We start from the raw sequence: 57,671 nt of genomic DNA, 5'->3' as shown, positions 1-57,671 counted from the left end.
GTTTCTATTCCCTCAAACTCCTTGTCAATGGAAATAAAAACGTACCCACAGTGTAAATGGAAATAGAATTTGAGAATTCCTAACTATCACTTCCACTCACTCCAAAAATTACTTACTCTAATACTTCCCCACCATAAAGCAAAAAGCCTTGCAATCAAGGCTTTTCATTATCCCTTTCGTTCAAAGGTTCTAGGCTTTTACGAGCAAAGCTACACACTCCACGTGGTGCGTTTGCGGAAATAAATCAACCGGTTGTACTTTCTTCAATTCATATCCCAATTCTTGGTAGAGTTTGATATCACGCGCCATTGTTGCTGGGTTACATGAGACATAGGTAATCTTCTCAGGTTGCATGGCAACACTGGCTTTAATAAAGCTTTCTGTCAAGCCCTTGCGTGGTGGGTCCACAATGATAACGTCTGGTTTGATGCCATCCTTGCTCCACTTGGCCATGGCATTTTCGGCTGAGTCCGCCACATAGTGGGCGTTAGTAATGCCGTTGCGTTCTGCATTTTTCTTAGCATCTTCGACGGCTGTTTCGATGACTTCAACGCCATAGACTTCCTTGACCTGTTTGGCGAACGACAAACCGATTGTCCCGATTCCTGAATAGGCATCAATAACAATGCTGTCGCTGTTTAGGTCTGAGAAGTCAATGGCTGTTTGATAGAGTTTCTCAGCCATTTCGGTGTTAACCTGATAGAAAGACTGGGCAGAAATCTCATAGTCATTACCCAACATACTGTCTGTGATGGTGTCTTGACCATAAAGGGTGCGGAACTCCTTGCCAAAGATGGCGTTAGTGTTCTTATCGTTGATGTTTTGGATGATAGAAACAACATTTGGGAAGGCTTCCGTAATCTTAGCAATGACTTGGTCAATACGGAAAATTTTTGGTCTAGTCGTTACAAAGACCAGCATCATCTGACCTGAATAGTGGCCACGACGAACCACCAAATGACGAATCAAGCCTGTCTGCTCCTTCTCATCATAAGGTTTAAGGTCATAGCGGCGGAGAAGGTCACGGACAAAGACAATGAGTTTATCAATTTCCTTGTCTTGGATGAGGAAATCTTCAATTGGAATCAAGTCGTGCGAATTCTTGCGGTAGAAACCTGTTTCAAGCTGACCTTTAACACGGCGAACAGGTACCTGAGCCTTGTTACGGTAGGCGTAAGGCGTCTCCATCCCCAATGTTTCAGCGACCTCTACGTCTGAGATACCTGCTGTCTTATAAAGGTTGTCCACAACTTGTTTACGCTTGAACTTGAGCTGCTCCTCGTAGGTCATATGCCCAAAATCAGCAATTCCTGAACGGAGATAGGTCGCATCAATGTCCTGATTGCGGTTTGGTGAAAGGGTCACATACTCCTCAACCTTACCAAAACCGATATTTTTCTTGAGCTTAAGCACGCGCATCTTGATGACTTCACCTGGGAGGGCATTATCCACGAAAAAGACAAAGCCGTCCACCTTGGCAACGCCTGCTCCTTCATGTGTCAAATCGACAATTTCAACTTCTACAATATCGTTTTTATTTAACATAATTCAACTTTCTTTACTCTTATAGGGCTTAAACATATCTTCTAAAGCCTTTTACTACCCTCCATTATAGCACATATAAATTAAATTTATGGCTGGCCATAAATAATATAGATTTTTCAGAAAAGTCATACAGTGCTATCATAGGTCCATGACAAAAAATTAAACGACTCAGCAACCTAGCTAGATGTCGTTTCTATATAAAGGAGAATAATCATGCCAGATATTACCATTCATACAATCGAAACTGCACCAGAAGAAGTCAAAGATGTCCTTCAAACAGTCAAAGATGCCAATGGAGGATACATTCCAAACTTGATTGGTCTCCTTGCTAATGCGCCAACTGCGCTTGAAACTTACCGTACTGTCGGTGAAATCAACCGTCGCAATTCATTGACACCAACTGAACGTGAGGTTGTACAAATTACAGCTGCTGTTACTAACGGATGTGCTTTCTGTGTGGCAGGTCACACAGCCTTTTCAATCAAGCAAATCCAAATGACACCTCAACTTTTGGAAGCCCTTCGTAACCGTACACCAATCGAAGACGATCCAAAACTTGATACCCTTGCTAAATTCACTATTGCCGTAATCAATACCAAAGGTGCCGTTGGAGACGAAGCCTACAATGACTTCTTGGAAGCTGGTTACACTGCACAAAATGCCCTTGACGTTATCTTGGGTGTCAGCCTTGCTAGCTTGTGTAACTACGCTAACAATCTCGCACAAACACCGATTAACCCTGAACTTCAAGAATTCGCTTAATTCAAAACCAAAGGATAAACTAGAGGAGGACCTAAGCCTATGTCACATTTTTCAAAAGAATTCCTTACTTGGTTGGATACCAACGCTGACCATATTGACCAAGAGTCTGGACCCATTGCGGACCAGCTTCTTGAAAAAATTGCTGAAAACGACGTCTTTAAAATCGGCGTACCTGCTGAGTTTGATGGCCTAGGTGGTGGTCCTACTCAAGTCGTTGATGTACTTGATGAATTGGCACAACACTCTTTGACAGCTTCCTTTATTTCTTGGGGGCACCGTACTTTCATCGAGTATATCCTTGCGAGTGATAATGCTTACCCTCGTGAAACATGGTTGAAAGAATTGTATACCGGTGAGCGTGCTGGTGGAACTGGCTTGTCAAATGCGGTCAAATTCTTGTCAGATATTGAAGAATTGAATGTTACCATCAGTCAAGAAGGCGATGACTACTATCTTGATGGTCGTTTGCCTTGGGTAACTAACCTACGTTCTGATAAATTCGCTGCTCTCTTTGCTGCTGACTTTAAAGATGGTAGCCAACCTTGGATTATCACCATTCCATCTGAAGCTGAGGGTCTCAGCCGTTCTGAAGATTTGGAATTTGTTTCCCTTCAAGGTGCTAACACTGCCTCTCTTACTTTCGATCACGTTAAGTTAAATCCTAATTGGATCCTTTCAAAAGAAGGTACGGACTATATTGCCAAAACACGTCCGAACTTCCTTGGTTTCCAATTTGGTCTTGCCTTTGGTTTGGCCAAACGTTCTCTTGATGAGGTTGAAGCTAGTCTAAACAGTAACCGTAGCGTTCTTCGTGAAGAATTTGAAGCTACACGTGGAAATCTTCTTGCTATCCAAGACCAACTCTTTGCGGGGCTTAATGATGCCGATTATTTCATTGACAAACCACGTGAACTTTTCCAATTGCGTATCGATATTGTCGATGTCGTAGCCAACAGCCTACTCCTCGAACTTCAGGCTAGTGGTGGTCGTGGCTATTTGAAAGAATCAGAGTCAAGCTTTATCCGTCGTTGGAATGAAGGCGTCTTCCTTCCAATTGTATCTCCGAGTGCGGTGCAGCTTCGTCACATTCTTGCAGCTAGCTAGAAAGGCCGGTGGACCAATGAAGGTATTTTTTAAGAAAATTCCCTTGGCCCTATCTAGTCTAGTTCTTGCCCTCTTTAGTTTATCCAATCAAATAAGCCACTATGCCCTGATTGCTCAGGGTATTTGGTGTTTAGCCAGTATAGGTTTTATACTTATACTGGGACGCTTGATTCTTGGATTTGAACAAATAAGAGAAGATTTGCGAAACCCAGTCGTTGCTTCGGCCTTTGCTAGTTTCTTTATGGCTGCCTTTCTATTTGCCAGCCGCCTCCCACTAGCTCAAACAGGATTGAGTGTGACTTGGCTTGGACTCCTTGGACTTTATATTGCCTATATTATTTTTTTCAGTCTGCGTTTTTTACGCCCATTTTCTTTGAATCAAGTCTATCCAAGCTGGTTCGTGGTCTATGTTGGCCCTGCTATCAGTCTTGTGACAGTACCGGCTAGTGTTCCAACTAGCATCAAGGGACTTATTCTGGGAGTAACGGGATTTGCGACTCTAGCCCTCTTTCCACTTGTTTTATGGAGAATGAAACAGATAACCATCCCTCACCTATATCAGCCTATACTTGCCATTTTAGCAGCACCTCTGGCCCTTCTCATCACCAGCTCAATCAAGAGTAATCAAAGACCCGCAACTATTATTTTACTTGCCCTACTTCTATTCTCACAAGCATTCTTTTTCTACGCTCTTAATCTCTTTGTAAAACTGGTTAGAAAAGGCTTTATGCCACTTTTTGCAGCTTTTAGCTTTCCCTTGGTCAATAGTGTCAATGCTTTTAAGGCAGCTACCACAAGTCTGGGTTTAGTCAATCCAGCTACCCAATTGATTTATAAGGTAGAGTTCGTCATTATTCTTCTTATCATGACCTATTTGCTCTATCATTTTCTAAAACTCTTATACAAGGCGCTTATACAAGCTCTTAATACCAAAAAAGAAGCAGGTTCAGTGTGAACCTGCTTCCTTTCTTATCTAAATCCTAGTTCTTTTAATTTTGCCTGATAAGTGTCAAAATCAATTTCAATCCCTTGACCGCCATACAAATCATAGCTGTCAATCCAATCACCATCTGAAGGAATGGTTTGCGAATTGATCCCTTTTTTGAAACTTCCAGCATTTGAAAGTCCCAAGTCCAACATGTCTGTCATACTCATATTGGTTGAGGTTAGAGAGTAGACCTTCCCCAAAGCCTCAGGCCCTTTGAAGAGGCTAAGTGGATTCTTAAGCTGCTTCATGACAGCCTGCATCACTTGTTGCTGGCGCTTGGTACGGCCATAATCTCCCTCGTCATCCTTACGGAAACGGGCATAATTCAGAAGGGTGCGGCCATCCATATCTTGCTTACCAACTTTAATGGTTTGATTTGGCACGTGACCATTTTTATCCATTTTCAAATCATCTGGGACTTGAACCGAAGACACTTTTTTTCCATCAATGGTCGCAAACTTGGCATTGATTTCCACACCATTTGGGAAGAGGGTATCAACCCCTGTCGCAAAGGTTTCAAAGTCAACCATGGCATAGTACTTGATATCAATATCAAAGTTTCGTTTGAGCGTCTCACGCATGAGCTCTGCCCCTTGATGATTATTTTGCTCACCAATATTAAAGGCCGTATTGAGTTTCAAATCCTGAGAATAGTCGTTCTCTGAAGCCCCCTTGATATTGACCAAGGTGTCTCGCATAAAACTAACCATCTTGATCTTACCTTCTTTATTGCCAACATTGATAACCATAATGGAGTCTGTTCTGGCATCGGTAGATTCTTGGCTAACGCGTTGGTCAGAACCTAGAATAAGGATATTGACCCCATCCTTGGTATCCTTACCATTAAAGGTCTCAACTATAGCAGGCTGGTAGGATTTACCATTATTACCTGCAGCAGAAAGGTCTGTTCCCTTGTAAAATTGATAGGCCATAGCTATCACTAAGAACACTACTCCAAGACTCAAGCAACTAAGCACTAGCTTGACAACCTTCTTGAGCCTTCTCTTTTTCTTTGGCCGCTTCTTCTGGGCTACTTGCGACTTGGACTTTGGAGCCGACGTTATTGAAGGGGCTGCTTGTCTTTGAACCTTTTTACGTTTAGGTTTACTTTGAGCAACTTCCTCTCGATAGATGGGAAGCCCTTCCTCTGTCAGCTGATTGGCAGCCTCATAATCACGCTCTTGATAGTAGTCATAACGATTGTCATAAGGCTGGCGCCATGCTGCTTGATAATCCTCTCTTTGCGCTTGATATCTCCGCTCAGCTTCATAGGCATCTAACTTTCCTTGTAGATAATTGAATTCTGAAGCCTGCTGTCCATTCAGGTGAGCAAGATTTTTTAAAAGATAGCTGTAACGTAACCGTTCATGATGCGTAAACGGCCCATTGTTAGATTTGGTCATAAGATTTCCCTTTAAATTTCATAGACTTGGTAAGCACCCAAGATTTTATATCCAATTCCAACTGCAGTTAGCTCTTCAAGAGCGAACTGAGCCAACTTTTCCTTTGTATAATCACAATCAATAATGAAGAAATACTCGCCAAGTACCGTCTTCAACGGACGGCTTTCAATCTTGGTCAAGTCAATGCCTCGCCAGGCAAAGGTCGATAGGGCCTTGTACAGTGCCCCTGGCATATTGTCAGGCAGGGTCAAGGCCAGCGTTAATTTACAATCAATCTGACTGAGCGGAATCTCAGGAACTGTGTTCCCCAGCACCCAAAAGCGGGTATAATTCTTTTCAATCTCCTGAATATCCTTAGCCAATATTTGAAGACCGTATTCCTTAGCAGCTGCATGTGGAGCGATTGCTGCATAAGGCTGATCTGGATTATCAGCGACAAAACGAGCCGCAAAGGCTGTACTTGCTGTTGTCTCAATCTTGGCATGCGGAAAATGCTGTTTAATATACTTTTTCCCTTGGGCAATGGCCTGTGGATGTGAAAAGATTTTCTCAATCTTCTCATGATGCTTAGTCGCCATCAACTGCTGCTTGATAGGCTGAACAATCTCTGCCACAGCACGAATATCGGCCTGATGGAAGAGATAGTCTAAACTCTCATGAACAGAGCCCTCAATGGAATTTTCCACCGGAATGACCGCGTAATCCACACGTCCCTCTTCATAAGACTTGATAACCTCAGTAATGGTCCCTAGAGAAACCAATTCTGCCTCAGGAAAAGCCTTTAAGGCTGCATTATGCGTAAACGACCCACTAGGGCCCAAATAACCTACATACATTTGATAAACCTTGCTACTTCTTCTGGCGTTCGGTTATCAACTGTGACAACCAAATCTGCTAAATCTTGATAGAGTGCCATTCGACCGTCATAAATAGCCTTAAAATCCTCTTTGGAATGATTGAGAAAGAGTGGGCGCTGATTCTTGGTATCCTTTTCAATGCGATCATAGACCACATCGAAAGAAGCATGGAGCCAAACGTTATGCTTACGATTTTTCGTCAAGAGCTGACGATTGCGCTCCGTCACAACGACACCACCTCCAGTAGAGATGATGACGTCATCTCCCTCTTGAAGGAGTTCCTCCAAAGTCTCAGACTCAATCTGACGAAAGGCTGCTTCACCTTCTTTTGCAAAAAAATCAGCAATGGGCATGCCGATTTTCTCCTCGATGACCTGATCCATATCCACGAAACGACCATCCAGGTATGGGGCAACGGAACTCTTACCAACTCCCATAAAGCCCAATAAAACCTTAGCCATGGAGCAATCCTTCCAAATCACTAAAGAAGCTTGGGTAACTTGTATTGATAGCTTCCGCACGTTGCAAGTCAACCTCACCATCTTGAACCAAAAGGGCAGCAATAGCTGTCATCATACCAATACGGTGGTCACCCAAGGTATTAACCTCTGCCCCATGAAGAGCCGTCTTACCAGTGATAATCATACCATCCTCAGTTGGTACAATATCAGCACCCATAGCATTCAAGGCATCCGCTACCACCTGAATACGGTCAGTCTCTTTGACCTTAAGTTCTTCAGCATCACGAATCACAGTCTCACCTTGGGCTTGTGTCGCCAAGAGTGTGATAATTGGAAGTTCATCAATCAAACGTGGAATGATATCTCCACCAATTTCAGTTCCTTTAAGTTCTGAAGTTTCAACCGTAATGGTCGCAGATTTAGCAACCTGGTCAATATCTGAAAGGGTAATCTTACCACCCATGTCTTTGATCACATCAATGATACCCGTACGCGTCTCATTGATACCAACATTTTCCAAGACAATCTTAGAGTTAGGTACCACAAGTCCTGCTACCAACCAAAAGGCAGCTGAAGAAATGTCACCTGGAACCACAACTTCTTGAGCAGTGAAAGTTTGGCCACCAGAAATACGAATTTCCTTGCCATCTACCTGAAGCTGACCACCAAACTGCTGAATCATATCTTCCGTATGATTACGTGTTTTTTCCTTCTCGATGATAACAGATTCGCCATCAGCTTGAAGAGCTGCAAAAATAAGGGCAGATTTAACCTGAGCAGAGGCCACAGGCAATTGGTAATGAATAGGTTTAAGAGACTTGCTACCATGCATTTTCAAAGGTGGCAAATCGCGATCCGTCTGACCTGATACCTCTACACCCATCTGACGCAAGGGAATGGTCACACGGTCCATAGGGCGTTTTGAAAGGGAATCATCCCCAAACATCTCTACATCGAAATCTTGACCAGCGAGCACACCTGAAATCAAGCGAATGGATGTTCCAGAGTTACCCATGTCCAATTTGTTTTGAGGAGCCTTGAGACCATCAAAACCAACACCGTGAATGCGAACCACATCACCGTCATCCTCGATAGTCACACCCAGATCACGAAAGACCTGCATGGTTGAGAGGACATCCTCACCTCGTAAAATATCACGAACAGTTGTCACACCTTTAGCAAGACTTCCGAACATAATCGAACGGTGACTGATTGACTTGTCACCAGGGATACGCAAGTTGCCATGAAGACCTTGTGCCTTGGTTTCTAGTTTCATAGGTTACTCCTGAAAATTTTATAGTTGCTCTTATTATACCATAATTAAAAGCCTAACCATAGACTGAATTGTCAAAATATTCACTCTCTAGTATTAGTATACTTTTCTCTTAGCAAGGCAACTGCCTCTTGAACACGGTTCCGAATTAAGTTAGCAGACTCCTCCAAGAGACGATCTTCCTCAGCCGACAAAGACAAGTGAACAGGAGCAACCACCCCTTGACGTCCTAAAATAACTGGATAGCCAAGATAGGTCTGATAGGCTTCTTGATAGCTCGATACCGCCACTTCTTCTTGAGCATCAGAAAGGATAATGGCCACTAAACGAAGAGCCGCACTGGCAATGCCGTATGAAGTATAGCCCTTACCATAAAAGACCTTGTGACCACCCTTCATAGAAGCCATAAAAAGATTTTGACGCTCTTCTTCACTGGTCAATGCTGTAATATCTTGACCTTTGACCTTGACTTGACTCCAGGCTGTAAATTGGGAATTCCCATGTTCGCCAAGATTGTAGCCGGATACTGATTTTGGATTGACTGATAAATCATCTCCTACCGCTGCCTTCATTCTAGCTGTATCGAGTAGAGTCCCTGTCCCAATCACACGTTCTCTTGGCCAACCTGTGAACTCTTGATAGAGGGCTGATACGGCATCTACAGGGTTTGAGATAACCAAGAGTATGCCTTTAAAATCCAATTTTTTGAGTTCCTGAGAAACCTGATAAACAGCTTCTCGGGTAAATGGAAATTCAGCAAAACGGTCCTCACCGGCATTATGCTGTAACTGAATATTTCCAAGGGATGAAATAATCACATCAGCATCTTCAAGTGCTGCATAATCATTAACCACGATGTTGGCATAGCTAGGCAGATTGGCCATAGCATCTTTAAAATCCTGGGCATCCGCCTCAGCCTTTTTCTCATTGATATCTATAAAGACATAACTATCAGCCAAACCTTGAGCAATAGCTCCATGAGCTACCGCAGCTCCAACATTTCCCATACCAATAATTCCAATTTTACGAGCCATCATTTTCCTCCTTAATATTTGATCTTCATTCTTAGAGAATCTCTTTTGAATGCAGAAAAGGGCCTGTCAACCGACACACCCTCTCTGATTAGCTATTCAATTCTTGCAAAGGTTTGAAGATGATACGTTCAATATCATTCAAATAAACAGACAAGCCTTGTTGTGCAGCCAAGTATTCTTTCAAAAGGTCATTAGCTTCCACTTTTTGCCCCAATTCTTGAACAGCTGCTTGTTCTTCTGCTGTTGGCATTGTACCAGCTTGCATTTTAGCATAGAAATCCTCTTGGAAATCAGTGAACTCTTTGAAAAGAGCACTAGCCTCAGCATCAGCTGCGATAGCTTCTTTTTTCTCTACCAAAGTTTTGTACTCAGGAAGGGCACGAATGCCACGTTCCAACTCATTTGCTAAATCATAAATATTTGTCATTTTATTCTCCTAGGCGATCACCACATGATAGTCTGTATTGGCTTCAATAACAGTCTTAGCATGTGTACGATCTTTTTCATTTTTAAAAGTAATTTGAAGGATACCGTGAATATCTTCACGATTTTCTTCATTGATACGAAGGTTAACCAAAGACGTTCCTCGCAACAATTCCATAATGCTAAGGATAACGTCCTCACGGTCAGGCACATCCACGAAAATATCGAAGGCACTTTCCACGCCACCTTTTTTGTGGATTTCCATCTCTTTACGCTTCTTACGACCATTGTCAAAGAACTCCCAAATGGCATTCTCATCCTCAGCCTTAATCAAGTCAGCCACATGGTCCAAACGTTTTTTGAAATCTTCAATACGATCCAAAACAGCAAGCCCATTAGTCATGAGAATGGAAGCCCACATACCCGGTTCACTCTCAGCAATACGGGTCATATCTCGGAATCCCCCAGCCGCAAAGTGATTAGTCATCTCGTGAGCCTGAGCATAATCAGCTGCCTGCTCCATAAGTCCAGAAGCCAAAAGATGTGGAAAATGACTGATTTGACTGGTTACACGATCATGTTCAGCCGCATCAATCTCCACAAATCGTGACTTAAGCCCTGACAAGATGTCCTTAAGTTCAGGGATAGTTGTCTCTCTTGTTAGACTCGTCGGTGTGAAAATATAATAAGCATTTTCGAAAAGTGTCACGTCAGCTGCAATGGCCCCTGATTTATGAGAACCAGCCATAGGGTGAGAACCCACAAACTGAACATTTTTACCAGTTAGGTAACGTTCGGCTGCCTCAACAATATCCAATTTAGTAGACCCTGCATCTGTGATGATGACATTATCTTTGAGCTCCAAGTCAGCCAATTCCTTCAAGTAGGCCACAGTTTGCTTAATTGGCACTGCAAGGATAATCACATCAGCAAGTGGGGCAAACTCTTTGAAATCACTTGTTGCACGGTCAACGATACCACGCTCAAGCGCAATATTTCGAGAATAGTCAGAGCGATTATATCCAAGAAGCTCATAATCAGGGTGGTCCCTTTTAATCCCTAAGGCCAAGGAGCCACCAATCAAGCCCAATCCTGCGATATAAATAGTTTTCTTACTCATTACTACTCCCATCTATTGTCTGATGCTGCTTAAAAGTTTTTCACATAGTCACGGTGACGTGCTACCGCTTCTTTCAATTCTTCCATGTTGTCAGAAGAGAATTTGTCCAAGATTTCATTAGCTACGACTGTAGCAACTACGGATTCCATAACGACACCCGCTGCAGGCAAGGCCGTTGGATCTGAACGCTCAACTGTTGCCTTGTAAGGTTCGTGTGTTTCGATATCTACTGACATCAATGGCTTGTATAGGGTTGGAATAGGTTTCATAACCCCACGGACCACAATCGGTTGCCCGTTGGTCATACCACCTTCGAAACCACCAAGATTGTTAGTGCGACGTGTATAACCATCCTCTTCATTCCAGAGAATCTCGTCCATCACTTGAGAGCCCTTGAGGTAGCCATCTTTGAAACCAAGACCAAATTCCACACCCTTGAAGGCATTGATGGATACAACTGCTTGAGCAATCTTAGCATCAAGTTTTGTATCCCATTGCACATAAGAACCAAGACCAACAGGAACACCACCAACGACAGTTTCAACGACACCACCGATTGTGTCTCCCTCTTTTTTGATCTGATCAATGTAGTCTTTAATCTCTTGTTCACGTTCTTGGTTAACGACTGAAATCTCTGATTGTTGAGCCAATTCCTTGATTTGAGCTACTGTCAAATTCTCAGGCACATCAATTTCCTTACCACCAAAGACAACAACATGGTTAGCAATTTCAATATCGAGCTCAGCCAAGATACGTTTAGCGACAGCACCTACTGCCACACGCATAGTTGTTTCACGCGCACTAGAACGCTCCAAGGAATTACGCAAATCATCGAAACGGTATTTCATTCCGCCAACCAAGTCAGCATGGCCTGGACGTGGGTGAGTGATTTTACGTTTGGTTTTCAAACGGTCCTCAATATCTTCCACAGCCATGATGTCCAACCATTTTTGATGGTCCTTATTGATGACATGAAGGGTGATTGGAGCCCCTGTTGTTTTCCCGTGACGAACACCAGAAGTGATTTCAACCTTATCAGACTCAATTTTCATACGGCCACCACGACCATAACCACCTTGGCGGCGTTTCAAATCACCATTGATATCTTCAGCCGTCAAGGGAAGACCAGCTGGAACACCTTCGATAATTGCTGTTAAACGTGGGCCATGAGACTCACCTGCTGTTAAATATCTCATTTATTTCTCCAAGTACTCTTTCATTTCGACTAAAGGAATCTGATTGATAGCTGCCTTACCAATCTCTGGAACGATAACTGTCTTAATGCTATTGCCACGAGCTTTTTTGTCATGTGTGAGGGCTGTATAGAGCTCTTCAACACGCCATGGCTCATAGTCTACTGGCAAGCCAAATTTGACACACATCTCAGCGATTTGACGTGTGATCCCCTTAGGCATTAGACCTTTTTCCTCAGCAACTCGTGAAATCTGAACCATTCCGATAGCTACCGCTTCACCGTGCATGACTTTACCGTAACCAGCTGTTTGTTCAACGGCATGCCCAATCGTATGACCAAAGTTTAGGTACATACGGACACCACCTTCAAACTCATCTTCAACCACAATTTTACGCTTAACGTTACATGAACGGTAAATAATGGTTTCTGAGTTTTCTAGGATACTGTGAACCGAACCATCAATGCTTTCAAGAAGCTGCCAAAGCTCAGGATCATCAATCAAACCGTATTTGACAACCTCACCCATACCTTCGATCAATTCACGTTTACCAAGTGTCTCAAGGACATTAGGGTCAATCAAAACCCCATCAGGCTGAGCGAAAGTTCCCACGATATTTTTAGCAAATGGTGTGTTCACACCAGTCTTACCACCAATAGATGAATCCACTTGGGCAGTTAGACTGGTTGGAACCTGAACGAAATGAATCCCACGCATATAGGTTGAAGCGACAAAGCCTGCCAAGTCACCAACAACACCGCCACCAAGAGCAAGAATACCATCACTACGAGTCATGCCATTCTTAATCAAAAACTCATAAGCCTTGTTAACAGTTTTTAGATTTTTACTCGCTTCACCTTCTAGAAAATCAAAAACGACAACCTCAAAACCTTCGTGCTCCAAGCTAAGCTTAACTCTTTCAGCGTATAAGCCACCCACATGGTTGTCTGTAATAAGGGCAATCTTTTGTGGTTCCCAAAGTGACTTCACCCATTGACCGACAGTCTTAAGGGCTCCTTTTTCAATAATAATGTCATAAGGGTTATGTGTTAAATTTACCTCTAGTTTCATAGTCGTCCCCTCCTAGCTATTGTAAATATTTTCTAATTCCTGCCAAATGGCGTCTGTTGGCATGTCCTTGCCTGTCCACAATTTAAAGGCACCTGCTGCTTGATGAAGCAACATGCCAAGTCCGTTCACAGCCTCTATTCCCTGTTTCCTTGCCAAGGCCAAGAAAGGTGTTTCAAAAGGCTGATAAATGATATCAGCAACCAAGAGTCCCTTAGGAAGTTTTGTATCTGTAGGAATAGGCAAGGATGCGCCATCCATACCTACACTCGTCGCATTCACCAATAAATTAGCCTGGCCTAGTTCCTCTTTAAAATACTTAAGATCATTTAAAGCATGAAACTCCAAGTGACAAGTCGTCTGTTCAAGTAAGGACTTAAAGCTCTCTTTTGCCTTATCCAATGACTGAGGGCGAACATAGACACTTACTTTTTTGGCACCATCAAGAACTGCCTGCGTCACAATAGCTTTAGCCGCACCACCAGCACCCAAAATCATCAGATGGGCATCTTTAGGGCTAAAGTTCTTTAGACTAGCAAAAAAGCCAAAACCGTCCGTATTATGACCAATCAAACGCCCATCACGATTAACAACTGTATTGACAGCACCAATCAGTTGAGCTGCAGGACTAATCTCATCCAAAAAAGGAATAACTGCTTCCTTATATGGCATGGACAAATTGATACCGAACATGTCGTAACGTCTAATATTTTCAACTGTCTCGGCTAGGTCTGATTCCGGAATCTCCCAGGCCACATAAATACCATTAACTTGTGTCTTCTCAAAGGCCGAATTATGAATGAATGGCGAAATCGAATGCTTGATTGGACTGGCGACAACAGCTGCTAGGCGTGTGTGTCCATCAATCTGCATCCAAAACCTCCCTGATTCTGCGCATGTCTGCTAAACTAATTTGTCCTGGAGCACTGGCATTATCAAGACTGGCAAAGGTCCATGATGACCCTATCAAGTCGCCCGCAAAACGTGACAAACGACCTAGTTTACCCATTGACATGGTCACAAACTCCTGCTCAGGATTAAAGGCCTTAAAGCCACGTGTAAAGTTCATAAGGTCGAGAACATCCTGCTCATTCTTAGGCATAACTGCCACCTTAACCACTCGTGGTGTCAAGTTTGCCATCTCAGACAAAAGTTCCATGAGGTTTTCAGGTGTCTCCTCAAAGTTATGATAAGACAAAACCAAGTTTGAAAATTCGAGCATTTGATCAAAGACAGCCTTACGTGTGAAATACTCAAAATCAATATAATCTGGCGAATAAATCGCAGCTACATCCTTAATCAGTGCGACATATTCCGCATCCGTTAACTCAAGCCTACCACCCTCACGGGTTGTACGGATGGTAAAGACAATCTCAAAGCCTGCGAATTTCTCGAAAATAGCCGGAGCAACCGTTAAGATACTATCCTTATCTAAAAAATCTGCACGCCATTCAATAATGTCTGCCCCCTCAAAACGAGACAGTTCAAGCGCTTGTGCCTCCTCTAAACTAGTTGGCATAATCGGAACTACAATTTTCATTTATTTACCTTTATTGTGTATACTTTCAAATAATTTGATGTTGGATCATTAGGATTGACGGTAAAATCCGCTGGTAATTGTTGCAGGTTAACGAAGTCCGCTGAAACATCTCCCAAGCCCTTACGTAGTTGTTTCTTAAACTGTTGCACTGTCATATTAGCAGCATTGGTACTTGCGATGATTGTCCCATACTTTGATAAAATGTCAAGACTTTGTGCAATTAACTTGTGGTAATCCTTATTTGCTGAGAAAGTGCGTTTCTTATTTCGAGCAAAGCTTGGCGGATCGATGACGATAAGGTCATAAGATAAGCCTTTTTTCTTTGCATATTTGAAATAATCGAAGACATCCATCACGACCAAGCGATGATTTTCCATACTGAAACCATTAGCTTCAAAATGAGCCGTCGATAATTCACGTGAACGCTTAGCCAAATCAACTGATGTCGATTCAACCGCTCCACCCATAGCCGCAGCAACTGAAAAAGCTGCCGTATAGGAGAACATATTCAAAACTGATTTCCCCAAAGCTAAGCCATTAACTAAACCATCACGCACTTCATGCTGATCAAGGAAAATCCCCGTCATTAGCCCATCATTGAGGAAAACTTCATAAGTTACCCCATTTTCTAAAATGGTGAAGGTATCAGCCGCCTCTTGCCCAAAAAGATGGTCTGATTCGAAATCAAGACCCTTGAAGCGGATTTTCTCATAGCCTCCCAAGACCTCAGGAAAGACCATTTGGAAAGCCTCTACAATATCATTTTTCAAGGAATAAACAAAGGCATTGTACCATGAAAAGAGGGCATAATCCCCATATAAATCAATTGTGAGACCACCAAAATCGTCACCATCTTGGTTGAAAAGACGAAAAGCTGTCGTCAATTCATTATCATAATAGGATTGACGTTTGGCCTTAGCCCTTTCAAAAAGTCCTTGAAAATAAGTCACTGTCAATTGTTGTTTTTTAGGGGACAGAAACCATCCTATCCCCTTATTTTGACTTGACAAATAGCCCGTTCCTAAAAAATCTTTGGACTGGCTATAAAGGTAAACCAACTGATTATTTTCAGTTATATTTGGAAAATCTTCGGCTAAAAGAAGCTGTTTTCCTTGTTTGATTTTTTTCTCCGCAAAGGGACTTACCGTCAATATACTCATGTTACTATTATACCAAAAAAATGCTATTATTTCTGTTTCGTGACTAGATTTTATCAATTATATGTCAAGGAATATCACACTCAATGGCAGTAAATTTTTGAGAGTCATTATCTTATTTGGTATAATGATTAAGATAATATAGAATCAAAGGAAGTATTACTTTGAAAAAAATTACTGAAGCCTTTTGGAAAGGAGTTTCATCAAGACTTGGATTTATCCTCTTGTTACTCTTCTTTTACTGGCTAAAAACCATATTCGCTTATTACGTCAACATTAATCTTGAGTTGGAAAGCAGATATCAGGTTATGCTTTCGCTGATTAACCCTATTCCACTAGGATTAATGCTTCTAGGTTTAGGACTATACTTCAAGAAACGACGTTTCTTTTATAGTATTACCATTGCTATCTATGTCATCCTTAACCTCTTACTTATCGCTAATGTGATTTACTTTGGAGAGTTTACAGACTTCATCACTGTAAATACCATCCTAGCAAGTTCTAGTTCGGCAGCAGGACTAGGAGACTCCGCCAAGAACCTTCTTGAGCCAAGCTATCTCTTCTACCTGATTGATGTACCTTTCTTCATCTATGCTGGTTTCAGGAAAAAGCTTAAAATGGACAGCAAGCCATTTAATAAACGAGCTAGTTTCGCAGTTACTGCACTATCAACACTCCTACTCTCAGTTAACCTCTTCTTAGCGGAAGTTAACCGTGGCGAGTTGTTGACACGTGGTTTCTCAAATAACTATATTGTCCGTGCTATGGGGCTTCCCTTCTTCACAGCCTATTCTGGTAACTTAACTTATCAAGCTTCACAGGCTCGTTCATCTGCAACAGCTGAGGATATGAAAAAGGTTGAGGCTTACGTTAAGGAGCACTATGCGGCACCTGACCCTAAGTATTACGGAATTGCTAAAGGAAGAAACGTCATCGTTATTCACTTGGAAAGCTTCCAACAGTTCCTCATCGATTACAAGCTCAAAGTAGACGGTCAAGACTATGAGGTTACACCATTCATCAATTCCATTTATCACTCAAATGAAACTCTAGCCTTTTCAAACTTCTTCCACCAAGTTAAATCAGGTAAAACTTCTGATGCTGAAACCTTGATGGAAACGTCTCTCTTTGGACTAAGCACAGGCTCATACATGGTAAACTATGGCGGTACCAATACAGCCTATGCTGCACCATCTATCCTAGCTCAAACAGGCGATTATACATCAGCTGTTTTCCATGGAAACACTGGATCCTTCTGGAATCGTAATAATACCTATAAACAATGGGGGTATAATTACTTCTTTGACTCATCAGCCTTCACTGAAAAAACTGATGAAAACTCCTTCCAGTATGGTCTAAATGACAAGTACATGTTCCCAGATTCCATCAAATATCTGGAACAAATGCAACAACCTTTCTACGTTAAATACCTTACAGTATCTAACCACTACCCATACACTTCACTCTCAGGCGATGAAAAGGAACAAGGTTTCCCACTCGCTGAAACAAAAGACGAAACAGTCAACGGATATTTTGCAACAGCTAACTATCTTGACTCAGCAATTAAAGACTTCTTTGATTACCTTAAGGAAACCGGTCTTTACGACAACTCGATTATTGTCATGTACGGTGACCACTATGGTATCTCTGATACACGAAGCAGCAATCTTGCTGAACTTCTCGGTAAGAACCCTGAAACTTGGTCAAACTATGATAAAGCCATGCTTCAACGTGTTCCTTACATGATTCATATTCCAGGCTATACTGGTGGTGGTATCTCTAACACCTTTGGTGGTGAGGTTGATGCCCTTCCAACTCTCCTTCACGTTCTTGGCGTTGACACTAGCTCTTATATCCAGATGGGACAAGACCTCCTATCTCCTGATAATAAGCAAACCGTCGCATTTAGAACCTCAGGTCAATATGTTACTCCTCAATACACCAGCTACTCTGGTCGACTTTATAACACTCAAACAGGGGAAGAAATTACCAACCCTGATGAGACAACTAAAAAGGATAACGAAGCCATTCGTAAGGCAGTAGCAACTCAGCTTTCGATGAGTGACGCTGTTCAAACAGGTGACCTTCTTCGTTTCTATACGCCAAACGGTTTGAAGCATGTTGATTCTAGCAAGATTTCCTACACTAAACAGATGGATCAACTAAAAGAAATCAATAAAAAGCTGAAAGATAAATCAACCAGCCTCTACAAACAAAAAGGCAATAAATCGACAGCTGATCTATTCAAGACCCCATCTTACAAGGAACTACATCCTGCAGAATCTGAATCAAGCTCAAGTTCAAGTGAATCAGAGTCTAGTAGCTCTTCAACGGAACAACAATAAGCCTTAAAAGCAGTCCTATTTGGACTGCCTTTTTAGATTAAACAATTATCAATCGTACTTAACTAGAAAATCATAATCCTCATAGCACTCGCCTCAAACATATTTCTTGCTAGTTTACTATAAGCGTGATTAAATAGAGTTTGTAAGAAAACTTATAAAGGAGAACAGATATGAATCCAATGGACCTATTTAACCAAGTAAAAGAAATGATCGAAAAGAAAGATTTCGAAGCTGCTAAAAAGTTTGTCGATGACAATAAAGATGATTTGGGCGAATACTTTGACCAAGCTAAGTCACTTGTTTCAGGTAACGAAATGGTTAGTGGAGCTCTAGACAAGATTAAAGGTCTATTCTAAGACGAAGTCCCCTCAATCCTATTGATTGAGGGGACTTTTTATGTTTAGAGTTTCTATTTAGAGACAATGCATAACACAATCTAAGATTCTTTAGAAACACAAAAAAGAGATTCCTAAGGAATCTCTTTTTATTCTATATGACTATAGAATTATTTTTTCAAGTTGTAGAATGATTTCAAACCACGGTATTCTGCAACTTCACCAAGTTGGTCTTCGATACGAAGCAATTGGTTGTATTTAGCGATACGGTCAGTACGTGACAATGAACCTGTCTTGATTTGACCAGCGTTAGTTGCAACTGCGATATCAGCGATTGTTGAATCTTCAGTTTCACCTGAACGGTGTGATACTACTGCTGTGTATCCAGCTTCTTTCGCCATTTCGATAGCGTCGAAAGTTTCAGTCAAAGTACCGATTTGGTTAACTTTGATAAGGATTGAGTTAGCAGCGTGTTCTGCAATACCTTTTTCAAGGTAAGCTGTGTTAGTTACGAAGAAGTCGTCACCAACCAATTGAACTTTACCACCAAGACGTTCAGTAAGAGCTTTCCAACCGTCCCAGTCGTTTTCGTCCATACCATCTTCGATAGTGATGATTGGGTATTTGTTAACCAATTCTTCAAGGTAGTCGATTTGTTCTGCAGCAGTACGAACAGCAGCGCCTTCACCTTCAAATTTAGTGTAGTCGTAAACTTTACGTTCTGCATCGTAGAATTCAGATGATGCACAGTCAAATCCGATAAATACATCTTTACCTGGTACATATCCAGCAGCTTCGATAGCTTTGATGATAGTTTCAACACCATCTTCAGTTCCGTCGAAACGAGGTGCAAAACCACCTTCGTCACCTACGGCTGTTTCAAGTCCACGTTCTTTAAGGATTTTCTTAAGTGCGTGGAAGATTTCAGCACCCCAACGAAGAGCTTCTTTGAATGTTGGTGCACCAGCAGGTACAATCATGAATTCTTGGAAAGCGATTGGAGCGTCTGAGTGAGAACCACCGTTGATGATGTTCATCATTGGAGTTGGAAGAACTTTAGTGTTGAATCCGCCAAGGTAGCTGTAAAGTGGAACTTCAAGGTAGTCAGCAGCTGCGCGTGCTACAGCGATAGACACACCAAGAATAGCGTTGGCACCAAGTTTACCTTTGTTTGGAGTACCGTCAAGAGCGATCATTGCGCGGTCAATACCTTGTTGATCACGTACGTCGAATCCGATGATGTGTTCAGCAATAACGTTGTTTACATTATCAACTGCTTTTTGAGTACCAAGACCACCGTAACGAGCTTTGTCACCATCACGAAGTTCTACTGCTTCGTGTTCACCAGTTGAAGCTCCTGAAGGAACCATACCGCGACCGAATGCACCAGATTCAGTGTAAACTTCTACTTCAAGTGTTGGGTTACCGCGTGAGTCAAGGACTTCGCGTGCGTAAACATCAGTAATAATTGACATTACAATACTCTCCTTATGAGTTAAATTTTTTTACACCTATATATTACCATAATATCAAGGCTTAAGCAAATTAAAACCAGAATTTTCTAGCGATTTTCTATTTTTTAATATTTTCAATTGTTTTTGAAAATCTCAGAAAGCAACTCAAATGAAAAGGAATTCAAAATATTGTATAATACAAGTAGAAAACTAAGAGGAGATTCCTATGACTTCACTTGAAAACAAAGTGCTCCAATGCGCTAGTGGCGAAAAACGCCTAAATCCCGATGAACTTCGTCAGTATTTTGGAACCTATGCGGAACGTGTAGTCCTAGCTGTTCTATTGGAAAATACCGAAAAGAAAACTGTAATTGACAATTTTCCGCAAATATTAAAAGACTTATTAGCCGTTTACCCTAATCTTAGTCTCAAACTTTCGCCAAAATTAGCCGACCAGACACAATTTACCTATATCAAGACCGCTCAAGCACTAAATATTTCTGCAACTATCGTTGACGAGGCCAAGGCCCATTCACCATACGGTCTTATCGTACATAGTAATCATGCAGAGAATCTTGATAAAGTGTTATTTTCAGAGCTCTATCCTGATATCCTTGCTCCTAGTAAAACTGAACCTATCCTTGAAAAAAAGGGATTTTTTGCTAAACTATTTGGAAAATAAAAGCTGATGCAAAGTCAGCTTTTTCTTATATCACAATGTTTTACTGAGCTTGATGACATTCCCAATATTGAGTCCTGTGCGATAGAGATTCTCCTTAGCGGTAGCTAAAACTTGGTCTAACTCTAATACTTGTCCAATGATAGGGAAAGCAGCTGAGATACCTGCTACTGGAAAATCAGGCAAGTCATCCTTCAAACTACCACAGATAGCAATGACGGGAATAGCTGATGGTGTCCGCCTAGCCACCCCGACCGGTGCTTTACCAGACAAGGACTGGCTATCCATACGTCCTTCACCAACTATGACCAAATCAACTTCCTTCACACGTTGATCAAAATCAACGCAATCAAGTACAAAGTCAATCCCTGATTTAATTTCTGCGCCTGCAAAGGCTACTAAACCCGCTGCCATGCCTCCTCCGGCTCCTGAACCAGCCAGTTTTAAAACCTCAGGAGCAAAGTTTTCGTAGAATTGTGTCATGTCTTGGTCAACCTTTTTAAATTGTGAAGGAGCTAGGCCTTTTTGTCCACCAAAAATATAGGTCGCTCCATCTTGACCACACAAGGGATTATCTACGTCAGTAATCAGATGAATAGTAACACCAGACAAATCAATCTTATTTTCAGAGGATACCTTTTTAATAAGACCAAGATTAGCACCTATTGGCTCAAGCTCCTGTCCCTGAGAGTCATAAAAACGATAACCCAATCCATATGCCATACCAATACCACCATCATTGGTAGCAGACCCACCTACGCCTATGATAAAATCTCGGATGCCAGATTGAACCAAATGAACAATTAGTTCACCCACGCCTTGTGTCGTTAGAGCTAGAGGATTTCGTTTATCCTTAGGAATCTGTTCCAAGCCACAAATCGCAGCCATTTCAAAAACGGCAGTCTGGCCATTGCTGGCAAAAGAAACACCTCCATCACTTGTATAGGCATGAGGAATCTCGATACTTTTCTTCTCAAGATTTAGATTTTCAGCAAGAGCATCTAAGGTGCCCTCGCCACCATCACCTATTGGCATGAGGTCAAACTCAGTGTCGGGTAAGGCCTTTTCAAAGCCCAATTTAAGAGCTAAGGCGACCTCTTTTGCAGACAAACTTTCCTTAAACGAATCAGGTGCAATCAAAATTCGCATGATGTTCTCCTTCTATTTTTCTTTTAGGTAAGGGGATAAGGACTGAACTAACTCATCTGTCATATGTCTTGGACCTCGAACAGTTTTGATACCTAAACTCTTTAGTCTATCACTGTCAAATTCGGTGTCATTAAAGGTGTATAAGGGTTTAATCCGCATCAACTCCTTAATACTCGCCTCTTCACGATAACCTTGATTAGGGATATTCGCTTCTAAAACCTGACAGAGGTAACGGATGGCCTTGGTAGGTGCCGTAATATAGATAGCCACCAAATCTCCCTTTTGCATACTAGCTTTCTGTGTCCAAAGAATCTCCTCATTTGCGGAGAACTCCTCTCCAATATCGTAGTATTTCAAATTTACCGGGATAATCCAATAATGAGGCTCAAAAGCCTTTCTAAGATGTTTTGGGGCCACTAGGGAGCGACTGTCACTAAGAAGCTCAATAATGGTTTGATCCGACAATGTCTCGTCTAAAACAAGACTAATCCAGGTCTTCTTGGACATATGGTAGCTAGGAAAAACCCCATCCATTTTCAAGAGCTTATCCATTTGCTTTGGATTAACCTTCAGGTTAACCACATCATAAATTAAATCCGCCTTTTCTCCATCAAGCCCTAGTTTTTCTCCCTTAAGAGGAAAAAACAAGGCATACCATTTACCATCAACCCTAAAGGACAAATAGCTTGGTTCCTTTTCGAAAGGATGATCTGCTTGGTCTGAAAATTCTTGAACTAAAAACTGAGCTAGGCGATTAGCTTGTGGAGATGAGAACAATTGATTTTCATAACAAGAATCAGCTAGCTGTGAGAGAAGTTCTCCATAAGCTTCTCTGACTTGACCAACGTAAGTTCCAGTGGCCTGAGGACTCCTGAAGATATCATAAGGCTCATCAAGATCGATATCAACAACCTGTCCCGTCAACTTACCTTCTAAATCAATAAGCAATCGAGCTTCAAGTTCATCAGCTATCAGTGTTTTTCTGAACTCGTAACCTTGCTCAGTAGTTGTAAAACCAAAAGGCTCTAGGCTATCCTGTTTTAGGATCTTCTGTTTAAAATAAGCATCCTCAAAAGTCATTGGTTCTCCCTTTTTCTAAAAAAGAGAAGTTGAGACAAACTTAAGTCCCAACTCCTTTTTTATTTTGTTGACTGACGTAAGGTAAGACCGTGGTTAAGAATAACATCTTTATCTTCAAGTTCTTCCTTATTCATGATTTTAGTCAACATACGCATGCTAACTGCCCCTAAATCATAGAGAGGATGATTAATACTAGAAAGGTTTGGACGTGTGTAGCTTGTAATTGGTGAGTCATTGCTTGTGATGATTTCGAAGTCTTCTGGAACTGATTTACCTGCAGCAAAGAGGCCATTCAAGAGACCTGCAGCCAATTCATCTTCTCCAACATAGGCAGCAGTGGCACCAGAGTTCAAAACACGTTGTGCTAAATCAAAGCCATCTTTATAGCTATATTTGGCTTCAAAGACAAGACCTTCATTGTAACGCAAATTATTCTTTTCAAGTCCAGCCTTATAACCAGCTAGACGGAGTTTGCCATTAATATCATCAATTAGTGGTCCTGATACAAAGGCAACCTTTTCATTATTTTTAGCAAGCTGTGTAATAGAATCCTCAACGGCAGCTTTATAGTCGATGTTAACGCTTGGTAATTGGTGTTCGAGGTCCACTGTTCCTGCTAGGACAATCGGAGTACGGGTACGAGAAAATTCTGCACGAATTTTTTCCGTCAAGTGGTAACCCATGAAGATGATACCATCTACTTGTTTGGCAAATAGAGAATTAATCACGGTAACTTCGTGATCGTCATTTTCATCACTAGATGCAAGAACAATATTGTACTTGTACATCGTTGCAATATCATCAATCCCCCTTGCTAAAGTAGCAAAATAACTATTAGCAATATTTGGGATGACAACTCCTACAGTAGTTGTTTTCTTACTCGCCAAGCCACGTGCAACCGCATTTGGACGATAATCCAAACGATCAATGACCTCAAGCACTTTTTTTCGGGTGTTTTCTTTTACATTTTTATTTCCATTTACCACACGAGACACAGTCGCCATCGAAACGCCTGCCTCACGCGCAACGTCATAAATAGTGATTGTTTCATCAGTATTCATAAAAACACTTCCTTTCTCATTTTACGCTCACTCTTTCACGCTAATTGTATCAGATTCTGAAAACACTTTCAATTATTTTGACTGATTTTTTACAAAAAAATGAAAGGGATTCCTTCTTTATGGTTACGAGGAAGAAAGCCATTTCAGAAAAAGACCTCTCATTTCGTGTTTCCAAGACTATCCATCGCTTACAAAACTAGCCTAAAAAAGTCTCAATGAAAGAAAATGATTTAATGAAAAGCCAAAAAACAACTTGCATTTTCCCTATAAAAGTGACAGAATGAGTGTAAGAAATACAAAGGAGTTTTTTCTATGTCTAAACTTGATCGCATTCGTCATTTTTTGAATGAAAATAAAGCAGGGCTAGCTATTGTTTCAGATCCTGTAACTGTCAATTATCTTACTGGTTTTGATTGTGACCCACATGAACGCCAAATGTTCCTCTTCGTCTACGAAAATCGGGAGCCTGCCCTCTTTGTTCCTGCTCTTGAGGTTGCACGTGCCTCTGCTGTACTCGACTTCCCAGTCTTTGGTTATGTGGATTCTGAAAATCCATGGCAAAAAATCAAAGCTGGCCTAGCAAGTACAGACAGCCCTATTATTTATGCAGAGTTTGACAATCTCAATGTGACTAAGTTCCAAGGATTGCAAACGGTCTTTGATGGTCGCTTTGAAAACTTGACACCATTCATTCAAAAAATGCGCGTTATCAAGTCAGCTGATGAAATTCAAAAAATGATTGTTGCCGGTGATTATGCTGATAAAGCTGTTAATATCGGTTTCGACAATATTTCTCTCGACGTTACTGAAACAGACATCATTGCTCAAATCGAATTTGGCATCAAACGCTTGGGCTATGAAATGAGCTTTGAAACTATGGTCTTGACTGGTAACAATGCAGCCAACCCACACGGCATTCCTGGAAGCAACAAAATTGAAAAAGATGCTCTTCTTCTCTTCGACTTGGGCTGTATGGTGAATGGCTATGCTTCAGATATGACGCGAACAGTCGCTGTTGGAAAACCCGATGATTTCAAAAAAGAAATCTACCACTTGACTTTAGAAGCTCAACAGGCTGCCCTAGATATGATTAAACCAGGTGTAACTGCCAGCGAAGTCGATGCTGCAGCACGTAATGTTATTGAAAAAGCTGGTTACGGCGAATACTTCAACCACCGTCTCGGACACGGTATCGGAATGGATGTGCATGAATTCCCTTCTATCATGGAAGGAAATGACATGGTCATTGAAGAAGGAATGTGCTTCTCAGTCGAACCAGGTATTTACATTCCTGAAAAAGTTGGTGTTCGTATCGAGGACTGTGGTTATGTGACAAAAGATGGCTTTGAAGTCTTCACACACACACCAAAAGAATTGCTCTATTTTGATGTCTAATTAATAAACATGGGTCTTCAATTAAGTTGAAGACCTTTTTGTTTGTAGCCAAATCGAAAACACCAAAAAAGCTGACCCATCGAGAGTCAGCTTTTGCTATTTTTCCTCATGCTCTTGTCTAAGATAGTCAAGGCCTTCTTCAATCCATCCTGGCATTGCTTCTGCCAAAGGCTTAAAGCCATAGTTCAAACGACTATCTGAAAAACGATGACGATGAGGGATTTTATTTTTTTCTTCCTCAAGGGTTCTCAAAGAAAGACTGGCCTTTTGTGTAAATTCATCAAAATCAACAACTTGAACTAAGACCTCCTGGTCTACCTTTAAGGTATTGTAGATATTGTCGATATAACCTGTCTTAATCTCTGAGATGTGAATCAAGCCTGTGGTACCATTTTCCAATGAAACAAAGGCACCGTAAGGCTTGATGCCTGTGATAACACCCCTAAGCTTGTCTCCAATTTTCATCTTAGTCTGCTACCTCAACTGTTTCAATTACAACATCCTCAAGTGGCTTATCTTGAGCCCCAACCTCAACATTGGCAATTTCATCAAGCACCTTGTAAGAGTCTTCATCCACCAATTGACCAAAGACTGTGTGACGACGGTCTAGGTGAGGTGTTCCCCCATTTTCAGCATAAGCTTCTGCGATTGGTGCTGGCCATCCACCACGTTCGAGTTCCTTTTTAGCATAAGGAATTTCAGACGTTTGAACGATGAAGAATTGGCTACCATTTGTATCTGGTCCAGCATTAGCCATAGAAAGCGCACCACGGAGGTTATAGAGCTCTTCAGAAAATTCGTCCTGGAAGCTACCACCAAAGCTTGACTCACCACCCATACCAGTACCAGTTGGGTCACCACCTTGAATCATAAAGTCCTTGATAATTCTGTGGAAAATTACACCATCATAGTAGCCACTCTTGGCCAAATTGACAAAGTTAGTAACTGTTAATGGTGCATGATCAGGGAAGAGTTTGATGACCAAATTACCATGATTTGTTTTAATTGTTGCGACTGGACCTTCTACTGTATCCAAGTCAAGTTGTGGGAAATGAAGTTCTTTTTCTACCAATCCGAGTTCCTCCAAGGCATTGAAAATGCCATCTTCTTCTATTGTTCCTGTAACGTAATCTGCTTTTTCTTTCAATTCTGGTGTAGCATTACCCATAGCAATCCTAAGTCCAACATAGTCAAAGATTTCCATATCGTTTGGACCATCACCAAACATCATGGCATTGACTGGTTTAAGATTTTCATGCTCCAAGACATGCTCGACACCAGAAGCCTTTGAGATACCATTTGCTACGACGTCAGAGGAGTGTTCGTGCCAGGGTACCATACGGACATGTGTCGCGAGTTCTTCTGGTAACTCAAGCTCACCATCATTTTCCGCAAAAGTCCACATATGGTAAACATCGTTCGACAAGTGGAAGTCTGGCTCCACATCACAAAGACCATAGACTGGTTTCATAGCATCATCAATCAAATCTGAACGCTCTGAGACAACTGGCTTATCCTTACCAGCAAAGCCCCAAGCAATTCCAATCTCTTTGCACCAAGCAACAAAAGCTTCTGTAACCTCACGAGCGAGAGGTTGGTTATAAATTTCTTCCCCTTTTCGATTAATCACATAAGTTCCATTGATGGTCACAAAATAATCGGGCTCTAGGTCTCGAATGTCCTCAACGACACCATAGTAGCCACGTCCTGTGGCAATTCCTGTCAAGATTCCTTTTTCTTTAAGCCCTTTGAAAACAGCCTTAATAGATTCAGGAATGTAGCCTGTCTTTTTAACACGAAGGGTGTCGTCAATGTCAAAGAAAACAATCTTAGTCTTCTTGGCCTTGTATTTTGTTTTAGCATCTACTGGCATCGCTAATCTCCTTTACAGTATCACAGCTAGAGTCAGGTATAGCTAGTATCCTAACTAAAGACCGCATGATACTCTCATTATATCATGTCTTAAAGCCAAAAACAAAAAATCATCTAGGACTATAGTAGTCTTAGATGATAGGCGGTTTAACGGTTAACACTCTTGATAATACGTTTAATATCACGCTCTTGTTCACGACGCTTGATAGACTCACGTTTATCGTAATCGTGTTTCCCTTTGGCAATACCGAGCAATACCTTGGCAAAACCGTTTTTTAGGTAGACCTTAAGAGGAACTAGGGTCATTCCTGTACCCTTAAGATCATTTTGAAGTTTGGTGATCTGCTTCTTCTTTAGCAACAACTTTCTCGTACGGTCTGGATCTTGATTCCAAATATTTCCTTGCTCAAAAGGAGCAATATGGACATTGATTAACCAGGCCTCACCATTTTTGATTTGGGCATAGCCATCTTTAAGTTGGATGCGGGCCGCACGAACAGACTTAATCTCTGTCCCTGTCAGTACGATACCCGCTTCAATAGTATCAACGATACTATAGTCATGTCTAGCCTTTTTATTCTGAGCAACAACATTGCCTTCACCCTTTGGCATAGCAGTCCCTCCATTCTCATCCTATTTTCGTTTTTTAGCAACGTCCTTGTAAAAAGGTTTGTTCCCTTTTTTCTTACGACGACCACTCTCACGTCCCTTGTTATCATTATGAGGACGGTTTTGATTTTTACGTTTGTCTGGTTTCTTAGATGACTTACGTTTTTCGTCATAAGAGCCTTTACGACCATTACCATCTTGACGGTTACGGTTATCCCCACGTTTACCACGACGTTCGAAGTCTCCATTTTGACGGTCACGACGTGGACCTCTATTGCGGAAGGCTTTCGCTTTCTCTTCACGTTCCTGACGTGCCTTGTGATCTACTTTTTCAGTGACATCATACTCGCTTGGAAGGTATTGGAAGTCAATATCTCCGGTTTCCTTATCCGCACGTGTTAATTTGACACGGATAGGCTGACCAACTCGGAAAGTCTTACCAGTTTTCTCACCCTGAAGTGTCATGGTACGTTCATTGTAATTGTAAAATTCTGGAAGGGTGGTGATGTGAACCAAACCTTCGATGGTGTTTGGCAATTCCACAAACATACCGAATTTAACCACACTTCCAACAATACCGTCGAATTCTTGACCAACAAACTCTTCCATGTATTCCGCTTTTTTCATCGCTTCAACGACACGTTCGGCATCAATGGCACGGCGTTCAAGGGTTGAAGATGATGTCGCTAACTCAGGAATAACCTCTTCAAAATGTTCACGTGTTTCTTGAGACATATTGTTAGTGTACTCACGAATCATTCGGTGAACCAAGAGGTCTGGGTAACGACGGATTGGACTAGTAAAGTGGGTATAATACTGAGCCGCAAGTCCATAGTGCCCATGATTGTGTTCTGAATAGCGGGCTTGTTGCATTGAACGAAGCAACATCATGTTCATGACCTCTGCTCCGGGTTTGCCTTGAACTCGCGCCATGAACTCTTGCAAGTCTAGTTGATCCATCTTATTGGCAGTTCCTTTGATTTGAACACCAAAGATAGAGGCATAATCCATGAAGCGTTGCAATTTCTCAGCTTTTGGTTCCTCGTGGATTCGATAAATAAATGGCAACTTAGCCTTAGCGAAATGCTCTGCCACACATTCATTGGCAGCCAACATGAAGGATTCAATCATTCGCTCAGCTGTTCCACGTTCACGCACCACGATATCCACTGGCATCCCCTTCTCATTTACCAAGATACGAGCTTCAGATGTATCAAAGTTAAGGGCACCACGACGCTCACGCATGTCTTCTAAAATCTTATGCAGTTCTGCCATAGCTGATACAGAGTCCATGATTGGCTTAAACTGCCCAATCTTTTCTGGATTTCCAGCCAACATCTCATTGACATCACTGTAGGTCATACGGAAGGTTGTATTAATCACAGATTGGCAAATCTTATGATTAACCACCTTACCTTTTGGAGTAATCTCCATAATGGCTGACTGAGTCAAGCGATCAACATTGGGATTTAGTGAACAAATACCATTTGAAAGACGCTCAGGCAACATTGGCACCACACGGTCTGTCACATAAACCGAAGTCCCACGTGCTACGGCCTCACGGTTAAGAGCTGAACCTTCAGTGACATAGTAGGACACATCAGCAATATGAACACCAAGCTCAAAATTACCATTTGGCAAACGTTTAATATGGACCGCATCATCCAAGTCCTTAGCATCAGCTCCATCAATAGTAAAAGTCACCTCTTGACGAAGGTCAACACGACCAAGGAGGTCTTCCTGACTAGGTGCATCTGGTACAGCTTCTGCTTCCGCCATGACATCCTCTGGGAACTCTGAAACAATATCCATTGATTCTAAGACTTCCAAGACATCAATACCAGCATCCCCTTGATGACCAATAATGTCACGAACACTTCCTACGAAATAATCATAGTGACGGTTAGGGTATTTTTCAATATCAACCTTGATAATTTCAGTACCGTCTAGGGCAACTGGTTCTTTCTTAATATAAATTGGCTGCTGAATTTTTTGATTTTTAGACTTAATGTAACCAGCATAAGGTTCTTTCTCGTCGCTAAGGATAAATTTCCCTACAACAGTCTTAAGCGAACGTTCTACAATTTCAACAACTCGTGCTTCTGCTGCCGTCCCACGCAAACGATCCGCTGGCTTCTTGATAACAACAGCAACAGTATCACCATCAATGGCATGGCCAACATCATTACGACCAATGAACATATCATCTTCACTGTCATCGACATGCAAGAAACCAAAACCGTTCTTATTGGCACGGAAAACACCTTCAACAGTCACCTGATTTGGATTTTCTTTCTTAGGACGCAAGGAAACAGAGCCATCTCGATTAAAACGCAACTGCCCCTTACTTTCCATGGCTGATATGGCCTTGATGAGCTGAGGAAACTTTTCTCCCCCAGCATGATTAAGAGCCTGGGCAATGTCGTTTACACTGGATTTCCCATGCTCCTTCAAATAATTTATAATAGATTCTTTCATGATTTCCTTTTCTTTTATTTATTGACTATAACGCAAAAAATGAGCCAACCTCAGTCAGCTCATTACTTACTTGAGAGAATGGAAAGGACGATTGCATCTACAATCCATAGAAAAACCATGATTCCTGTAAAGCGTTGCATAAAGGCTTCAAAACCACGTGGTTTACTACGTTCAAATAGTGCTTCTGACCCACCACCATCAAAGACATTGCTACTTGGATTCTTTTGTGGCTGCATGAATACCGCAATCACAATAATAGCTGACATCACCAAGAGCAGCGTTAATAATAAGTCGTACATAGTTATTCCTCCGAAAAAGTCCTTTTTATTCTACCATAGAACCCTTTAAGATTCAACATGTAAGGTTACTTTTCTATCCTTGGGGCAGAATTTGGGTACCTGAATTTTCTCAGGATGATTTTGTTTATTTTTACTTGTGAGATAGTTGATGCTCCCACATTCACTACACTTTAAATTGATTTTAACTCTCACCTATATTCTTGACTCCTAGCGATTTTCTAAAGATAATTAAGGACCAGACAAAATTTCCAAAGACAATCATTGCGGTCACAAAGAAGACCCAGCGATAACCTAGTCCAGTCGCAACTGCTGAACCAACAAAAGGACCTAAAACTTGTCCAATGTATGAAAAGCTTTGATTAAAACTAAATATTCTTGAGATTCCTTCCTTGGGTGTCATCTTGGTCAATAAAGAATTGACACTAGGCATAAGGGTACCCACACCGAAGCCATAGGCAAAACGTAAGATACCCAATTGCAAGGCTGAACCGGCAAAACCACAAAGGAAATACAAGAGGAAGCTATAAAATAGCCCCATTAAAAGCAAGCGATGATTCCCAATACGGTCTCCCACTTTTCCCAGAAAAGGGGTACTCAAGAGACTAGAGAAGCCCATAGCAGAAACAATTAAACCTGAGTAAAAAAGGATATTGTCCCTCTGACCTAAATAACGAATATAAAGGGCCAACATAGGCGCAATCGATTGGGCAGAAATCTGGATAATCATACTGGTCACAAAAAGGCCAATCAACATAGATTTGCTGGGAATTTTCGCAAAAACCTGAGAAAGAGTCATCATCTCTCCCTTTTCGATAGGTTGAAAATTCTCTCGCAAACCAAAGACAGTTAAGAGACAGCAGATAAATAGAATGAGGCCCACCAATAAAAAGGTCCCTCTCATACCAAACGCCTCAGACAAGGTACCACCTAACAAAGGGCCAATCAGAACACCTGCCGTTAGACCCGTAGATAAGGTCCCCAGGGCATAACCAGAACGGTTCTGAGGAACCTGACTAGCAATTAAAGCTGTGGCATTTGGAACATACCCCGCAAACAAACCATTCAGCGTTCTTAAGAAAAGCAGCCAGAAAACATTTGGGACTAAGGCAAGACCTCCCATTGTAAAAGTCATCACCATGCTGGCTCTAATCATCATGGGCTTTCGGCCATAACGGTCAGCTAAGCGTCCCCAAATAGGAGAAACCAGGGCCGAGGCTAAAGCAGAGATGGCAACAGACAAACCAGTATACCATTCAACCATGTCTCCTTTAACACCTAGTTCCTCAATGTAGAGGGCCATGAAAGGCATAACAATGGAGAAACTAGCTCCAGTAAAAAAGGTTCCTATCCATGCAATTTTAAGGTTACGTTGCCAATCAGTACTTTTAAGCTCTTTTTGGCGCAAATAATCATCTTCTTTCTAAAATTCACTATCCATTATATCACAATGACTAGCTATGAGGAGCTAGGTAAATCAATTATTGCGCTCTTCACCTTCTCCTTCAAATCATCGAGACTACCGTTATTATCAAGAACCAAGCTGGCATAAGGCTTTTTCTCTTCTAAAGACATCTGGCTAGCGATACGCATACTAGCTTCCTTTGAACTTAAGTGATTACGTTTCATCAAGCGTTGGCGCTGGACCTCAGGTAACACTGCCACCAACCAAATCTGGTCAAACCAGTCCTGATACCCATTCTCAATAAGTAAGGGAATATCCATGAAAAAAACATCTTCTTTCTTGGCCAAACAATCCCTTTGAGTTGCTAGTTCCTCTCGAATAATTGTCCCTTGAATCTCAGCAGACCGATGTCTCATCTCCTCATTCGAAAAAATCAGTTGCCCTAGTTTAGGACGATTCAATTCTCCATTAGGAAGGAGAATCTCCTCTCCCAACCAATCAAGCAAGGCACTATACAAACGGCCTCCTTTGGCCTGCATATCGTGGACAAGCTGATCAGCATCAATGACCTTGTAACCTGCCTCTTTAATCATTTCAACAACCGTTGATTTTCCTGAAGCAATACCACCTGTTAACCCAATAATCATCGTTTCTGACAATGAGGACACAAATGTGTCCCTCTCCCTCCTAACTTGATTTTCTCAATTGTGCTTGCGCAGCGTGGACAAGGCTGTCCCGTTTTTCCGTAAACCTGCAAATAGTTCTGCATGGTTCCGTCCTCACCAAGGGCATTACGATAGGTCCTTATGGTTGAGCCACCTTTTTCAATGCCAAGCTGTAAAATGGCAATCGTTTGATCATGGACCCGCTTCATGGCTGCCTTGCTGAGTTCCTTTGCTGGCGTTTCAGGATGAACCTTGGCCGCCCAAAGCACCTCATCAACATAGATATTTCCTAGACCAGCCACCAATTTTTGCTCCAAGAGGAGACTTTTAATGGGCTTTGCAGAACTCATCAAGGCTCTCTCAAATAGAGCGTATTTAAAGGTCTTCTTAGTAGGCTCAGGACCAAGCTTTTTCCTTGTAAAATAAGTCTCCTCTTGACTTTTAGCCAATAAATCAAAGGTTCCAAACTTGCGGACATCTTGATAGACGAGGGTGGAGCCATCATCTAACTTAAAAAATAAGTGAAAATGCTTGTTGGTAGGAACTTGATCTGTAAACAGCAGGTATTTTCCCTCCATACGCAAGTGGGAAATCATAATCAACTGTCCAAAGTCAAAAATCAAGTACTTGCCTCTTCGTCGCAGGGCTTGAATGGTTTGACCAGGTAAATCAGTTAAAAAACTATCGTAGGAGGTCTTAATCATTTTTGGAACCTTGACCTCAAGCGACAAAATAGTCCGACCTACTACTAACCTTTCTAAACCTCGTCTAACCGTTTCTACCTCAGGTAACTCAGGCATCTGCTCCTCCTTCTAGCAAGAAAGCCGAGCAAGTGCCCAGCTTTTTAATATTCTTTTTCATTGTAACCAAAATCAGCCAAATCAAGTTTTTTATCACGCCAATTTTTCTTAACCTTAACCCAGGTTTCAAGGAAGACCTTGTCCCCAAGCATGACTTCAATATCTTTACGAGCAAGGGTACCAATTTTCTTGAGCATGGAACCTTGTTTACCAATAACAATCCCTTTTTGGCTGTCACGCTCAACCATGATTGTCGCACGAATATGAATCTTATCCGTGTCTTCATCACGCTTCATCTCATCAATGACAACCGCAACGGAGTGTGGAATTTCTTCACGTGTCAACTGAAGGACTTTTTCACGAATCATCTCTGATACCAAGAAACGCTCAGGGTGATCGGTGATTTGGTCCGCTGGGAAATATTGGAACCCTTCCTCAAGGTTATCACTCAAGACATCCACAAGGTGGGAAACATTGTTCCCTTGGAGGGCAGATATCGGAATAATCTCCTTGAAATCCATTTGTGTACGGAAATCGTCAATCTGCTCTAAGAGCTGATCTGGATGGACCTTGTCAATCTTATTGATTACCAAGATAACTGGAACTTTAGCTTGTTTGAGGCGTTCGATAATCATATTATCACCCTTACCACGAGGCTCATCCGCTGGTACCATAAAGAGGACTGTATCAACCTCACGAAGGGTTGAATAAGCAGATTCCACCATAAAATCCCCAAGAGCCGTCTTAGGCTTGTGAATCCCTGGGGTATCGATAAAGACAATCTGTTCCTTATCGGTTGTGTAAATTCCCATAATTTTATTACGGGTTGTTTGAGCTTTATCACTCATGATAGCAATCTTTTGCCCCATAACATGGTTCAAAAACGTTGATTTTCCTACATTAGGACGGCCGAGAATAGCCACAAATCCTGATTTAAATGTCATATAACTTCTTTCCTATTTCGTTTTAATTGAAAATTAAGTGCCAAATTTTGGGTATGAAAACAATCATCCCCGTAATGACTGCATAACAAGAAACCACTAAAACAGCACCAGCGGCCATATCCTTGGCATTTTTGGCTAGCATCGAAAAGTGATAATTACTAGCTAAATCGACAACATTTTCAATGGCAGAATTAACAATCTCTAGGGCAATTACGAGAAAAACTGCCATCAAAAGAAAGAGCCATTCTGTCGCAGACACACGGAAAATCAAGCCAGCCAATACCACCAAGATAGCTGAAACCAAGTGCTTGCGCATATTGCGTTCTTCTTTAAAAGCCGTTATTATTCCTGTCAGAGCAAACTCAAAACTAGCTGTAAATTCTCTATTTTTCCACTTTTTTTGTGGATTATTGTCGCGTAAGTCCATAAGCAGTCAAAATTTCTTCCTGTAATCCAAACATTTCCGCTTCTTCTTCTGGGGTGTAATGGTCATAGCCATTGATATGGAGAAAACCGTGAACAGCCAAGAAACCCATCTCACGTTCAAAACTATGTCCATAATCCTCAGCTTGTTCATGAGCCTTATCAACGGAAATAAAGAGTTCACCGATATAACTATCAAACTCTCCCATCATTTCAGCTAATTCAGGATTTTCAGCCAACTCTTCCTCATCAAAGCTAATATCTAATTCAGGCTTATACTCCAAACTAATGACATCCGTTGGACGGTCTGTATCACGATATTCCAAGTTTAGTTCGTGGCTGCGTTCGTTGGTTACAAATGTAACAGCCATTTCCTTGTCTTCCTTGCCAAGTTTTTCTGCTGCAAAATCTAGCAACTCCAAAGTTTGTTCTTTTAATTTCTCAGAGACTTGTCCAGTCTCGTCAATCATTTCAATATACATAAGATTCTTTAGGAACGGCTATGCTCACTTCAAGCACAGAACCGCTCGCTTCCTTTCACTAACTCATTAGCTTTTTATAGAAATACTCAAATACATAGAATCCTAACTTTGAGTATTTTTAGTTTAATATTAATCACCTCATTATACCATAAGGACACAGAAAAAGCAGACTTAAGCCTAATTGTCTGCTTTTTGTATGGCCTCTCCGTGAATCAATTTACTTATCCAAACTATCCTTAAGACGTTGAATATGAATGGTTAAATAGACCTGTTCGTCCAAACTCAATTCAAAAGTATAACCTGTCTTAATATAGTTAGCAATCTTTTGGGTACAGATAAAGGATTCTGGATAATTTACCCTAACCTGCTCGTAAAGAAAAGCATCATTTTTACCACCACTAACCCCACTCACAATCCGTTGCGCTAGATAGCGAAGATGTGTAATAAATCGGTTATAAGAGAAACTATCCTCCTCCAAATCACAACCAAAATGAAGACGGACAATGTCACTAATTCCAACCACAATTTAAGTCATCTGTCGGTCTTTTTCATGGAGACCCGCATCCTTTTGTGCATTGACAAAATGTAAAGCGACAGAGGCAGCCTCATCATCTGCCAATTTAACTTCTAAATCCTTGGCAATCAAACGAAGAGCTTGTTTTCCAATCTCATACTCCCGAGGGTAAAATTTTCGAACCTCCCAAGCCAAGGGATTCTGCAGAGGAATACCTTCTCCACTTCTTTCAATGGCGTAATGTAGGTGGTCAGCTAGGGCGATGAAAAAAGAGGGGTCAAACTTGGTTTGTAAGACAGCTTCAGCAAAAGTAAGGATATTCAAAAAGACCTGCATTTCACCTTCAGGCAAATTGACATAAACACGAGACCATTCATCTACTGCCTCTGTATTTTCCAAAACAAAAGTCTTTTCAATCTTTTCCTTATCAACAAAGTCTCCGACCTTCTTTTGAAAGCCCAGTCCCTTGCCCATGACAATGTATTCCACATTATTATCCAAAGCCTGAACAACATTGTTGTTTAAAATCTTTTCAATCTGCATCATGATCCCTCGTCATTAAAGCGTTTACTTTATTTTACCAAATTTTTAATGAGAAACCTACTTACTGCAAACGAAAAGCGCTGGACTTACCAACACTTTTCCTAAAGTTCTGTTCGATTTTCGATAGCTCTTAGCAAGGTCACTTCATCAGCATACTCGATGTCAGAACCAACAGCCAAACCACGCGCTAAACGAGTCACCTTGATTCCCGCAGGTTTGAGGACACGTGAAATATACATAGATGTTGCCTCACCATCTGCTGTTGCATTAGTAGCAATGATAACTTCGTCAACCTCGCTATCCATAAGACGAGTAATCAAACTTTTTAAGTTAATATCATCTGGTCCAACACCATTCATAGGGGAAATAAGCCCTTGAAGCACATGGTAGAGACCACGGTATTCCTGAATCTTTTCCATAGCTGAAACATCTTTGGAGTCTTCAACAACCAAAATCTTAGTACGGTCTCTCGTTTCATCTGTACAAATATTACAGGGGTCATCATCTGTCAAACGACCACAGACCGAACAATAAGTCAATTCACGTTTTGCTGCCAAGAGGTTTTTTGCGAAATCATTGACATCTTCATCAGACATGCTAATGGTATAAAAAGCTAGGCGTGTCGCTGTTTTAGCCCCAATTCCAGGGAGTTTTGAAAAGCTATCAATCAGCTTCGCAATTGGAGTAGGATAAAGCATGAAGGCCTCCTGTTCTTTATATTTTTTTATTCATCACTTATCTTTTGTCACTTTCATGGATAAGTCTTTACCCAAGAACAAATACTCAAACACTATATCACAGAAAAATCCCTCGTGCAAGGCACAAGAGATTTTCATATTTAGTGAGTATTTTGATAAAGCTCCATGATAGATTTTACCGCATTTTGTCGGGCCTTGCTCTTAGAATCTAGAGCGTGTGGATACATAATACCTACAGCCAGCTTAGTGCCATCTTTGGCAGTCGCATAGGCAACCGCATTAAGGTTAACCGTTGTTACAGAATTACCGGAACCATCCGTCGCATATGTTTCGCCTGTCCCTGTTTTACCACTAATCGGAATGATAGAACTTGCCATAGCTTTACCAGACGCAAGGCTAGAGCCAGAATTGACCACATCATTGAAACCTTGTTGGATAAGGCCTAATTGCTCAGAATCGAGAGGTAAGGTATTTAATACACGTGTATCTACCGTTGAAGCTAGAGTTCCTAGACTACCATTAGCTCCTGCATCGTAGATACCTCCAACAATATGGGGTGCTACACGTTTACCACCATTGGCAATTGAAGCAACATACTGAGCCAGCTGAATGGTTGTATAAGAGTCGTACTGACCAAAGGCCTCTGTCAAGACGTTGGCTACATTGTAATTCTTAGAAATGTAACCTTCTGATTCTCCAGGTAAATCAAGTCCTGTAGACACGCCCATACCAAAATCAGCATAGGTATCACGAAGTGTCATCATGGCCTTATCCATATTATCAGTCGACAAGGCCATACCTGGAACATACTGTTGGCCAAGTAGTTTAATTGCAATCTGTACCATATAGGTATTTGATGAGTATTCTAGAGCCTGTGTCGCGGTAATAGCACGGCTACCTTGGTCTGTAAACCAAGATGTGATAGGGGCTGAACCGGCAATGTTAATTGGTTGGTCAGTCAAGACCTGATTCCCATAGATAGCACCTGAACGCCAACCAGCAGTTAAGGTTGCCCCCTTAACAACAGATCCCGGAATGAAGACATCAGTGATTGTGCCTAAGGCATTGGCCTTAAAATCTTGTGCTCCTTGCTCGTGTTTTTGCCCTGCCATAGCAAGTACAGCACCAGTGTCAGCATTCATAACCACTGCATACATTCCTTCAGAATAGGTTGCTTTATTCTCTGAAATCTCTGAAGAAAGCTGTTGACCTAGGATATCTTCAACTCCCTTTTGGAAATCAAGGTCGATGGTCAACTGCAGATTGTTCCCCTTGCTACCCTTTTGAGTGATTTTATCACTAGCAACTTTGCCTTCCTTGTCTACTGTAATCTCACGAACAGTATGTTTTCCTTGTAGTTTCTCCTCGTATTCTTTTTCTAGATAAGACGTTCCTACACGGTCATTAAGAGCATACCCTTTTTTGAGGTACTCCTTGGCATCTTCTTGTGGCAAACCTGCTTCTGAGCTTGAGACTTTCCCGATGAGAGGTGACAAGGCTGAATCAACCGTATGACGTTCCCAATCCTTAGCAACCGTAATACCATTGAGTTCCTTCTGTTTAGCTGCTACAATCGCAATTTGTTCAGGCGTCAAGTCTCCTGTTTTCAATGTGACTGTTGAGAAATTAGAAACAGCATTCATCTGTGAGTAAATGTAGACAATCTTAAGCTCATCCTCAGTGTAATCCACTGCTTCATCAGGAACTGCATCAACAGCATTGTTGTAAATAGTAGCTTCAGCTAATTTATTACCAAATTTATCTGTTTTCTTGTCGTTTGGAAGATCATTAACAACACGCTTATAAGTGGCAGAATCCGCAAGATAGAAATCTCGTTTTTGACGTGCTGTTACCTTCGTTTCCGTCAGAGTCACCATGGTCGCCAACTTTTCAGCAACCTTCTTCATCGTATCTGATGACACCAAATTGCTACGTGTGAAGGTGATAACATCCTTACTCTGGTTGGTCGTGAGGGCAACCCCTTTAGCATCAAAAATTTGCCCACGTTCGCTTGCAATCCTAACTGTATACTTAGAATTATCCTCTAATTTCTTCGTATAAAACGATTTGTTATAAACCTGCATATAGGTCAAACGTGCAAAAAGCAACAAAAAAAGGACAAAGACTACACCAAAAAGCAAGTAAACACGACGGGAGATGTTTACTGGCTTTCTAGGTTTATTCGCTCGTTTTTCTTTTCGTTTTTGGCGCCGTTTTTCCCATTTTTGACTGAGTTTTTTCGAAAATGATGTCACTTTTTTTCCTCTATGTTCTCATAAAAATTCTCTTTTATTTTATCACAAATAAGCTTTAGCAAACTTAAAAAAATGTCGAAATCTAAAAAAACTTGCCTCAATATGAGACATGTTTTTTATATTATAATGACAACTTTTTCATCCAGCTAGGAATGGCTTTACTGATACGAGTCGGTAAAACCACATAGGCATTTTTAGCCAGATCATCTGCGATAGCTGAGTGAAGCCAGACAGCAACTGTAACTGCTTTATATGAGTCAATTGAAGCGAATTGGGCCAGAAAACCAGTAATCATACCAGCCAAGGTATCTCCCATGCCTCCTGTAGCTTGATAGGGCCCACCAACTTCTAAATGAGCTACTGTTTCACCTTGATAGACAGCGGTCTTGTGACTCTTGGCAACTAGGATTGTCCCAACTTGGAACTCTCCCAAGGCTTTCTGGGTGTTAGAGACTGTCTGCTCTGGAATCCTTAAACCAGACAAGCGTTCCCATTCTTTTTGATGTGGGGTAAGAGAAAGGTGACAATCTGGTAGGTCCTTCTTAGTCTTCTTAGCCAAAAGATTAAGAGCTGAACCATCAACAACCAAATTCTGATCTGCCTTAATATTTGCTAGCACTAAGTCCATAGCTTGACTAGCTGCACCATCCTCACCTAGGCCAGAACCGATTAATACCACATCAGCTGCCCTAAGATTCTCAAGAAATCTTTCAGTCTCCCTAAGGTCAAAAGCCATGGCTTCAGGGAGATGGGCATGAAGGGCTGTGATATTGTCACGATCCGTAGCCACTGTGACCAGGCCTGCCCCACTATTGACACAAGCTATGGCAGCCATAATAATGGCACCACCATAAGGGTAAAGCCCACCAACTAAAAGCACTCGACCGTAAGAACCCTTATGGGACTCTCTCAAGCGAGGTTTTATCACTTGCCTAGCTAAATCGTCATCAACTTTCATAAACTATCCTTTCGCACTACGAAGAGCAGCTTGATAGGTCTGTTCCATAAGCATGGTAATGGTCATAGGGCCTACACCACCTGGAACAGGCGTGATCATGCCAACCTTATCTTTCACTTGATCAAAATCAACGTCACCACAAAGTTTGCCTTCTTCATCACGGTTGATTCCCACATCAATGACAACGGCACCCTCTTTGACATAGTCTTCTGTTACAAATTTTGCACGTCCAATAGCTACAATCAAGACATCTGCCTTGCTACAAACCTTAGCCAAATGCGGTGTTCGTGAGTGGGTCAAGGTAACTGTCGCATTTTTTTCCAGAAGAAGCTGAGCCATAGGTTTACCAACAATGTTACTACGTCCGATAATAACTGCTGTCTTACCTTCCAATTCAACATTGTACTCACGAAGGATTTCCATAATCCCAGCAGGTGTGCAAGGTACCATTTGACGACGACCATTCCAAAGATTACCAGTATTCATAGGATGGAAACCATCGACATCTTTTTTAGGATCAATAGCCAAAAGAATACGCATTTCATTAATATGATTTGGCAATGGCAACTGAACCAAAATACCATGGAAAAGCGGATCCTGATTATATTGTTCAATAACTTCAATCAATTCTTCCTCGCTGATACTTTCAGAAAGGTTGACTGTCTGGCTATGGAAGCCTGCCTTTTTAGCAGCACGTTCCTTGTTGCGCACATAAACCTGACTAGCCGGGTTGTCACCAACCATAATTACCACTAGTCCTGGCACAATCCATTCCTTTTCTTTAAGGCGTTCTACCTTTTCTTGCAATTGATCCTGCATTTTAGCAGCTAGGGCCTTACCATCCATTATTATCGCCATGGGTGTTCTCCAATACATACTTTTTTTCAATTATACCATAGTGAGAGCTCTTTGTGACTAAATTTTCAAAAAGACATCTTAAATACGAAACTAAAAAAGCTGGAATCACCTTCCAACTTTTTTCTGATTATGCTTCGTGACTAGTCCACAAAACCATTTTGCTGACTCCAGCCCTTAATAACCTTCAAGGTCTTCTGCTGGAATTTGCCACTTTCATACATGTGATCTGCACCCGTTAAGGAGACAAGAACGGAATCACGGTAGTTCTTAGCCGTTCTTCTGGCAATATTAGGATGAGTCATCTTATCCTTGGTTCCTGAAATAACGAGAACAGGACATGAAATCCGACTAAAGTCAACGTAAGCTGCTTTTGTCTTATCAAACCAATGAAGAGCCATCTGAGTATAAACTTTTCCTGATTCAGGAACCAAATCAGCAAAAACTTCCTCTTTCAAAGATTCCTCTTGTTCATTCATGCAATACTTGAAAAACTCCTTTTTATACGGAGGCATGGCTTTTTTCCAAAATCCCCAGCGTAAAAAGTGTTTGCCAAAACAAGCTAACATGGATGGATAAAAGGCAAAAATATCTGCTGTCGGAGCAGGCCCCATAAGAATCATACCAGCAACCTCTGTCTTTTCAGCAACCATTTGAGCCACCAGACAACCTAAAGAGTGTCCCAAAATAAGTGGTGGTTGGTCTAGACTTTCAATCAAAGCCACTAAATCATCTCGATAGTCCTGCAAGGTAACAGTCCCAACCTTAGCTAGGCACTCTTGATAAGGTAGGTCATGGTAACGAAAGCTAGGTGTATGCACCTTATATCCCATTTGACGTAGACCTGTCGCAAATTCTCCCCAAACATTGCCATCACACCAGGTCCCATGAATTAGGACAATCTCTTTGTTCAAAACCATTCCTTATACATCTCCCTTTTTTGTTAAAAATTTAGATTATTTACCTATCTTATAGTATCACACTTCCAACCTAGATACCTTTATACATTTCTTACAATCGTAAGAAAATGGTCTCTTAAATGAATAAGAGACCATTTTTCTATATATTATTTTATTAGCGATTAGCCTTATGCATTTCTTCCTTAACCGGACAAGAACACTCGCAATCGCCACAAGATCCTTTTCCTTTGATATAGTGACGGATGCCAAGACCAGCTAAAGCAAAAATAATGAAAGCAATGATAAAGGTAGACATAACAATTCCTCCTAAACCTAAATATGAGCTTCTTGAAGATTATCCAAGCTAATGATTTGATCCTTAATCTGACGTGGTTTACGAACAACAAAGTAAATCATCGTTACTAACAGCAAGAAAGCAACAAAAGTCCAAATTGTCATTGACTTGCCGTACAGGATGACTTGGCCAAACTGGTAAAGGATTAAACTCACACAATAAGCTAGACCTGTTTGGAAACCGATAGCCCCAACCGTCCATTTAAGATTGGCCATTTCACGCTTAATAGCTCCAATAGCCGCAAAACATGGCGCACAAAGCAAGTTAAAAATCAAGAAGGAATAGGCAGCTAGGGAAGAATAATCTCCTCGCAGAGCCTCAGCCAGACCCGCCTCACTGCTATTATGATAGAGAATACCAAAGGTGGCAACAACGGTCTCCTTGGCAGCTAAACCTGTGAGAGCCGCAACTGTTGCCTTCCAATTTCCAAATCCGAGTGGGTCAAAAATCCAAGACAAGCCCTTACCTAAAGTCGCCAAAATGCTAACTTCCGTATCTACAGTATGTAGGGTAAAGTTGTAGTTAGACATAAACCAGATAAGAACGGTCAAACTGAAAATGATGGTTCCCGCACGTTTGACAAAACTCATAGCCTTACCAATAGCATAACGCAAGACCGACATGGCTTTAGGCCAGTGATAGGCAGGCAATTCCATAATAAACGGACTGGTTAAACCACCTAAAAAACTCGTCTTTTTGAGGGCAATACCCGATAGGATAATAGCAGCCATCCCAATAAAATAGGTACTTGGTGCTACTAAAGAATTACTAGGGAAGAAAGCTCCAGCAATCAAGGCAATAATTTCCAACTTGGCCGAACAAGGCATGAAGGTTGCCGTCATAATGGTAATGCGACGGTCCCTTTCATTTTCAATAGTTCGACTAGACATAACCGCTGGAACCCCGCAACCTGTCGAAATCAACATGGGAATAAAGGATTTTCCAGAAAGCCCAAAACGTCGGAAAATACGGTCCATAACAAAGGCAATACGACTCATATATCCAATGTCCTCAAGCACACCCAAACAGATAAAGAGCACAAAAATTTGAGGAAGGAATCCTAGTACTGTCCCAATCCCAGCGACGATTCCATCAACAATCAAAGACTTAAGCCAGTCCTGAACTTGAAGAAAGTCAAGACCAGAAGTTACCAAATCTGGAACATACTTACCAAAAAGCACATCGTTAGCCCAGTCTGTCCACATAGTTCCAACAGTTTGGATAGATAAGAAATAAACCAAATACATAACTGCTGCGAAAATTGGTAAAGCCAAAATACGGTTGGTAACAATCCTATCAATCTTATCTGACAAGGTCAGGGCAAAATCTTCCGTATGACTTTGAGCCATCTGACAAACACGTTCAATAAAGGCATAACGCTCATTAATGACAATTGACTCCGCATCTTCTGTGAAAATTTCCTCAGTGATACGAATGATATCTTTGATTTCTTTTCGTTGGAATGGGGACAAGTCTAGCTCAGCCTCAACTAAAGCATCGTGTTCAAAGAGTTTAATGGCATAAAAACGCGCAGACCTTTGTGGCACCGAATTTCCCAAGACTTCCAAAATTTGTGAGATAGCAGCTTCTAACTTATCGTCATAAATTGGAAAGGCAATATCACCGACTGTAGAAGTCGTCGTATGGGCTGCCTTCTTCACTACCTGATCCACACCAGTTTGCTTGAGAGCACTAGTAGCTACTACTGGGACGCCTAGATGATAAGATAATTTATCAACATTAATTTGTTTTCCCTGAGCCTCTAAAACATCACTCATGTTAAGTGCTAAAGTGACTGGAATACCTGTCTCAATCAACTGCGTTGTTAGATAAAGGTTACGCTCCAAATTTGTCGCATCGACTACATTTAAAATGCTGTCGGCCCTTTGGCTCAACAAATAGTCACGCGCTACCTTTTCTTCAGGGCTATAGGGCGACATTGAGTAAATCCCTGGTAAATCCTGGATTTCTAAATCCTTATTTTTTTTGACCAGACCACTTTTTCGTTCTACAGTTACACCCGGCCAGTTACCAACACGCTGATTGGTCCCTGTTATCAGGTTGAATAAACTGGTTTTACCACTATTAGGATTACCTATTAATGCAATTTCTGTCATTTTTCCTCTCCCTCGTCCAGCATGACCACACTAATCATTTGCGCTTCCGACTTGCGTAAGGTTAATTCATACCCTCTCAAGCTAATTTCTAGAGGATCTCCTAAAGGGGCTACCTTACGCAATAAGACCCGAGTACGCTTTGTAATTCCCATATCCATAAGACGCCGTTTGGTCTCATTTGCTGAAAAAATATCAGTAACGATAGCCGAACGTCCAACTGGTAATTCAGAAAGAGGTATCTTTTCCTGATCTTCCTCTGCAGGTGCCAAATCAATCTTATCTAGAATCGAAGCATCAAAGGCTAAGCGACTCCCCTTTACGATAATAATAGCACTATTCTTGGTCTTAGTTACCACCTCAATCATTTCACCGGCAGCCAGCCCTAGGTTAGATAAGTGCAAAAGACTATCCTTAGGGAGGTTAATGCCAAGAATCCGATAAGGCGTTTTTAAGGCCGCATCATATATGAGCATTTTTCTTGACCTACTTTATTATTTTTGATATGGCATCATTATAGCATATTTATCCATCTTTTCCGCAATATTATCCTAAACAAGAATGATTCTAGAAAAGCAGAACACAAAAAGAAAAGGCCGGAAAAGTTCCAGCCTTCACAAACAATGTATACATACTTAATGAATATCTTACAAAACCTTACTCAAGAAATCCTTAGTACGATCTTCCTTAGTATTGTCGAATATCTCTTGTGGTGTACCTTCTTCGACAATAACACCGCCATCCATAAAGATAACACGATCAGCCACCTCATAAGCAAAGCCCATTTCGTGGGTAACGATTGCCATTGTCATCCCTGATTTAGCAAGGTCTTGCATAACTGATAGAACTTCACCAACCATTTCTGGGTCAAGTGCTGATGTTGGTTCGTCAAACAAGAGAACGTCTGGATCCATAGCCAAACCACGTGCAATCGCAATACGTTGTTGCTGACCACCTGATAGACTTGTTGGGTAGGCATCTGCCTTATCTTTCAAGCCAACCTTTTCTAAAAGTTCCATAGCCTTTGCTTCTGCATCAGCTTTAGAAACACCCTTGGTTTTAATCGGTGACAAGGTGATATTTTCCTTAACGGTCATGTTCGGGAAGAGGTTAAACTGTTGGAAAACCATTCCCATTTTTTCACGCATTTTGAAAATGTCGTTATTCTTATCTGTAATATCCACACCTTCAAAAGAAATAACGCCTTTTGTAGGTTTCTCAAGTAAGTTCATTGAGCGTAGGAAGGTTGATTTTCCTGATCCTGAAGGACCAATGATAACCACTACTTCACCCTTTTTAATATCTAGATCAATCCCTTTGAGAACTTCATTCTTACCAAAATACTTGTGAAGATTTTTAATCTTAATAATTGTTTCTGCCATTATTTACGTCCCTCCCCAAGTCGTTTTTCCATTTGTTTCAAGAGTGCCGTCATAGCTGTTGTTACAATCAAATAATAGAAGGCTGCGAACAAGAGCGGCGTCAAAGTCAAGTAGGTCGTTGTTGCAACAGTTTGTGCACCATTCCACAATTCCATAACCCCGATGGTTTGCAAGAGTGAACTATCCTTGATAATAGTGACAAACTCGTTACCTAAGGCAGGCAAGATATTTTTAATAGCTTGAGGCAAGACCACATAACGCATGGTATTCCATGGACGGATACCAAGTGAGTAGGCTGCTTCAATCTGGCCTTTAGGAATAGACTCGATACCTGCACGTACGCTCTCAGAAATATAAGCACCACTGTTCAAAGAAAGGACGATAATACCCGGAACGATACGTGACAAATCAAGGTTTAAAATCCCAAACTGCACAGTTGGAAGGTTCATGTGGATGAGGTTAAAAGCAATCATAATCTGCACAACCATAGGAGTCCCACGGAAAACCCAAACATAAAGGCTTACTAGCCACTCCAAAGGTTTGATTCCAGAACGCTTGGCCAAGGATACCAAAACCCCGAGGATGGTTCCGAAGAAGACCACGCAGACCGAAATCATAATTGTTACTAAGACACCATAGTTAAAGTAAGACCAAAACTGCGGTAGAAATGAAAAATTCATCTAGATACTCCTTACTAATATTCTTCAATATTATATCAGAAGACTGTATAAAAATAAAGTATTTTCTTATAAATGCGATATTTCAGTATAAAAACTAAGTTATAGACATCGCTATCAAATCTCTCAAGCAAGACACCTCAAGTCCTCCTAAGATGACATCTTCCCAAAAGGTTTGTCAATGATTTCAAATACTGCCTATTTTGGTAACCCATACAAGCATTACCCGATGCTTTCATCCTGATAAAAATGCCTGAAACTATCGAGTTTCAGGCATTCTGAATTTTTGGAACCTTGCAAAGTCCCCAAATGATTTATTAGTAAAGCAAATCGTAGATTTCCATTGCAATCAAGTCGATGCTATCAAATGAATAAGATTCACGTGCTTCAACGTCACGCAATGTGAAAACTGGACCATTTTCAGGATCGTTGCTAAATGATACCTCGGCAACAACCACTCCTTCACGTTCGAAATTACGTTTCAAATTACCACCATCAGCCGCCATCATTTCAAGACGGTTAATGATTCTCACCAAATGTGATTCCATGTTATTTCTCCTATTAATTGTGTATTTCTTACTTATTTTATCACACTTATGGGAAAAATGGGGGAATTTTAAATATTTTTCAAGGAATTGTACATAATAGCCTTGATAGAATGCATACGATTCTCAGCTTCTTGGAAGATGATATCACTGTATTTTTGGAAGACTTGATCAGTGATTTCTAACTCTGCCAAACCATATTTGTCATAGATTTCTTGCCCAATTTGGGTATTAAGATCATGAAAGGCTGGGAGACAATGCATAACGATGACATCTGGATTTTCCGTCTTGGCAAGTAGGTCTTCATTAATTTGATAAGGCAGGAGTAAATCAATACGAGATTTAAAGTCTACTTCTTCACCCATAGATACCCAGACATCTGTATAAAGCATATCCACTCCCTTAACCTCTGAAATATCATCTGTAATGGTTAAATCGGCACCATTATTATGTTTCTGAGCTAGAGCTACAATTTCATCTTCGGGTTGCAGCACCTCTGGGGCAATAATCTTAACATTAACCCCTAAAATAGCCGAAGTGACCAAAAGTGAGTTGGCCATATTATTTCTACCATCTCCAATATAGGCAATAGTCAAGCCTTCCAAACTACCAAAACGCTCCTTCAAAGTCATGAAATCCGCAATCATTTGCGTTGGATGCCAGGTATCCGTCAAACCATTCCAGACCGGAACTCCTGAGTACTTAGCCAAATCCTCGACATCTTCTTGCTTAAACCCACGGTATTCGATTCCATCAAACATAGAACCAAGCACCTTGGCTGTATCAACTACAGATTCCTTTTTACCTAACTGAATGTCTCCAGCACCAAGGTAGGTCACATTCATACCTAGGTCCTGACCAGCCACTGTAAAAGCTGAGCGAGTTCTTGTGGATGTTTTTTCAAAAATCAAGGCAATATTTAAGCCATCTAAATATTTATGCGGAATTCTCTCCTTCTTTAACTGTTTAAATTTTATAGATAAATCGATCAACTCCTCAAGTTCCTGCTTGGTAAAGTCGATTTCTTTCAAAAATGATTTAGCTTGTGTCATAGGTATCTCTCTTTCGTTCTGAATAATATAAAAACATTATATAATATTTATACATTTTAGACAAGCGTTTTTGAATTAAAATTCAACGTTAGCACTCTTGTTAAGAGAGTGCCAAACCTAGATGCTTTTTACTTGCAATCTACCTTCCGCATGCTATAATGGAGTCATAGATTTGACCTTTTTTGACCAAGATTGTTTTCAATAAAGGTCTTTCCCAATTCAGATAGAAAAGAGGTACTGATATGCTCTGTCAAAACTGTAACCTTAATGAAGCTAGTATTCATTTGTATACCAATGTAAACGGTAATCAGCAACAAGTTGACCTCTGTCAAAATTGTTATAAAATCATGAAATCTGACCCAGAGAACCCCCTCAATCAATTCAATCAAACAGGAGGTTCCAACTTCTTCGATGATTTCTTCAGCGACCTAAATAACTTCCGTTCTTCTAACGGCGATCTTCCCAATACACCTCCAACACAAGAAGGTGGTAACCGAGGAAACGGTGGCAATACACAAGGGCCAGGCCGTCCAGGAGGACCACGCCAACAAGCTCCTCAACAGCCACAAGGTCTTCTTGAAGAGTTCGGCATTAACATCACTGACATCGCTCGTCGTGGAGACATTGATCCTGTTATTGGTCGTGACGAGGAAATCATTCGTGTCATCGAAATTCTTAACCGCCGTACCAAGAACAACCCCGTCCTCATCGGTGAACCCGGTGTCGGTAAGACTGCTGTTGTTGAAGGCCTAGCTCAAAAAATCGTTGACGGTAGCGTGCCACAAAAACTCCAAGGCAAACAAGTCATCCGTCTTGATGTGGTCAGCCTGGTTCAAGGGACTGGTATTCGTGGCCAATTTGAAGAACGCATGCAAAAACTCATGGAAGAAATTCGTCAACGTCAGGATGTTATCCTATTTATTGATGAAATCCATGAAATCGTAGGAGCTGGTAATGCTGGTGATGGCAATATGGATGCTGGAAACATCCTAAAACCTGCTCTTGCTCGTGGAGAACTTCAACTGGTCGGAGCAACAACACTCAACGAATACCGCATCATCGAAAAAGATGCCGCCCTAGAGCGTCGTATGCAACCAGTTAAGGTTGACGAACCAACGGTTGAGGAAACTATCACTATTTTGCGTGGGATTCAGCCTAAATATCAAGACTACCACCACGTCAAATATACGGACGAAGCGATTACTGCAGCTGCAGAATTGTCCAACCGCTACATTCAAGACCGCTTCTTGCCAGACAAGGCCATCGACCTTCTGGATGAAGCTGGTTCGAAGATGAACTTGACCCTCAACTTTGTTGATCCTAAAGATATCGACAAACGTTTGATTGAGGCTGAAAACCTCAAGGCTCAAGCTACTCGTGACGAGGACTTTGAAAAGGCTGCCTATTTCCGTGACCAAATTGCCAAATACAAGGAAATGCAAAAGCAAACCATCAAAGACCAGGATATGCCTGTCATCACCGAAAAACATATCGAAGCTATTGTGGAACAAAAAACCAATATTCCTGTCGGTGATTTGAAAGAAAAAGAACAATCACAACTTCTTAGTCTTGCCGATGATCTTAAATCACATGTTATCGGACAAGATGCTGCAGTTGATAAGATTGCTAAAGCTATCCGCCGTAATCGTGTTGGATTGGGTGCTCCAAACCGCCCAATTGGTAGCTTCCTCTTCGTAGGTCCTACAGGAGTCGGTAAAACTGAGCTCTCTAAACAATTGGCTATTGAACTCTTTGGTTCAGCTGACAGTATGATTCGTTTCGACATGTCAGAATACATGGAAAAACACGCTGTTGCTAAATTGGTTGGTGCCCCCCCAGGATATGTTGGTTACGACGAAGCTGGTCAGTTGACTGAAAAAGTCCGCCGTAATCCTTATTCACTTATTCTTTTAGATGAGGTTGAAAAAGCTCACCCAGACGTTCTTCACATGTTCCTCCAAGTACTTGACGACGGTCGTTTGACTGATGGTCAAGGGCGCACTGTAAGCTTCAAGGATACCATCATCATCATGACATCAAATGCTGGTACTGGTAAAGTTGAAGCTAGCGTTGGCTTTGGAGCTACTCGTGAAAATCGTACCAATTCTGTTCTTAACCAACTTGGAGATTTCTTCAGTCCTGAATTTATGAACCGCTTTGACGGTATTATCGAATTCTCTGCCCTTAGCAAAGAAAATCTCCTTACTATCGTGGACCTCATGCTTGATAATGTCAACCAATGCTTGGCTAACAACGGTATCCACCTCAGTGTAACTGAGAAAGTTAAGGAAAAATTGGTTGATCTTGGTTACGATCCTAAGATGGGTGCTCGACCACTACGTCGTACTATCCAAGATCACATTGAAGATGCTATTACCGACTTCTACCTTGAAAATCCAAACGAAAAAGATCTCAAGGCAGTCATGACTTCAAAAGGCCACATTACCATTAAGTCTGCTAAAAAAGCCGAAAAAGCTACTCAAAAAGCTGAGGCAGCAAAAGAATCTGATTAAACAAATAAACCAAGTCATTACGACTTGGTTTATTTATCTTTTCATTTCCTATTTTCAAATTTATCCCTAATTCTGCCTAAATCAATAGGAAAATGAGCAAAATTTTAGTATAATATAGGCAAATAAACGTAAGGAGCAACTCATGAATCCAACATTTGGTGACAAGGTTGAGGGAGCTCATTATCAAACACGTTACGGTGTTTATGCTGTGATTCCTAACCAAGAAAAGACAAAGATTATTTTAGTCCAGGCTCCTAACGGAGCTTGGCTTCTCCCAGGTGGAGAAATCGAAGCAGGCGAGGATCACTATAGCGCATTAGAACGCGAGTTAATTGAAGAACTTGGGTTTACAGCCACTTTAGGACAGTACTATGGCCAGGCTGATGAATACTTCTATTCAAGCCACCGTGACACTTACTATTACAATCCAGCCTATATTTATGAAGTTGTAGATTTTTCAAAAATTGGCAAACCTCTCGAAGATTTCAATAACCTGGCCTGGTTTCCAATTGATGAAGCCATTGCTAAACTTAAACGTGGCAGCCATAAATGGGGAATCGAACAATGGAAAGCAAACAACATAACAACTGGCAAATCTTAGGAGGAAACTATGAAACTCATTAATACGACCCGTACACACCAAGAACTCGTTCAAAACCAACTAGACAACACGGATGCCTTTCTCGTAGAGACCTACTCTGCTGGGAATACTGATGTTGTCTTTACACAAGCACCTAAGCATTATGAACTCTTGATTTCAAATAAACATCGTGCTGTTAAAGACAACGAATTAGAAGTTATCCGTGAATTCTTCCTCAAACGAAAAATCGACAAAGATATCGTTTTGATGGACAAACTTAGAACAGTACACACTGACAAATTGATTGAGATTTCATTCCCAACAACTGTATAAGACAGAACAAGCAATGGCCAACACCACTGCTTGTTTTTTAGTATGTCACAAAGCTTTCGAAGCTTGATCCAGAACTTCCATAACCTGACGACTATGTTCCAACTGCTGGGCAACACTGTCAAAATCCTTGGTCGCCACCATCTTTTCAAAAGCTACAAATTCATCATACATACGATGTTGTGGACTATTAAGATTGACAACTCTCTCTTTCTGACCATTGAGAGTGACTCCAATTTCAGGAAGAGTGTTGGTTGCACCAAAAATAGTAATAGCTCCCTTATCCCCTTGAATAGTTGAACGAATCTCCGCACTACAGTCTTTAGCTCCAATGGCAACAGCCTTAAAGTTACCATAGTCCAAAACTAGAATTCCTGACGTATCCACTCCTCGCTCCACATTAGGTAGATATTCCACACGATTAGGCTTACCAAAAAGGCCAACAAGAAGGTGAATATTATAGATATTAAGATCTCTAAGTGCTCCCCCACCCATTTCAGGGTTGAAGACAGGAGCAATTTCCCCATGTTTGAAGGCATCGTAACGTGATGAATATTGGGAATAATTGATATTCACAATCTTAATATCCCCAATATCAGACAAGGCTTCCTTAATCGCTGTAAAATTAGCCAAATATTGATTGGTAATAGCCTCCATCAAGAGTAGCTTTTTTTCTTGAGCAAGCTTAGCTAGCTCTTCAAACTCTTCTAAATGAAGGGTGAAGGGTTTCTCACAGATAACATGCTTTCCAGCCAAAAGTGCTTTCTTAGCATAGTCATAGTGGGTATGATTGGGCGTTCCGACATAAATCGTATCAACTTCTGGATTAGACAAAATTAACTCATAATCACTAGTCGCCTGAGATAAGCCATATTGTGTAGCTAGGGCTTCTGCCTTATCGAGCGATCGTGGTGTCGACATTATAGCCTCCAGCTCAATTCCCTCAATAGTCGTTAACACAGGAAGAACCTCTGTCACAATCATTCCTGTCCCTAATAATGCAAGTTTCATCAACTTACCTCCTTCTTCCTCTAAACTCTCTTACTATACGGCGTAATTCTATAAACAGAACTATAATGAAAGAGGACTCAAATAGAAACCCTCTAAAATTTAAGAACGGCCAAGCAGTTTCTTAACTCCTTGAATCGCTTTATATTTAAGCGGTTGTGGATAATAACGGAAGGTTCCCATCTTGCGAACGATATAACCATTAAAGTTTTGTTTAAATCGCAAAACCCCATCTGAACCATCAAAGATCCCCATAATACCAAGGAAGTTATAGAAAGTAATCTCACGTTTAATGGCTTGGGTCATCACATACTCTTGTAAGAGTGCTGGCGCATAAAACTTATTAAACTCCGGATAAGATCCACTAAAAAGATAAACAGCTTCTTGAGGAGTATAGACAAAAAGACTGCCAGCCAAAACAATATCTTCCTGACCATATTTATCAATAAAAGCAGTCGCTTCGCCCTTTCGAACATCAAAGGTCTCAAACTGACTTGATAACTCTCTTAATTGGTTTTGTTTTTTCTCAGATTTTGGGTTAGCCTCTAAATCAGCCTGTAATTTGACAATTCTAGCTCCTAACTTCGCTTGATCACTTTCCAAATGGTTATAGTAATCCTGAAAATTCAAGGTAGCCACCATAAAATCAGCATTGTCACCAAAAGCATCATAAAAATCTTGGTAATAATCTAGGGACTTGTCACTATACTCACGACGATCAGAGGTCGCCGAAGTGATTTCTTTAAAAATAGATAACTCATCACGTTTCAGTTTTTTCAACTTAATCCCGAAAGTTTTGGCTTTTTTAACCAAAGGCTTCCCTTTTTTACTGAAAGACTTGATAAGATCTTTTTCTTCAATCCCAGATAAATCCTTAACATAGTGCCAGTCAGGCTCACCACCAGGATAACCTGTCTGTAAACCATCAAAGCTATAGCCTAAATCTGTCAATTGACTAATCAATTGCTTCTGCTCTTCACCAGTTGGTTCACCATTACTATCAAAAGTTTGATAAGTATCATAAGGCTTGATTAACAGCTCAAGAGCACCATTTGCCTTAGCATAATCCTTCAAACCCTGATAAAAGTCACTCAGATGAGCTGTATTTAAGTGAATCGGTCCACAATTCACCTCCATACGAAGCCCACCAGTCATAGGCATGCTGTAGACAATTGCTGAGACTTCTAGTTGTTTTCCTTCTTTCCAAGCGACATAGCTAATGCTAAATCCACGTTTTTCAAGAAGCTTAGCCATTTCCTCCGTTTGCATAAAAGAACGCTCAGACACTTGTTGAGCATGTGTGTTAAATTCTTCTTTAGTTACTTGAATGAAGCTCATTTTTTTCCTTCCTAAAATGGATAAAGTAAATGACGAGTGAGATAAAGAGCAAGATGGCAAGTACTGCCACTAATGGTATTCGAATCGGACGGATATTAAGCAACAAATCTCCACTAACTGCATAAACAATCGAGACTGGCGTCACTCCAATAAGGGTTGCTAAAATCCTCGTCCTTGTGGGTAAATTCATCTGAACACAGGCATAATTGACCAGAGCTGATGGTATAAAAGGAATAGAGAAGGCTAAAGAAATCCCAATAAAACGATGCTTAAAGTTTTCAATATAGTTTAGGAGTTTCTCCATACGTTTGGACTTCTCTGGCTTTTCAAGTCTTCTCAGAATTTCAAAACTAGTCAAATTTCCAAAAGTATTACCAATAATATTCATCGGAATCGCAAGCAAAGGGCCATAGAGTAGCCCAACAAAAATACAAAAAATAGAACTTGAAACTCCAGGAATAGCTGATGACAAAATCATAAGACTAATAAGGATAAGTGCATTTTGGAAATTAGCCTGCTTAAAAACTTCTCTTAAAAAGGCTTGATCATGCTTAGCGTTGATCCATTCCTTGATTAAGGGGATGAAGTTATTTAAAAGAGGCCATAAGAACACCAGTATTAAACCTGCTATCCCTATAAAAAATAGTCTTTTTTTGGTCATTACATCTCCACAATTTTAATCACTCCTTTTATTATAACAAAAAAATGCCTTCATTGATTTAGAAAGGCATTTTTTACTGTGATTACTTGTTAATCAAATTTGCTTGTGACTTGTTTTCCAAGGCACCATTTTTAAAGTTAAGGGTAAGGCTACCTGTTTCACCCTTCTTAGCGACAAGATTCGAAGACCAGAGAGCCTGTGTCATTGTTGCATCTGAAGAGACAGCGATTGAATAAACATCGGGTGTGCCAAGCGTTTTGACAGCATCATCATAGCTAGTTCCATTTTTGAGGTTTTCATACACCTTCAGTGTGATTTTAGGATCACGGACGTAAGAAAAGTTTGAAATTGACTTAACGACAGTGCTATTGTTAAAGAGTTTCGCTGTAACCACAACATTGTCATACTGCCAATTATAAACATCAAGCTTAGCATCTCCTGCTTGCTCTTGACCAGTTGATGAGGGTTCACCAAACCAGCCCTTCAAGCTATCAAGATTTGAGCCTCCTGAGAATTCTTGAGAAGCATTTGCCATGGTGATTTTATCAAAATTCTGGCGAACATTCCCATGCTTAACAGTTAAAATCTTTGAAGCCTCATTATCCAGAGATCCCTTCGTCTCAGTTTTAGACGAAGATTTTCCACAAGCAGCTAGAGTAAAAAGTGAGAGACCTAAAACGGTCAAAGACAAAAGTTTTTTCATAATAAATTCCTATATACACAAATAAAAGGCTGACGCCTCAAGTATTTATGGAGCCGGTGGGAGTCGAACCCACGTCCAAACACCTGCCAACATATTCGTCTACAACCATAGGTTATGTCTTTCATTTAACAGATAGACGACACATAACTCAAGCCTTCTATCTGCGAGCCTATAAATCTCTTTTCAACCAGCTAGGCAATGGTCAAACGTAGCTTATAAATCAATAAAACCTCTAAACAAACATAAGCAATCTGCTAGAAGTCACGCGAGCAGGTGTTTAGGCTGCTACAGCGTAAGAATTAGTATTTTTTGCAGTTATATTTAACTGAGCGTTTACGTCGCCACACGAGTCGCAGAATATGCCTCATAATGCCTGTCGAATCCGTAACGACCCCAATATGAGATACTGAGTATTATATCAAATTATTTAATAAATTGCAAAAGATTAGCCAAACTGTCTCCCCCAATAAATCCACTATAGAGACGCTAATACAGTAGTCAACTTTGATTTTAGGATAAGCTAGTAGCCATTCATCTGTATGTTTGCCTTTTTCCTTTCAACACTAAAAGATTTTACATAATAATTTCTCTAAAACTTAGCAAGAAAAAAACGTTGAGCGAACAAGTCTTTCAACGTTTTTCTTTTTGCACCCTAAGGGAATCGAACCCCTATCTCAAGAACCGGAATCTTACGTGATATCCATTACACTAAGGGTGCTAACAGTATACTATTATAGCATACTCTAAAATAGAAAAAAAGACATGTTTCCATGCCTCTTTTTTATCTTACAATTCGATATCTCCGAAAAGATCCGCCATTGAGAATCCAGATTGAGTTTCTGGAAGTTCGTAGTCACGTTTTTCTTGACGTTTTGGACGACGTGGACGTGATTGACGTTTTTCGTTGTTTTCGCCTTCAGCGTTAGCTGGACGTTCTTCAAGAGCTTTGATAGAAAGCGATACACGTTCTGCATCAGCGTTTACTTCAAGAACTTTAACAGTAACGTCTTGACCTACTGAAAGAACATCTTTTGGATTTTCTACACGTTTGTGTGAAATTTGAGAGATGTGAACAAGTCCATCGATACCTGGCAATACTTCAACGAAAGCACCGAAGTCAGTCAAGCGTTTAACTTTACCTTCGATTACATCACCAGCAGCAAGTTTTTGTTCAACGCCATCCCATGGTCCAGGTGTTGTTGCTTTAAGTGAAAGTGATACACGTCCTGCTTCTTCGTCGATAGCAAGAACTTTAACTTCAACTTCATCACCTACAGATACAACTGATTTAGGTGAAACGTTACGTTCGTGAGACAATTCAGTCACGTGAACAAGTCCGTCAACACCACCAAGGTCGATGAAAGCACCGAAGCTTGTCAAACGAGCAACTTTACCAGTTACGATTGAACCAACTTCAAGTTTAGAGAAGACTTCTTTACGAGCTTCTGCAGCTTCTGCTTCAACAACTTCACGACGTGAAAGGATGAAACGGTTTTCAGCTGGATCAACTTCTTTAATTTTAGCGTCAAATTCTTGACCTACAAATTGTTCAGTGTTACGAACAAAACGAGTATCGATCATTGAAGCTGGAATAAATCCACGAAGACCTTCAAATTCAACTGAAAGTCCGCCTTTAACAGCGCGTGTTCCTTTAACAGTAACAACTTCTTCTTCACGACCAACAAGTTTATCCCAAGCTTTGCGAGCTTCCAAGCGTTTTTTAGATACAAGGTAAGTTACAGTATCAGTATCTTTACCAACAACTTGACGAAGAACAAGCACTTCAAGTGTTTCACCAACTTTAACAAGGTCTGCAACGTTTGCGTCACGGTCGTTTGTCAATTCACGACGTGTCAAAACACCTTCGATACCAGTTCCTTCGATAACAACATTTGCTTGATCATTATCTACTGAGATAACTTCAGCTGTTACAACGTCACCTGTGTTAACTTCGCTAACACTGTTTAGCAATTCTTCAAATTCGTTCATTCTAAAAAGATCCTCCAACAAGAGCCAGCCAATTCTGACCCTTGATAACAATATATTTTTAAAGGTACCCGCAAAGACAATGGTTAACATAGACGGTGCCAATGCACCCGATACCTTTTACTGGGGTAGCTGGATTCGAACCAACGCATGAGGGAGTCAAAGTCCCTTGCCTTACCGCTTGGCTATACCCCAATAGCAAAATGCTATAAAAAAACATCTAAGTACTTGATATCGACTATCCCGATTCAGTTTCTTAGACATGGAGAGAGAGGGATTCGAACCCCCGAACCCGAAGGAGCGGA

The 57,671-nt window shown here is 41.1% G+C and carries 56 protein-coding genes, 2 tRNA genes, 1 other RNA gene and 1 pseudogene; 10 read left to right on the top strand and 50 right to left on the bottom strand.

The window, feature by feature from the left end:
* Positions 1-189: 189 nt before the first annotated feature.
* Positions 190-1,545 carry a 23S rRNA (uracil(1939)-C(5))-methyltransferase RlmD gene (rlmD, locus tag HMPREF2637_RS07585; RefSeq protein WP_064523293.1) on the bottom strand — a complete coding sequence of 452 codons (1,356 nt, stop codon included), beginning with the start codon at positions 1,543-1,545 and terminating at the stop codon, positions 190-192.
* 213 nt (positions 1,546-1,758) lie between these two features.
* Here rlmD and HMPREF2637_RS07580 point away from each other — a divergent pair, with 213 nt between their 5' ends.
* From HMPREF2637_RS07580 to HMPREF2637_RS07570, 3 genes are read left to right on the top strand one after another with little or no spacing between them, the layout of a single operon-like run.
* Entirely contained in the window at positions 1,759-2,307 is a 549-nt protein-coding gene (locus HMPREF2637_RS07580) for a carboxymuconolactone decarboxylase family protein (protein ID WP_002885920.1), read from the top strand.
* A gap of 39 nt (positions 2,308-2,346) precedes the next feature.
* The gene (locus HMPREF2637_RS07575) at positions 2,347-3,411 is read left to right on the top strand and encodes an acyl-CoA dehydrogenase family protein (protein WP_064523291.1); all 1,065 of its coding nucleotides are present in this window, start codon (positions 2,347-2,349) and stop codon (positions 3,409-3,411) included.
* 16 nt (positions 3,412-3,427) lie between these two features.
* The gene (locus HMPREF2637_RS07570) at positions 3,428-4,366 is read left to right on the top strand and encodes an SLAC1 family transporter (protein WP_064523288.1); all 939 of its coding nucleotides are present in this window, start codon (positions 3,428-3,430) and stop codon (positions 4,364-4,366) included.
* 14 nt (positions 4,367-4,380) lie between these two features.
* On the opposite strand, the gene HMPREF2637_RS07565 is transcribed toward HMPREF2637_RS07570, so the two are convergent.
* The 12 genes from HMPREF2637_RS07565 to HMPREF2637_RS07510 form a co-directional block, all read right to left on the bottom strand.
* Positions 4,381-5,802: an LCP family protein gene (locus tag HMPREF2637_RS07565; RefSeq protein WP_064523286.1), complete on the bottom strand. Its 1,422-nt coding sequence runs from the start codon at positions 5,800-5,802 to the stop codon at positions 4,381-4,383.
* A gap of 11 nt (positions 5,803-5,813) precedes the next feature.
* Positions 5,814-6,638 (bottom strand): prephenate dehydratase, encoded by an 825-nt coding sequence (pheA, locus tag HMPREF2637_RS07560; protein ID WP_064523283.1) that lies wholly within the window; start codon positions 6,636-6,638, stop codon positions 5,814-5,816.
* A complete protein-coding gene (locus tag HMPREF2637_RS07555) occupies positions 6,629-7,120 on the bottom strand; it encodes a shikimate kinase (RefSeq protein ID WP_037599269.1) in 492 nt (163 codons plus the stop codon). The genes pheA and HMPREF2637_RS07555 overlap by 10 nt, the downstream gene beginning before the upstream one ends.
* On the bottom strand, positions 7,113-8,396 hold the full coding sequence (gene aroA, locus HMPREF2637_RS07550) for a 3-phosphoshikimate 1-carboxyvinyltransferase (RefSeq protein ID WP_037599268.1): 1,284 nt from the start codon (positions 8,394-8,396) through the stop codon (positions 7,113-7,115). Before aroA ends, HMPREF2637_RS07555 begins: the two co-directional genes overlap by 8 nt.
* A gap of 80 nt (positions 8,397-8,476) precedes the next feature.
* A complete protein-coding gene (locus tag HMPREF2637_RS07545) occupies positions 8,477-9,427 on the bottom strand; it encodes an L-lactate dehydrogenase (protein WP_037599266.1) in 951 nt (316 codons plus the stop codon).
* Positions 9,428-9,515: 88 nt separating this feature from the next.
* The gene (locus HMPREF2637_RS07540) at positions 9,516-9,854 is read right to left on the bottom strand and encodes a YlbF/YmcA family competence regulator (RefSeq protein WP_037599265.1); all 339 of its coding nucleotides are present in this window, start codon (positions 9,852-9,854) and stop codon (positions 9,516-9,518) included.
* Positions 9,855-9,863: 9 nt separating this feature from the next.
* Positions 9,864-10,970 carry a prephenate dehydrogenase gene (locus HMPREF2637_RS07535; protein WP_070839847.1) on the bottom strand — a complete coding sequence of 369 codons (1,107 nt, stop codon included), beginning with the start codon at positions 10,968-10,970 and terminating at the stop codon, positions 9,864-9,866.
* 29 nt (positions 10,971-10,999) lie between these two features.
* Positions 11,000-12,166 carry a chorismate synthase gene (gene aroC / locus HMPREF2637_RS07530; protein ID WP_003094323.1) on the bottom strand — a complete coding sequence of 389 codons (1,167 nt, stop codon included), beginning with the start codon at positions 12,164-12,166 and terminating at the stop codon, positions 11,000-11,002.
* On the bottom strand, positions 12,167-13,234 hold the full coding sequence (aroB, locus tag HMPREF2637_RS07525) for a 3-dehydroquinate synthase (RefSeq protein ID WP_070839844.1): 1,068 nt from the start codon (positions 13,232-13,234) through the stop codon (positions 12,167-12,169).
* A gap of 12 nt (positions 13,235-13,246) precedes the next feature.
* Positions 13,247-14,104 carry a shikimate dehydrogenase gene (locus tag HMPREF2637_RS07520; protein WP_070839841.1) on the bottom strand — a complete coding sequence of 286 codons (858 nt, stop codon included), beginning with the start codon at positions 14,102-14,104 and terminating at the stop codon, positions 13,247-13,249.
* Positions 14,094-14,771: a type I 3-dehydroquinate dehydratase gene (aroD, locus tag HMPREF2637_RS07515; RefSeq protein ID WP_070839839.1), complete on the bottom strand. Its 678-nt coding sequence runs from the start codon at positions 14,769-14,771 to the stop codon at positions 14,094-14,096. Before aroD ends, HMPREF2637_RS07520 begins: the two co-directional genes overlap by 11 nt.
* Positions 14,768-15,931 carry a class I SAM-dependent rRNA methyltransferase gene (locus HMPREF2637_RS07510; RefSeq protein ID WP_070839835.1) on the bottom strand — a complete coding sequence of 388 codons (1,164 nt, stop codon included), beginning with the start codon at positions 15,929-15,931 and terminating at the stop codon, positions 14,768-14,770. Before HMPREF2637_RS07510 ends, aroD begins: the two co-directional genes overlap by 4 nt.
* A 161-nt stretch (positions 15,932-16,092) precedes the next feature.
* Here HMPREF2637_RS07510 and HMPREF2637_RS07505 point away from each other — a divergent pair, with 161 nt between their 5' ends.
* Together HMPREF2637_RS07505 and HMPREF2637_RS07500 are read left to right on the top strand one after the other, a co-directional pair.
* Entirely contained in the window at positions 16,093-18,273 is a 2,181-nt protein-coding gene (locus tag HMPREF2637_RS07505) for an LTA synthase family protein (protein WP_064523272.1), read from the top strand.
* Positions 18,274-18,443: 170 nt separating this feature from the next.
* A complete protein-coding gene (locus tag HMPREF2637_RS07500; protein ID WP_002890454.1) occupies positions 18,444-18,629 on the top strand; it encodes a hypothetical protein in 186 nt (61 codons plus the stop codon).
* 149 nt (positions 18,630-18,778) lie between these two features.
* Here the strand turns inward: HMPREF2637_RS07500 and eno are convergent, their stop codons facing one another.
* A complete protein-coding gene (gene eno / locus HMPREF2637_RS07495; protein ID WP_002886048.1) occupies positions 18,779-20,083 on the bottom strand; it encodes a surface-displayed alpha-enolase in 1,305 nt (434 codons plus the stop codon).
* A gap of 205 nt (positions 20,084-20,288) precedes the next feature.
* On the opposite strand from eno, the gene HMPREF2637_RS07490 reads away from it, so the two are divergent.
* Positions 20,289-20,744 (top strand): YueI family protein, encoded by a 456-nt coding sequence (locus tag HMPREF2637_RS07490; RefSeq protein ID WP_064523269.1) that lies wholly within the window; start codon positions 20,289-20,291, stop codon positions 20,742-20,744.
* A gap of 30 nt (positions 20,745-20,774) precedes the next feature.
* Here the strand turns inward: HMPREF2637_RS07490 and HMPREF2637_RS07485 are convergent, their stop codons facing one another.
* Genes HMPREF2637_RS07485 through ccpA form a run of 3 tightly spaced genes read right to left on the bottom strand, consistent with a single transcriptional unit; the run spans position 20,775 to position 24,031 of the window.
* Positions 20,775-21,890 (bottom strand): glycerate kinase, encoded by a 1,116-nt coding sequence (locus HMPREF2637_RS07485; protein WP_064523266.1) that lies wholly within the window; start codon positions 21,888-21,890, stop codon positions 20,775-20,777.
* A 12-nt stretch (positions 21,891-21,902) separates the two neighbouring features.
* On the bottom strand, positions 21,903-22,970 hold the full coding sequence (locus HMPREF2637_RS07480; RefSeq protein ID WP_064523261.1) for an MmcQ/YjbR family DNA-binding protein: 1,068 nt from the start codon (positions 22,968-22,970) through the stop codon (positions 21,903-21,905).
* 59 nt (positions 22,971-23,029) lie between these two features.
* Positions 23,030-24,031 (bottom strand): catabolite control protein A, encoded by a 1,002-nt coding sequence (ccpA, locus tag HMPREF2637_RS07475; protein ID WP_064523258.1) that lies wholly within the window; start codon positions 24,029-24,031, stop codon positions 23,030-23,032.
* A 312-nt stretch (positions 24,032-24,343) separates the two neighbouring features.
* Here ccpA and HMPREF2637_RS07470 point away from each other — a divergent pair, with 312 nt between their 5' ends.
* On the top strand, positions 24,344-25,426 hold the full coding sequence (locus HMPREF2637_RS07470; protein WP_064523255.1) for a M24 family metallopeptidase: 1,083 nt from the start codon (positions 24,344-24,346) through the stop codon (positions 25,424-25,426).
* Between the two features lie 96 nt (positions 25,427-25,522).
* Here the strand turns inward: HMPREF2637_RS07470 and HMPREF2637_RS07465 are convergent, their stop codons facing one another.
* From HMPREF2637_RS07465 to argF, 25 genes and pseudogenes are all read right to left on the bottom strand, one after another.
* The gene (locus HMPREF2637_RS07465; protein ID WP_002886108.1) at positions 25,523-25,891 is read right to left on the bottom strand and encodes a S1 RNA-binding domain-containing protein; all 369 of its coding nucleotides are present in this window, start codon (positions 25,889-25,891) and stop codon (positions 25,523-25,525) included.
* A 1-nt stretch (position 25,892) separates the two neighbouring features.
* Positions 25,893-27,299 (bottom strand): Cof-type HAD-IIB family hydrolase, encoded by a 1,407-nt coding sequence (locus HMPREF2637_RS07460; RefSeq protein WP_064523252.1) that lies wholly within the window; start codon positions 27,297-27,299, stop codon positions 25,893-25,895.
* 146 nt (positions 27,300-27,445) lie between these two features.
* On the bottom strand, positions 27,446-27,910 hold the full coding sequence (gene smpB / locus HMPREF2637_RS07455) for an SsrA-binding protein SmpB (RefSeq protein ID WP_002885905.1): 465 nt from the start codon (positions 27,908-27,910) through the stop codon (positions 27,446-27,448).
* 21 nt (positions 27,911-27,931) lie between these two features.
* Entirely contained in the window at positions 27,932-30,385 is a 2,454-nt protein-coding gene (gene rnr / locus HMPREF2637_RS07450; protein WP_064520748.1) for a ribonuclease R, read from the bottom strand.
* Between the two features lie 62 nt (positions 30,386-30,447).
* On the bottom strand, positions 30,448-30,684 hold the full coding sequence (gene secG / locus HMPREF2637_RS07445) for a preprotein translocase subunit SecG (RefSeq protein WP_002886135.1): 237 nt from the start codon (positions 30,682-30,684) through the stop codon (positions 30,448-30,450).
* Positions 30,685-30,729: 45 nt separating this feature from the next.
* Entirely contained in the window at positions 30,730-30,876 is a 147-nt protein-coding gene (gene rpmG / locus HMPREF2637_RS10935) for a 50S ribosomal protein L33 (protein ID WP_002890443.1), read from the bottom strand.
* Positions 30,866-32,089, bottom strand: coding sequence for a multidrug efflux MFS transporter (locus tag HMPREF2637_RS07440; RefSeq protein ID WP_070839832.1), 1,224 nt, complete (start codon positions 32,087-32,089; stop codon positions 30,866-30,868). The genes rpmG and HMPREF2637_RS07440 overlap by 11 nt, the downstream gene beginning before the upstream one ends.
* 50 nt (positions 32,090-32,139) lie before the next feature.
* Positions 32,140-32,733, bottom strand: coding sequence for a dephospho-CoA kinase (gene coaE, locus HMPREF2637_RS07435; RefSeq protein WP_070839829.1), 594 nt, complete (start codon positions 32,731-32,733; stop codon positions 32,140-32,142).
* Positions 32,730-33,551, bottom strand: coding sequence for a DNA-formamidopyrimidine glycosylase (mutM, locus tag HMPREF2637_RS07430; protein WP_037599239.1), 822 nt, complete (start codon positions 33,549-33,551; stop codon positions 32,730-32,732). Before mutM ends, coaE begins: the two co-directional genes overlap by 4 nt.
* A 44-nt stretch (positions 33,552-33,595) precedes the next feature.
* Positions 33,596-34,495, bottom strand: a complete 900-nt coding sequence (era, locus tag HMPREF2637_RS07425) for a GTPase Era (RefSeq protein WP_013990908.1) — start codon at positions 34,493-34,495, stop codon at positions 33,596-33,598.
* Between the two features lie 22 nt (positions 34,496-34,517).
* Positions 34,518-34,922, bottom strand: a complete 405-nt coding sequence (locus tag HMPREF2637_RS07420; RefSeq protein WP_002890438.1) for a diacylglycerol kinase family protein — start codon at positions 34,920-34,922, stop codon at positions 34,518-34,520.
* Entirely contained in the window at positions 34,903-35,400 is a 498-nt protein-coding gene (ybeY, locus tag HMPREF2637_RS07415) for an rRNA maturation RNase YbeY (protein ID WP_037599238.1), read from the bottom strand. Before ybeY ends, HMPREF2637_RS07420 begins: the two co-directional genes overlap by 20 nt.
* Positions 35,401-35,617: 217 nt before the next feature.
* A pseudogene (gene licT, locus HMPREF2637_RS11175) lies at positions 35,618-36,457 on the bottom strand (BglG family transcription antiterminator LicT).
* A 101-nt stretch (positions 36,458-36,558) separates the two neighbouring features.
* Positions 36,559-37,155 carry a recombination mediator RecR gene (gene recR, locus HMPREF2637_RS07405; protein WP_002889030.1) on the bottom strand — a complete coding sequence of 199 codons (597 nt, stop codon included), beginning with the start codon at positions 37,153-37,155 and terminating at the stop codon, positions 36,559-36,561.
* Between the two features lie 140 nt (positions 37,156-37,295).
* A complete protein-coding gene (gene pbp2b / locus HMPREF2637_RS07400) occupies positions 37,296-39,410 on the bottom strand; it encodes a penicillin-binding protein PBP2B (RefSeq protein ID WP_070839826.1) in 2,115 nt (704 codons plus the stop codon).
* 121 nt (positions 39,411-39,531) lie between these two features.
* Positions 39,532-40,368, bottom strand: a complete 837-nt coding sequence (locus tag HMPREF2637_RS07395) for an NAD(P)H-hydrate dehydratase (protein WP_070839823.1) — start codon at positions 40,366-40,368, stop codon at positions 39,532-39,534.
* 3 nt (positions 40,369-40,371) lie between these two features.
* Complete coding sequence (locus tag HMPREF2637_RS07390; RefSeq protein ID WP_070839820.1) at positions 40,372-41,226, bottom strand: bifunctional methylenetetrahydrofolate dehydrogenase/methenyltetrahydrofolate cyclohydrolase; 855 nt, start codon at positions 41,224-41,226, stop codon at positions 40,372-40,374.
* A gap of 140 nt (positions 41,227-41,366) precedes the next feature.
* Positions 41,367-42,143 carry an alpha/beta fold hydrolase gene (locus tag HMPREF2637_RS07385; protein WP_070839817.1) on the bottom strand — a complete coding sequence of 259 codons (777 nt, stop codon included), beginning with the start codon at positions 42,141-42,143 and terminating at the stop codon, positions 41,367-41,369.
* Positions 42,144-42,297: 154 nt separating this feature from the next.
* Positions 42,298-42,438 (bottom strand): FeoB-associated Cys-rich membrane protein, encoded by a 141-nt coding sequence (locus tag HMPREF2637_RS10920; protein ID WP_002890392.1) that lies wholly within the window; start codon positions 42,436-42,438, stop codon positions 42,298-42,300.
* Positions 42,439-42,455: 17 nt separating this feature from the next.
* The gene (gene feoB, locus HMPREF2637_RS07380) at positions 42,456-44,594 is read right to left on the bottom strand and encodes a ferrous iron transport protein B (RefSeq protein WP_070839814.1); all 2,139 of its coding nucleotides are present in this window, start codon (positions 44,592-44,594) and stop codon (positions 42,456-42,458) included.
* Positions 44,591-45,067: a ferrous iron transport protein A gene (locus tag HMPREF2637_RS07375; protein WP_064523218.1), complete on the bottom strand. Its 477-nt coding sequence runs from the start codon at positions 45,065-45,067 to the stop codon at positions 44,591-44,593. The genes feoB and HMPREF2637_RS07375 overlap by 4 nt, the downstream gene beginning before the upstream one ends.
* A 171-nt stretch (positions 45,068-45,238) precedes the next feature.
* Complete coding sequence (locus HMPREF2637_RS07370) at positions 45,239-45,973, bottom strand: amino acid ABC transporter ATP-binding protein (RefSeq protein ID WP_070839811.1); 735 nt, start codon at positions 45,971-45,973, stop codon at positions 45,239-45,241.
* Positions 45,973-46,653: an amino acid ABC transporter permease gene (locus HMPREF2637_RS07365; RefSeq protein ID WP_070576369.1), complete on the bottom strand. Its 681-nt coding sequence runs from the start codon at positions 46,651-46,653 to the stop codon at positions 45,973-45,975. The genes HMPREF2637_RS07370 and HMPREF2637_RS07365 overlap by 1 nt, the downstream gene beginning before the upstream one ends.
* Positions 46,654-46,967: 314 nt before the next feature.
* The gene (locus tag HMPREF2637_RS07360) at positions 46,968-47,198 is read right to left on the bottom strand and encodes a DUF1797 family protein (RefSeq protein WP_002885970.1); all 231 of its coding nucleotides are present in this window, start codon (positions 47,196-47,198) and stop codon (positions 46,968-46,970) included.
* Positions 47,199-47,266: 68 nt separating this feature from the next.
* Positions 47,267-48,247, bottom strand: a complete 981-nt coding sequence (gene argF / locus HMPREF2637_RS07355) for an ornithine carbamoyltransferase (protein WP_064523215.1) — start codon at positions 48,245-48,247, stop codon at positions 47,267-47,269.
* A 242-nt stretch (positions 48,248-48,489) separates the two neighbouring features.
* Here argF and HMPREF2637_RS07350 point away from each other — a divergent pair, with 242 nt between their 5' ends.
* From HMPREF2637_RS07350 to HMPREF2637_RS07340, 3 genes are all read left to right on the top strand, one after another.
* Positions 48,490-50,760, top strand: coding sequence for an ATP-dependent Clp protease ATP-binding subunit (locus HMPREF2637_RS07350; RefSeq protein ID WP_070839808.1), 2,271 nt, complete (start codon positions 48,490-48,492; stop codon positions 50,758-50,760).
* A gap of 142 nt (positions 50,761-50,902) precedes the next feature.
* Positions 50,903-51,361: an NUDIX hydrolase gene (locus HMPREF2637_RS07345; RefSeq protein WP_070839805.1), complete on the top strand. Its 459-nt coding sequence runs from the start codon at positions 50,903-50,905 to the stop codon at positions 51,359-51,361.
* Positions 51,362-51,370: 9 nt separating this feature from the next.
* The gene (locus HMPREF2637_RS07340) at positions 51,371-51,673 is read left to right on the top strand and encodes a DUF1827 family protein (RefSeq protein WP_002885967.1); all 303 of its coding nucleotides are present in this window, start codon (positions 51,371-51,373) and stop codon (positions 51,671-51,673) included.
* A gap of 45 nt (positions 51,674-51,718) precedes the next feature.
* Here the strand turns inward: HMPREF2637_RS07340 and HMPREF2637_RS07335 are convergent, their stop codons facing one another.
* From HMPREF2637_RS07335 to HMPREF2637_RS07300, 8 genes are all read right to left on the bottom strand, one after another.
* On the bottom strand, positions 51,719-52,681 hold the full coding sequence (locus HMPREF2637_RS07335) for a Gfo/Idh/MocA family protein (protein ID WP_070839802.1): 963 nt from the start codon (positions 52,679-52,681) through the stop codon (positions 51,719-51,721).
* Positions 52,682-52,780: 99 nt separating this feature from the next.
* Positions 52,781-54,016, bottom strand: a complete 1,236-nt coding sequence (locus tag HMPREF2637_RS07330; RefSeq protein WP_070839798.1) for an aminoacyltransferase — start codon at positions 54,014-54,016, stop codon at positions 52,781-52,783.
* Positions 53,994-54,677, bottom strand: a complete 684-nt coding sequence (locus HMPREF2637_RS07325; protein ID WP_002890375.1) for a TVP38/TMEM64 family protein — start codon at positions 54,675-54,677, stop codon at positions 53,994-53,996. Before HMPREF2637_RS07325 ends, HMPREF2637_RS07330 begins: the two co-directional genes overlap by 23 nt.
* Before the next feature lie 82 nt (positions 54,678-54,759).
* On the bottom strand, positions 54,760-55,380 hold the full coding sequence (locus tag HMPREF2637_RS07320) for a DUF3862 domain-containing protein (protein WP_070839795.1): 621 nt from the start codon (positions 55,378-55,380) through the stop codon (positions 54,760-54,762).
* Positions 55,381-55,425: 45 nt separating this feature from the next.
* Positions 55,426-55,775, bottom strand: a transfer-messenger RNA (tmRNA) gene (gene ssrA, locus HMPREF2637_RS07315).
* Between the two features lie 251 nt (positions 55,776-56,026).
* A tRNA-Arg gene (locus tag HMPREF2637_RS07310) sits at positions 56,027-56,098 on the bottom strand.
* A 68-nt stretch (positions 56,099-56,166) separates the two neighbouring features.
* A complete protein-coding gene (gene rpsA, locus HMPREF2637_RS07305; RefSeq protein WP_003094841.1) occupies positions 56,167-57,369 on the bottom strand; it encodes a 30S ribosomal protein S1 in 1,203 nt (400 codons plus the stop codon).
* Positions 57,370-57,489: 120 nt separating this feature from the next.
* Positions 57,490-57,561, bottom strand: a tRNA-Gln gene (locus HMPREF2637_RS07300).
* Positions 57,562-57,671 lie beyond the last annotated feature (110 nt).

Origin of the sequence: Streptococcus sp. HMSC065H07 (assembly GCF_001837325.1) — a bacterium.
Classification (GTDB): Bacteria; Bacillota; Bacilli; order Lactobacillales; family Streptococcaceae; genus Streptococcus; species Streptococcus salivarius_H.
Note: the sequence above shows the minus strand (reverse complement) of the source record. Positions and strands in the feature narration are given on the sequence as shown.

Coding starts and splice junctions, on each gene's coding strand:
- rlmD (WP_064523293.1), bottom strand. CDS start 1,545: ATGTTAAATAAAAACGATATTGTAGAAGTTGAAATTGTCGATTTGACA.
- HMPREF2637_RS07580 (WP_002885920.1), top strand. CDS start 1,759: ATGCCAGATATTACCATTCATACAATCGAAACTGCACCAGAAGAAGTC.
- HMPREF2637_RS07575 (WP_064523291.1), top strand. CDS start 2,347: ATGTCACATTTTTCAAAAGAATTCCTTACTTGGTTGGATACCAACGCT.
- HMPREF2637_RS07570 (WP_064523288.1), top strand. CDS start 3,428: ATGAAGGTATTTTTTAAGAAAATTCCCTTGGCCCTATCTAGTCTAGTT.
- HMPREF2637_RS07565 (WP_064523286.1), bottom strand. CDS start 5,802: ATGACCAAATCTAACAATGGGCCGTTTACGCATCATGAACGGTTACGT.
- pheA (WP_064523283.1), bottom strand. CDS start 6,638: ATGTATGTAGGTTATTTGGGCCCTAGTGGGTCGTTTACGCATAATGCA.
- HMPREF2637_RS07555 (WP_037599269.1), bottom strand. CDS start 7,120: ATGGCTAAGGTTTTATTGGGCTTTATGGGAGTTGGTAAGAGTTCCGTT.
- aroA (WP_037599268.1), bottom strand. CDS start 8,396: ATGAAACTAGAAACCAAGGCACAAGGTCTTCATGGCAACTTGCGTATC.
- HMPREF2637_RS07545 (WP_037599266.1), bottom strand. CDS start 9,427: ATGGCTCGTAAAATTGGAATTATTGGTATGGGAAATGTTGGAGCTGCG.
- HMPREF2637_RS07540 (WP_037599265.1), bottom strand. CDS start 9,854: ATGACAAATATTTATGATTTAGCAAATGAGTTGGAACGTGGCATTCGT.
- HMPREF2637_RS07535 (WP_070839847.1), bottom strand. CDS start 10,970: ATGAGTAAGAAAACTATTTATATCGCAGGATTGGGCTTGATTGGTGGC.
- aroC (WP_003094323.1), bottom strand. CDS start 12,166: ATGAGATATTTAACAGCAGGTGAGTCTCATGGCCCACGTTTAACAGCA.
- aroB (WP_070839844.1), bottom strand. CDS start 13,234: ATGAAACTAGAGGTAAATTTAACACATAACCCTTATGACATTATTATT.
- HMPREF2637_RS07520 (WP_070839841.1), bottom strand. CDS start 14,104: ATGCAGATTGATGGACACACACGCCTAGCAGCTGTTGTCGCCAGTCCA.
- aroD (WP_070839839.1), bottom strand. CDS start 14,771: ATGAAAATTGTAGTTCCGATTATGCCAACTAGTTTAGAGGAGGCACAA.
- HMPREF2637_RS07510 (WP_070839835.1), bottom strand. CDS start 15,931: ATGAGTATATTGACGGTAAGTCCCTTTGCGGAGAAAAAAATCAAACAA.
- HMPREF2637_RS07500 (WP_002890454.1), top strand. CDS start 18,444: ATGAATCCAATGGACCTATTTAACCAAGTAAAAGAAATGATCGAAAAG.
- eno (WP_002886048.1), bottom strand. CDS start 20,083: ATGTCAATTATTACTGATGTTTACGCACGCGAAGTCCTTGACTCACGC.
- HMPREF2637_RS07490 (WP_064523269.1), top strand. CDS start 20,289: ATGACTTCACTTGAAAACAAAGTGCTCCAATGCGCTAGTGGCGAAAAA.
- HMPREF2637_RS07485 (WP_064523266.1), bottom strand. CDS start 21,890: ATGCGAATTTTGATTGCACCTGATTCGTTTAAGGAAAGTTTGTCTGCA.
- HMPREF2637_RS07480 (WP_064523261.1), bottom strand. CDS start 22,970: ATGACTTTTGAGGATGCTTATTTTAAACAGAAGATCCTAAAACAGGAT.
- ccpA (WP_064523258.1), bottom strand. CDS start 24,031: ATGAATACTGATGAAACAATCACTATTTATGACGTTGCGCGTGAGGCA.
- HMPREF2637_RS07470 (WP_064523255.1), top strand. CDS start 24,344: ATGTCTAAACTTGATCGCATTCGTCATTTTTTGAATGAAAATAAAGCA.
- HMPREF2637_RS07465 (WP_002886108.1), bottom strand. CDS start 25,891: ATGAAAATTGGAGACAAGCTTAGGGGTGTTATCACAGGCATCAAGCCT.
- HMPREF2637_RS07460 (WP_064523252.1), bottom strand. CDS start 27,299: ATGCCAGTAGATGCTAAAACAAAATACAAGGCCAAGAAGACTAAGATT.
- smpB (WP_002885905.1), bottom strand. CDS start 27,910: ATGCCAAAGGGTGAAGGCAATGTTGTTGCTCAGAATAAAAAGGCTAGA.
- rnr (WP_064520748.1), bottom strand. CDS start 30,385: ATGAAAGAATCTATTATAAATTATTTGAAGGAGCATGGGAAATCCAGT.
- secG (WP_002886135.1), bottom strand. CDS start 30,684: ATGTACGACTTATTATTAACGCTGCTCTTGGTGATGTCAGCTATTATT.
- coaE (WP_070839829.1), bottom strand. CDS start 32,733: ATGATTATTGGGTTAACAGGTGGTATTGCTTCAGGAAAATCAACGGTT.
- mutM (WP_037599239.1), bottom strand. CDS start 33,551: ATGCCTGAGTTACCTGAGGTAGAAACGGTTAGACGAGGTTTAGAAAGG.
- era (WP_013990908.1), bottom strand. CDS start 34,495: ATGACATTTAAATCAGGATTTGTGGCTATTCTCGGCCGTCCTAATGTA.
- HMPREF2637_RS07420 (WP_002890438.1), bottom strand. CDS start 34,922: ATGGACTTACGCGACAATAATCCACAAAAAAAGTGGAAAAATAGAGAA.
- ybeY (WP_037599238.1), bottom strand. CDS start 35,400: ATGTATATTGAAATGATTGACGAGACTGGACAAGTCTCTGAGAAATTA.
- recR (WP_002889030.1), bottom strand. CDS start 37,155: ATGCTTTATCCTACTCCAATTGCGAAGCTGATTGATAGCTTTTCAAAA.
- HMPREF2637_RS07395 (WP_070839823.1), bottom strand. CDS start 40,368: ATGAAAGTTGATGACGATTTAGCTAGGCAAGTGATAAAACCTCGCTTG.
- HMPREF2637_RS07390 (WP_070839820.1), bottom strand. CDS start 41,226: ATGGCGATAATAATGGATGGTAAGGCCCTAGCTGCTAAAATGCAGGAT.
- HMPREF2637_RS07385 (WP_070839817.1), bottom strand. CDS start 42,143: ATGGTTTTGAACAAAGAGATTGTCCTAATTCATGGGACCTGGTGTGAT.
- HMPREF2637_RS10920 (WP_002890392.1), bottom strand. CDS start 42,438: ATGTCTACCTTTATCATTGCTTTCATTATTTTTGCTTTAGCTGGTCTT.
- feoB (WP_070839814.1), bottom strand. CDS start 44,594: ATGACAGAAATTGCATTAATAGGTAATCCTAATAGTGGTAAAACCAGT.
- HMPREF2637_RS07375 (WP_064523218.1), bottom strand. CDS start 45,067: ATGCTCATATATGATGCGGCCTTAAAAACGCCTTATCGGATTCTTGGC.
- HMPREF2637_RS07370 (WP_070839811.1), bottom strand. CDS start 45,973: ATGGCAGAAACAATTATTAAGATTAAAAATCTTCACAAGTATTTTGGT.
- HMPREF2637_RS07365 (WP_070576369.1), bottom strand. CDS start 46,653: ATGAATTTTTCATTTCTACCGCAGTTTTGGTCTTACTTTAACTATGGT.
- HMPREF2637_RS07360 (WP_002885970.1), bottom strand. CDS start 47,198: ATGGAATCACATTTGGTGAGAATCATTAACCGTCTTGAAATGATGGCG.
- argF (WP_064523215.1), bottom strand. CDS start 48,247: ATGACACAAGCTAAATCATTTTTGAAAGAAATCGACTTTACCAAGCAG.
- HMPREF2637_RS07350 (WP_070839808.1), top strand. CDS start 48,490: ATGCTCTGTCAAAACTGTAACCTTAATGAAGCTAGTATTCATTTGTAT.
- HMPREF2637_RS07345 (WP_070839805.1), top strand. CDS start 50,903: ATGAATCCAACATTTGGTGACAAGGTTGAGGGAGCTCATTATCAAACA.
- HMPREF2637_RS07340 (WP_002885967.1), top strand. CDS start 51,371: ATGAAACTCATTAATACGACCCGTACACACCAAGAACTCGTTCAAAAC.
- HMPREF2637_RS07335 (WP_070839802.1), bottom strand. CDS start 52,681: ATGAAACTTGCATTATTAGGGACAGGAATGATTGTGACAGAGGTTCTT.
- HMPREF2637_RS07330 (WP_070839798.1), bottom strand. CDS start 54,016: ATGAGCTTCATTCAAGTAACTAAAGAAGAATTTAACACACATGCTCAA.
- HMPREF2637_RS07325 (WP_002890375.1), bottom strand. CDS start 54,677: ATGACCAAAAAAAGACTATTTTTTATAGGGATAGCAGGTTTAATACTG.
- HMPREF2637_RS07320 (WP_070839795.1), bottom strand. CDS start 55,380: ATGAAAAAACTTTTGTCTTTGACCGTTTTAGGTCTCTCACTTTTTACT.
- rpsA (WP_003094841.1), bottom strand. CDS start 57,369: ATGAACGAATTTGAAGAATTGCTAAACAGTGTTAGCGAAGTTAACACA.